The 55090-nt window shown below is 67.0% G+C and carries 52 protein-coding genes and 9 pseudogenes; 28 read left to right on the top strand and 33 right to left on the bottom strand.

Annotated elements, in window-relative coordinates; genetic code table 11:
- A partial coding sequence (locus ACWFR4_RS43145; protein WP_453656931.1) for an IS5 family transposase occupies positions 1-495 on the top strand: 495 nt, incomplete at its 5' end.
- Between the two features lie 21 nt (positions 496-516).
- Positions 517-726: a protein NO VEIN domain-containing protein gene (locus ACWFR4_RS43140; protein WP_453656930.1), complete on the top strand. Its 210-nt coding sequence runs from the start codon at positions 517-519 to the stop codon at positions 724-726.
- Between the two features lie 213 nt (positions 727-939).
- Here the strand turns inward: ACWFR4_RS43140 and ACWFR4_RS43135 are convergent, their stop codons facing one another.
- Positions 940-1170, bottom strand: coding sequence for a peptidoglycan-binding domain-containing protein (locus tag ACWFR4_RS43135; RefSeq protein ID WP_453656929.1), 231 nt, complete (start codon positions 1168-1170; stop codon positions 940-942).
- A gap of 766 nt (positions 1171-1936) precedes the next feature.
- Here ACWFR4_RS43135 and ACWFR4_RS43130 point away from each other — a divergent pair.
- Positions 1937-2818 carry an alpha/beta fold hydrolase gene (locus ACWFR4_RS43130; protein ID WP_453656928.1) on the top strand — a complete coding sequence of 294 codons (882 nt, stop codon included), beginning with the start codon at positions 1937-1939 and terminating at the stop codon, positions 2816-2818.
- Between the two features lie 4 nt (positions 2819-2822).
- Here the strand turns inward: ACWFR4_RS43130 and ACWFR4_RS43125 are convergent, their stop codons facing one another.
- The 3 genes from ACWFR4_RS43125 to ACWFR4_RS43115 all read right to left on the bottom strand — a co-directional run bounded on the left by ACWFR4_RS43125 (position 2823) and on the right by ACWFR4_RS43115 (position 7688).
- Entirely contained in the window at positions 2823-3278 is a 456-nt protein-coding gene (locus ACWFR4_RS43125; RefSeq protein ID WP_327579349.1) for a hypothetical protein, read from the bottom strand.
- Positions 3275-3808 (bottom strand): RNA polymerase sigma factor, encoded by a 534-nt coding sequence (locus ACWFR4_RS43120; protein ID WP_382625025.1) that lies wholly within the window; start codon positions 3806-3808, stop codon positions 3275-3277. Before ACWFR4_RS43120 ends, ACWFR4_RS43125 begins: the two co-directional genes overlap by 4 nt.
- A 340-nt stretch (positions 3809-4148) precedes the next feature.
- Positions 4149-7688: a tetratricopeptide repeat protein gene (locus ACWFR4_RS43115; protein WP_453656927.1), complete on the bottom strand. Its 3540-nt coding sequence runs from the start codon at positions 7686-7688 to the stop codon at positions 4149-4151.
- Between the two features lie 470 nt (positions 7689-8158).
- Between ACWFR4_RS43115 and ACWFR4_RS43110 the strand changes: the two genes are divergently transcribed.
- Together ACWFR4_RS43110 and ACWFR4_RS43105 are read left to right on the top strand one after the other, a co-directional pair.
- Entirely contained in the window at positions 8159-8509 is a 351-nt protein-coding gene (locus tag ACWFR4_RS43110; protein ID WP_453656926.1) for an NUDIX domain-containing protein, read from the top strand.
- A gap of 232 nt (positions 8510-8741) precedes the next feature.
- Positions 8742-9143 (top strand): nuclear transport factor 2 family protein, encoded by a 402-nt coding sequence (locus ACWFR4_RS43105; RefSeq protein ID WP_453656925.1) that lies wholly within the window; start codon positions 8742-8744, stop codon positions 9141-9143.
- 196 nt (positions 9144-9339) lie between these two features.
- Here ACWFR4_RS43105 and ACWFR4_RS43100 read toward each other — a convergent pair whose 3' ends face one another.
- Positions 9340-9516, bottom strand: coding sequence for a hypothetical protein (locus ACWFR4_RS43100; RefSeq protein ID WP_453656924.1), 177 nt, complete (start codon positions 9514-9516; stop codon positions 9340-9342).
- 87 nt (positions 9517-9603) lie between these two features.
- Between ACWFR4_RS43100 and ACWFR4_RS43095 the strand changes: the two genes are divergently transcribed.
- Complete coding sequence (locus tag ACWFR4_RS43095) at positions 9604-10332, top strand: glucose 1-dehydrogenase (protein WP_453455037.1); 729 nt, start codon at positions 9604-9606, stop codon at positions 10330-10332.
- Positions 10333-10437: 105 nt separating this feature from the next.
- Positions 10438-10566, top strand: a pseudogene (locus tag ACWFR4_RS43090) (TetR family transcriptional regulator); the annotation flags it as partial.
- 104 nt (positions 10567-10670) lie between these two features.
- Here ACWFR4_RS43090 and ACWFR4_RS43085 read toward each other — a convergent pair.
- The 4 genes and pseudogenes from ACWFR4_RS43085 to ACWFR4_RS43070 all read right to left on the bottom strand — a co-directional run.
- Positions 10671-12872: a xanthine dehydrogenase family protein molybdopterin-binding subunit gene (locus tag ACWFR4_RS43085; protein ID WP_453656923.1), complete on the bottom strand. Its 2202-nt coding sequence runs from the start codon at positions 12870-12872 to the stop codon at positions 10671-10673.
- The gene (locus tag ACWFR4_RS43080) at positions 12869-13846 is read right to left on the bottom strand and encodes an FAD binding domain-containing protein (RefSeq protein WP_453455040.1); all 978 of its coding nucleotides are present in this window, start codon (positions 13844-13846) and stop codon (positions 12869-12871) included. Before ACWFR4_RS43080 ends, ACWFR4_RS43085 begins: the two co-directional genes overlap by 4 nt.
- Position 13847: 1 nt before the next feature.
- A complete protein-coding gene (locus tag ACWFR4_RS43075) occupies positions 13848-14336 on the bottom strand; it encodes a (2Fe-2S)-binding protein (RefSeq protein ID WP_453656922.1) in 489 nt (162 codons plus the stop codon).
- Positions 14337-14442: 106 nt separating this feature from the next.
- Positions 14443-14739 (bottom strand): annotated as a pseudogene (locus ACWFR4_RS43070) (helix-turn-helix domain-containing protein); the annotation flags it as partial.
- A 325-nt stretch (positions 14740-15064) separates the two neighbouring features.
- Here ACWFR4_RS43070 and ACWFR4_RS43065 point away from each other — a divergent pair.
- The 3 genes and pseudogenes from ACWFR4_RS43065 to ACWFR4_RS43055 all read left to right on the top strand — a co-directional run.
- Positions 15065-15937, top strand: a complete 873-nt coding sequence (locus ACWFR4_RS43065; protein ID WP_453455046.1) for a YhjD/YihY/BrkB family envelope integrity protein — start codon at positions 15065-15067, stop codon at positions 15935-15937.
- A gap of 483 nt (positions 15938-16420) precedes the next feature.
- Positions 16421-16981 carry a DUF6817 domain-containing protein gene (locus tag ACWFR4_RS43060; RefSeq protein WP_453455049.1) on the top strand — a complete coding sequence of 187 codons (561 nt, stop codon included), beginning with the start codon at positions 16421-16423 and terminating at the stop codon, positions 16979-16981.
- Between the two features lie 199 nt (positions 16982-17180).
- Positions 17181-17346, top strand: a pseudogene (locus ACWFR4_RS43055) (protein phosphatase); the annotation flags it as partial.
- A gap of 326 nt (positions 17347-17672) precedes the next feature.
- Here ACWFR4_RS43055 and ACWFR4_RS43050 read toward each other — a convergent pair.
- Positions 17673-18482 (bottom strand): hypothetical protein, encoded by an 810-nt coding sequence (locus ACWFR4_RS43050; RefSeq protein ID WP_453656921.1) that lies wholly within the window; start codon positions 18480-18482, stop codon positions 17673-17675.
- An 862-nt stretch (positions 18483-19344) separates the two neighbouring features.
- Positions 19345-19656, bottom strand: a complete 312-nt coding sequence (locus ACWFR4_RS43045) for a hypothetical protein (protein WP_453656920.1) — start codon at positions 19654-19656, stop codon at positions 19345-19347.
- Positions 19657-19845: 189 nt separating this feature from the next.
- On the opposite strand from ACWFR4_RS43045, the pseudogene ACWFR4_RS43040 reads away from it, so the two are divergent.
- From ACWFR4_RS43040 to ACWFR4_RS43025, 4 genes and pseudogenes are all read left to right on the top strand, one after another.
- A pseudogene (locus tag ACWFR4_RS43040) lies at positions 19846-20059 on the top strand (hypothetical protein).
- Positions 20060-20712: 653 nt separating this feature from the next.
- A complete protein-coding gene (locus tag ACWFR4_RS43035) occupies positions 20713-21396 on the top strand; it encodes a hypothetical protein (RefSeq protein ID WP_453656919.1) in 684 nt (227 codons plus the stop codon).
- A 334-nt stretch (positions 21397-21730) separates the two neighbouring features.
- The gene (locus ACWFR4_RS43030; RefSeq protein WP_453656918.1) at positions 21731-21928 is read left to right on the top strand and encodes a DUF6381 family protein; all 198 of its coding nucleotides are present in this window, start codon (positions 21731-21733) and stop codon (positions 21926-21928) included.
- A 763-nt stretch (positions 21929-22691) separates the two neighbouring features.
- Complete coding sequence (locus tag ACWFR4_RS43025) at positions 22692-23561, top strand: hypothetical protein (protein ID WP_453455062.1); 870 nt, start codon at positions 22692-22694, stop codon at positions 23559-23561.
- Positions 23562-23729: 168 nt separating this feature from the next.
- Here ACWFR4_RS43025 and ACWFR4_RS43020 read toward each other — a convergent pair.
- Positions 23730-24194, bottom strand: a pseudogene (locus tag ACWFR4_RS43020) (transposase); the annotation flags it as partial.
- A 446-nt stretch (positions 24195-24640) separates the two neighbouring features.
- Here ACWFR4_RS43020 and ACWFR4_RS43015 point away from each other — a divergent pair.
- Positions 24641-25078 carry a cupin domain-containing protein gene (locus ACWFR4_RS43015; RefSeq protein WP_453656917.1) on the top strand — a complete coding sequence of 146 codons (438 nt, stop codon included), beginning with the start codon at positions 24641-24643 and terminating at the stop codon, positions 25076-25078.
- A gap of 362 nt (positions 25079-25440) precedes the next feature.
- Here the strand turns inward: ACWFR4_RS43015 and ACWFR4_RS43010 are convergent, their stop codons facing one another.
- From ACWFR4_RS43010 to ACWFR4_RS42990, 5 genes and pseudogenes are all read right to left on the bottom strand, one after another.
- Complete coding sequence (locus ACWFR4_RS43010) at positions 25441-25980, bottom strand: GNAT family N-acetyltransferase (RefSeq protein ID WP_453656916.1); 540 nt, start codon at positions 25978-25980, stop codon at positions 25441-25443.
- 141 nt (positions 25981-26121) lie between these two features.
- Positions 26122-26361 carry a Smr/MutS family protein gene (locus ACWFR4_RS43005; RefSeq protein ID WP_453455214.1) on the bottom strand — a complete coding sequence of 80 codons (240 nt, stop codon included), beginning with the start codon at positions 26359-26361 and terminating at the stop codon, positions 26122-26124.
- Between the two features lie 345 nt (positions 26362-26706).
- The gene (locus ACWFR4_RS43000) at positions 26707-28782 is read right to left on the bottom strand and encodes a SpoIIE family protein phosphatase (RefSeq protein WP_453656915.1); all 2076 of its coding nucleotides are present in this window, start codon (positions 28780-28782) and stop codon (positions 26707-26709) included.
- Between the two features lie 557 nt (positions 28783-29339).
- Positions 29340-29484 (bottom strand): annotated as a pseudogene (locus tag ACWFR4_RS42995) (pyridine nucleotide-disulfide oxidoreductase); the annotation flags it as partial.
- 37 nt (positions 29485-29521) lie between these two features.
- On the bottom strand, positions 29522-30532 hold the full coding sequence (locus ACWFR4_RS42990; RefSeq protein ID WP_453455215.1) for an NADP-dependent oxidoreductase: 1011 nt from the start codon (positions 30530-30532) through the stop codon (positions 29522-29524).
- A 111-nt stretch (positions 30533-30643) separates the two neighbouring features.
- Here ACWFR4_RS42990 and ACWFR4_RS42985 point away from each other — a divergent pair, with 111 nt between their 5' ends.
- Positions 30644-31237, top strand: a complete 594-nt coding sequence (locus ACWFR4_RS42985; RefSeq protein WP_453455070.1) for a TetR/AcrR family transcriptional regulator — start codon at positions 30644-30646, stop codon at positions 31235-31237.
- 21 nt (positions 31238-31258) lie between these two features.
- Here the strand turns inward: ACWFR4_RS42985 and ACWFR4_RS42980 are convergent.
- Positions 31259-31507, bottom strand: a pseudogene (locus ACWFR4_RS42980) (SDR family NAD(P)-dependent oxidoreductase); the annotation flags it as partial.
- A 219-nt stretch (positions 31508-31726) separates the two neighbouring features.
- Between ACWFR4_RS42980 and ACWFR4_RS42975 the strand changes: the two are divergent.
- Positions 31727-31963 (top strand): DUF6480 family protein, encoded by a 237-nt coding sequence (locus tag ACWFR4_RS42975; RefSeq protein WP_453455072.1) that lies wholly within the window; start codon positions 31727-31729, stop codon positions 31961-31963.
- A 366-nt stretch (positions 31964-32329) separates the two neighbouring features.
- On the opposite strand, the gene ACWFR4_RS42970 is transcribed toward ACWFR4_RS42975, so the two are convergent.
- On the bottom strand, positions 32330-33247 hold the full coding sequence (locus ACWFR4_RS42970) for an alpha/beta fold hydrolase (protein WP_453455075.1): 918 nt from the start codon (positions 33245-33247) through the stop codon (positions 32330-32332).
- 102 nt (positions 33248-33349) lie between these two features.
- Here ACWFR4_RS42970 and ACWFR4_RS42965 point away from each other — a divergent pair, with 102 nt between their 5' ends.
- The gene (locus tag ACWFR4_RS42965) at positions 33350-33754 is read left to right on the top strand and encodes a winged helix-turn-helix transcriptional regulator (RefSeq protein ID WP_453455218.1); all 405 of its coding nucleotides are present in this window, start codon (positions 33350-33352) and stop codon (positions 33752-33754) included.
- A 242-nt stretch (positions 33755-33996) separates the two neighbouring features.
- Here ACWFR4_RS42965 and ACWFR4_RS42960 read toward each other — a convergent pair whose 3' ends face one another.
- The 3 genes from ACWFR4_RS42960 to ACWFR4_RS42950 form a co-directional block, all read right to left on the bottom strand.
- Positions 33997-34194: a hypothetical protein gene (locus ACWFR4_RS42960; protein ID WP_453656914.1), complete on the bottom strand. Its 198-nt coding sequence runs from the start codon at positions 34192-34194 to the stop codon at positions 33997-33999.
- 673 nt (positions 34195-34867) lie between these two features.
- Positions 34868-35263, bottom strand: coding sequence for a PPOX class F420-dependent oxidoreductase (locus ACWFR4_RS42955; protein WP_453656932.1), 396 nt, complete (start codon positions 35261-35263; stop codon positions 34868-34870).
- A gap of 199 nt (positions 35264-35462) precedes the next feature.
- Positions 35463-35771 carry a hypothetical protein gene (locus ACWFR4_RS42950; protein ID WP_453656913.1) on the bottom strand — a complete coding sequence of 103 codons (309 nt, stop codon included), beginning with the start codon at positions 35769-35771 and terminating at the stop codon, positions 35463-35465.
- On the opposite strand from ACWFR4_RS42950, the gene ACWFR4_RS42945 reads away from it, so the two are divergent.
- The 5 genes from ACWFR4_RS42945 (at position 35761) to ACWFR4_RS42925 (ending at position 40967) form a co-directional block, all read left to right on the top strand.
- Positions 35761-36417 carry an orotate phosphoribosyltransferase gene (locus ACWFR4_RS42945; RefSeq protein WP_453656912.1) on the top strand — a complete coding sequence of 219 codons (657 nt, stop codon included), beginning with the start codon at positions 35761-35763 and terminating at the stop codon, positions 36415-36417. The two genes, ACWFR4_RS42950 and ACWFR4_RS42945, sit on opposite strands and share 11 nt — an antisense overlap.
- 24 nt (positions 36418-36441) lie before the next feature.
- Positions 36442-37188 carry a hypothetical protein gene (locus tag ACWFR4_RS42940; protein ID WP_453656911.1) on the top strand — a complete coding sequence of 249 codons (747 nt, stop codon included), beginning with the start codon at positions 36442-36444 and terminating at the stop codon, positions 37186-37188.
- A 90-nt stretch (positions 37189-37278) separates the two neighbouring features.
- Positions 37279-38133 carry an IS3 family transposase gene (locus ACWFR4_RS42935; protein ID WP_453656910.1) on the top strand — a complete coding sequence of 285 codons (855 nt, stop codon included), beginning with the start codon at positions 37279-37281 and terminating at the stop codon, positions 38131-38133.
- 373 nt (positions 38134-38506) lie between these two features.
- The gene (locus ACWFR4_RS42930) at positions 38507-39130 is read left to right on the top strand and encodes a lasso peptide biosynthesis B2 protein (RefSeq protein ID WP_453656909.1); all 624 of its coding nucleotides are present in this window, start codon (positions 38507-38509) and stop codon (positions 39128-39130) included.
- 1 nt (position 39131) lies between these two features.
- Positions 39132-40967 (top strand): asparagine synthase-related protein, encoded by a 1836-nt coding sequence (locus ACWFR4_RS42925; protein WP_453656908.1) that lies wholly within the window; start codon positions 39132-39134, stop codon positions 40965-40967.
- Here ACWFR4_RS42925 and ACWFR4_RS42920 read toward each other — a convergent pair.
- From ACWFR4_RS42920 to ACWFR4_RS42905, 4 genes are all read right to left on the bottom strand, one after another.
- Positions 40951-42252, bottom strand: coding sequence for a hypothetical protein (locus ACWFR4_RS42920; RefSeq protein WP_453656907.1), 1302 nt, complete (start codon positions 42250-42252; stop codon positions 40951-40953). The genes ACWFR4_RS42925 and ACWFR4_RS42920 overlap by 17 nt on opposite strands.
- A 498-nt stretch (positions 42253-42750) precedes the next feature.
- Complete coding sequence (locus tag ACWFR4_RS42915; RefSeq protein WP_453455097.1) at positions 42751-43851, bottom strand: M4 family metallopeptidase; 1101 nt, start codon at positions 43849-43851, stop codon at positions 42751-42753.
- A gap of 559 nt (positions 43852-44410) precedes the next feature.
- The gene (locus ACWFR4_RS42910) at positions 44411-45304 is read right to left on the bottom strand and encodes a DUF6424 family protein (protein ID WP_453656906.1); all 894 of its coding nucleotides are present in this window, start codon (positions 45302-45304) and stop codon (positions 44411-44413) included.
- Positions 45305-45884: 580 nt separating this feature from the next.
- The gene (locus ACWFR4_RS42905; RefSeq protein ID WP_453656905.1) at positions 45885-46859 is read right to left on the bottom strand and encodes an alpha/beta hydrolase; all 975 of its coding nucleotides are present in this window, start codon (positions 46857-46859) and stop codon (positions 45885-45887) included.
- 614 nt (positions 46860-47473) lie between these two features.
- Here ACWFR4_RS42905 and ACWFR4_RS42900 point away from each other — a divergent pair.
- Entirely contained in the window at positions 47474-47908 is a 435-nt protein-coding gene (locus ACWFR4_RS42900) for a signal protein (RefSeq protein ID WP_453656904.1), read from the top strand.
- 157 nt (positions 47909-48065) lie between these two features.
- On the opposite strand, the gene ACWFR4_RS42895 is transcribed toward ACWFR4_RS42900, so the two are convergent.
- The 4 genes and pseudogenes from ACWFR4_RS42895 to ACWFR4_RS42880 all read right to left on the bottom strand — a co-directional run.
- Complete coding sequence (locus tag ACWFR4_RS42895) at positions 48066-48452, bottom strand: fic family toxin-antitoxin system, toxin component (RefSeq protein WP_453455106.1); 387 nt, start codon at positions 48450-48452, stop codon at positions 48066-48068.
- Entirely contained in the window at positions 48449-48748 is a 300-nt protein-coding gene (locus tag ACWFR4_RS42890) for a type II toxin -antitoxin system TacA 1-like antitoxin (protein WP_453455109.1), read from the bottom strand. Before ACWFR4_RS42890 ends, ACWFR4_RS42895 begins: the two co-directional genes overlap by 4 nt.
- 350 nt (positions 48749-49098) lie before the next feature.
- Positions 49099-49392: a hypothetical protein gene (locus ACWFR4_RS42885; protein ID WP_453656903.1), complete on the bottom strand. Its 294-nt coding sequence runs from the start codon at positions 49390-49392 to the stop codon at positions 49099-49101.
- Positions 49393-49800: 408 nt separating this feature from the next.
- Positions 49801-49956, bottom strand: a pseudogene (locus ACWFR4_RS42880) (IS21-like element helper ATPase IstB); the annotation flags it as partial.
- Positions 49957-50006: 50 nt separating this feature from the next.
- Between ACWFR4_RS42880 and ACWFR4_RS42875 the strand changes: the two are divergent.
- Both ACWFR4_RS42875 and ACWFR4_RS42870 read left to right on the top strand, forming a co-directional pair.
- Complete coding sequence (locus ACWFR4_RS42875) at positions 50007-50765, top strand: IclR family transcriptional regulator (RefSeq protein WP_453455115.1); 759 nt, start codon at positions 50007-50009, stop codon at positions 50763-50765.
- Between the two features lie 84 nt (positions 50766-50849).
- The gene (locus ACWFR4_RS42870) at positions 50850-51254 is read left to right on the top strand and encodes an STAS domain-containing protein (protein ID WP_453455118.1); all 405 of its coding nucleotides are present in this window, start codon (positions 50850-50852) and stop codon (positions 51252-51254) included.
- 612 nt (positions 51255-51866) lie between these two features.
- On the opposite strand, the gene ACWFR4_RS42865 is transcribed toward ACWFR4_RS42870, so the two are convergent.
- The 3 genes and pseudogenes from ACWFR4_RS42865 to ACWFR4_RS42855 all read right to left on the bottom strand — a co-directional run.
- Positions 51867-52079 carry a LexA family protein gene (locus ACWFR4_RS42865; protein WP_453455224.1) on the bottom strand — a complete coding sequence of 71 codons (213 nt, stop codon included), beginning with the start codon at positions 52077-52079 and terminating at the stop codon, positions 51867-51869.
- Positions 52079-52303 (bottom strand): hypothetical protein, encoded by a 225-nt coding sequence (locus ACWFR4_RS42860; protein ID WP_453455120.1) that lies wholly within the window; start codon positions 52301-52303, stop codon positions 52079-52081. The genes ACWFR4_RS42865 and ACWFR4_RS42860 overlap by 1 nt, the downstream gene beginning before the upstream one ends.
- A 687-nt stretch (positions 52304-52990) precedes the next feature.
- Positions 52991-53293: pseudogene (locus ACWFR4_RS42855) on the bottom strand (transposase); the annotation flags it as partial.
- A gap of 94 nt (positions 53294-53387) precedes the next feature.
- Between ACWFR4_RS42855 and ACWFR4_RS42850 the strand changes: the two are divergent.
- Together ACWFR4_RS42850 and ACWFR4_RS42845 are read left to right on the top strand one after the other, a co-directional pair.
- Entirely contained in the window at positions 53388-53828 is a 441-nt protein-coding gene (locus ACWFR4_RS42850; protein WP_453656902.1) for a hypothetical protein, read from the top strand.
- A gap of 105 nt (positions 53829-53933) precedes the next feature.
- Positions 53934-54851 carry a hypothetical protein gene (locus ACWFR4_RS42845; RefSeq protein WP_453656901.1) on the top strand — a complete coding sequence of 306 codons (918 nt, stop codon included), beginning with the start codon at positions 53934-53936 and terminating at the stop codon, positions 54849-54851.
- Positions 54852-55090: the final 239 nt, after the last annotated feature.

The following is a 55090-nucleotide window of genomic DNA, read 5'->3' as shown; positions in this document are numbered from 1 at the left end:
CAGATCGGCGAATGCCTGGGACGTTCCCGCGGCGGCTTCACCACCAAAATCCACCTCGCTGCCGAGGGGCGATGCCGACCCCTCGCCCTCGTCCTGACACCCGGACACTACGGTGACGGCCCCCAGCTCGAGCACGTTCTGCAGCAGATCTCGGTGCCACGCACCGGAGTTGGTCGCCCCCGCACCCGTCCCGACCATGTCTTGGCAGACAAGGCCTACACCTCCCGGGGCAACCGCCGCTACCTGCGACGACGCGGAATCCGACACACCATCCCCGAACGTCTCGACCAGCAGCAACACCGCCGAAACCGCGGCTCCCGAGGCGGTCGGCCCACGGGCTTCGACGGCGAGCGCTACAAGAAACGCAACACCGTCGAACGCGCCATCAACCGGTTGAAGGGCTTCCGAGCCGTCGCCACCCGCTACGAGAAACGGGCCTACATCTACCTCGGCACCGTCACACTCGCAGCACTCCTGATCTGGCTCCGTACATGATCCGAGAAACAGTGCCTAGTAGTGAGGCACGCAGCGAGAGAGCTGGGGCTGAGCCCCTACGTCGAGGTCAAGGGCACCACCGGGGCCCCGGCCAGCGTGGAACTGACCATCAACGAAGTCCTCCATGCCCGGGCCAAAGACAACACCGTCGTCCTCTACGCCGTCAGCGACATCAAGGCCGACACGCACACCGCCCCGTACACCGCCAGCGGCGGCACACTGACCCACTAACGACGACGGTGACCACGTTGTCGGGATCCAGCTCGCGGACGCCCGGCGCGGAGCGGATTGCGGAATCTCTGCTGCCCAGTACCGACGTTTGTGGTTGCACCAGTCTAGGACGGCCAACCAGGGCAGACGCGGCGTTCGTGGGTTGGTTGCCGCCCCACGTCCTCACCAGGCTCGCGATGTCCTCGCTCATTCGGGGCGGGGGTAATCGGTTGCTCAGGCTGGATAGGGGTTGTAGCAGTCCAGGGCCGGGTGGTAGAGCACTTGCCAGGTGCGGTCCTCGATGATGCCGTCCGCCGGGAGACCGTGGCAGCCCTGGATCCACTCGATCTTCTTCAGCATGACCGAGTCAAAGACCCCGTCGAGGGTGAGCTTGGGCGGCTCGCCTCCCCACGCGTTGCTCAAGCACTGCGCCTGCTTTACCCCCACACCGGTGTCCCCGTACATAGCCGTGGGCCGAGACGCCGACGAGAGGTAGGAACACTGATGGGGGGCGGCTGTGGCGACAGGTGGCACTGCCAGGCCCAGTGCTGCGGCTGTACACAGCGCCGCACCCAAAGTGGCCAGTCTGTGCTGTCTCATGCCGCTCCTTCCGATCCGGCCGCTTGCTGGAGCGGCTCGGCGTCTGGGGGCGTTGGATAGGCCCCATTATCCCCACAGTCAACAACGCCTGCGAGTTGCGACCGTTACGGCCCTGGCAACGGCGTCATGAGGCGGCCAGACCGTCCGCTATCTCGCCTACGTGGTGCGCCAGCTGAGGTGTTCGACGAGCGTGGCCGTCAGGGGTGCAGATCAGGAAGATGCCAAGTCGAGCCGACCGAGCAGCCGCTAGCTACCGCTCCGCTGGCGCCCCGGGGGCCTGCCGCAGCGGCCGCTCGCTCCCGCAGGATGGATTCGGAACAGCCCGGCAAGCAAGACGATCACGATGCGGGCCGCCGACGAACTGCGCGTCCAGGAACTGCCAGCCCATATTGGCCCTGGCCCGGGGACGTAGCAGTGCTGCCCCGTGCTCCGGTGCGGATCGGAGCAATTCTGAGATGGCTTCACCCCCGGCGTAAACGCCGGAGCACCGGCCGAGATCAAAGGTAGACGACGAAATCGCCTGGTCGACATCTCGACGTAGGTACACACAAACACGAGGGAACCTTCGCCGGATCGTGCGCCTCCTGGCGGGGTGAACGCGACTTCTCGTATCTGGCGAAGGGATTCCCTCATGACCAACAGCGATCGCCCCATGCCCCCGCTGGAAGGGGCCGAGCACCGGTGGGTGACGGTCCGCGGGGCCCGGCTGCACATCGCCGAGTTCGGCAGCGGCGAGCCCGTCGTGCTGCTGCACGGTTTCCCGCAGCACTGGTACGCGTGGCGCGCGCTCGTCCCGCTGCTCGCCGACGGCCACCGGCTGATCTGCGTCGATCTGCGCGGCTTCGGCTGGTCGGAGCAGACCGAGCGCGGTTACGACACGGACGGGCTCAGTGACGACATACTCGCGATGCTGGACGCGCTCGGCCTCGACCGGGTGACCCTGGTCGGGCACAACTGGGGTGCCGGGGTGGGCTTCCGGCTCTGCCAGCGGGCCCCGGAGCGGTTCCGTGCCTTCCTCGCGCTGAACATGGCGCACCCGTGGACGCGCCACCGCGACGTCCTGCCGAATCTGTGGCGGATGTGGTTCACCGCCTTCATCGAGTACCCGGTGCTCGGACGGCTGGTCCTGCGGCACTGGCCGGCCTTCACCCGCTATCTGCTGCGACGCGCGGTCGCCGACCCGGCGGCGTGGCGGGACGCGGATCTCACGGAGTTCACCGAGGCGGCACAGGGCTCGGCCCATGCCTGGCAGGCGATGTTCTGGCAGTACGTCGTGCGGGACATCCCGGCGGGCTTCCGGGGCACCCACCGCCGACGGCGGCTGGCCGTCCCGACGCTGGTCCTGGGCGGCGAGCACGACCCGGTGATCCCGCCTGCCCTGCTGCGCGGCGGCGATCCCGACGCGGACGATCTGACCGTACGGGTGGTGCCGGGTGCGGGGCACCATCTGCACGAGGAGCGGCCGGAGTTGGTGGCCGAGGCCCTGCGGAAACTCATCGCCGAGGCCGGCTGAGGGCTCAACGCAGAGCGGCGCGGCGCTCCACCTCGCGGAAGAAGGCATGAGTGCGGCGCTCCCCGAGCAGGCGGCGGTACACGCGCTGCACGGGGCCAAGGGCGGCGGGGCGCGCCGCGCCGCAGACGGCGAGCCGCGTCCCGGTGCCGTCAGGCGTGGCGGCCATTCCCATCGTCACCAGCCGCGATTGCATCAGGCACCACCCGGGGCTCAGCCGCACATCGAACGGCCCGCGCAGGCCAAGCACATCAACGGCCTGCGCCGCTTTGCGCTCGCTGTCGCCGGGCGGGACTTTGAACTCCCGGACGAAGGAGATCAGATGGGGCAGCTCGCCCTCCAGGTCGGCGATGACCGCCCATACCTGGTCGAAGGGCAGAGCGATCCGTGCCTCGGCGTACAGGGGGGCGCGCAGTCCAGCGGCCAGTACGCGCAGCCGGGCGACCGTATCGGGTGCGTTCACCGTGTCCACGCCTTCCGGAAGGAGGAACGGGCCCTGTTCAGACGTGACTTCACGGTGCCCTCGGGTACGCCGAGCAGTTCGGCCATCGTCCGCTCGTCCAGGCCTTCCAGTTCCCGCAGTACCAGTACGGTGCGGTGCTGGACGGGCAGGCGGGCAAGCAAGTCCCGTACTTCTGTGGTCAGTTCATTGCCCACGCCAGGCAGCAGGTCCCGCAGCCGGGCAATCTCCTCGGGGTCGGCGGGCGTCTCGCCTGCGGTGCGCCGCGCCACCCGGACAGCCTCCCGCACGGTGACCGCACGCACCCACCCATAGAACGCCTGCGGATCCCGCAGCCCGCGCAGCCCCCGGAACACCGCGAGAAGGGATTCCTGCACGGCGTCCGCGGTGTCGGCCGGGGCAATCGGGGTGCACAGCCGGGTGACGTACGGCGTCACCAGCTTCAGCAGGTCGTCCATGGCGAGGGCATCGCCACACCGCGCGGCCCGTACGAGCGGCGCCGCCGCGTCCCAGGGCCGCACGTCGTCATCCATCGCCGCACACCGTATACGTAGCGCCTCGAACGGGTCGGCGCAGGCCGAGTTACTCGCTCGTTTACTGCCTGTCGGCTACAGGTCGAGGTACTCGCGGAGCTTGCCGCGGACGTGGGATCGCCTGTCGCCGTTGCGGAGGCCGGGGGTTCAGTGCTTCCGCACCATCTCAAGCTTGGCCTCGTTCATTTTCAGCGGGCACAGGCACCCAGCGCGGGGACGTTGGTCCTGCTCGGCTGGTCGGCGAAGTTCCACCTCGCAGCAGGCGACCAGACGCTTGGACGTGACGATCCTGCTCGCGAGAGTGACGTGTGGGAGGGTCCTCCAGGTGCCGGGTCGACACCTACCGAGCAAACGGGTGTGGGACCTTCCGGCCGCGGGACGCCAGCGGCCTCGGGGGATGCAGGCGCTCGGGCAACAGGTCGAGGTGGTGCCTGGCCTGCTCGGCGGCAGGACTGCGAGGGCAGTGCTCAAGTATCTGCTGCCAGATGTCCCGTGCGCGGTCGAGGTCTTCGTCTTTATGCCCTCGTCGGGACACCGACCGCGCCTCCAGGGCAAGTGCGAGGTGGGCCCATTCCTGCGCGTCGCCCACGGAATGTTCCACGGCCTTCTCCAGGAGAGGGACGGCCTCACGGACTCGGCCCTCACGGTAGGCGACCCACCCGCGGGCATCCTCGCACACCGCCAGTCCGCCAGGGTCCAGGTTGCCCGGTGCGCTCTTCAGAGCACTCTTCGCCATGCGATGCGCCTTCTTGAGCTGGATGCCCTGCTCGGCGTAGAACATCGCGAGGCGTGCCTTGAGGGTGACAAGCGCGGCGCGCAGCGCCTGCTCCTCGTCAGCGCCGCGAGACCTGTCCAGCCGAGCGGAGCAGGCCTCCTGAGCCGCGATCAGTTCCCGCTCCACCTCCAACGGTTGCTCACCCCGGGCCATCAGATGCGCGATTCGCTCATGGTGCTGCGCGGCGTCCGGCCGCTGGAGCGTGCCACCGATGGCGCGCAGGGCCACGATGGCCTCGCTTCCACGGCCCAGGAGATCCAGCACGGTAGCCAGCTCCTCGTGCATGCACGCCTCCAGGTCCTCGCTCAGCGAGGCCTCGCGCGTGGCTTTGATCAACTCCTCCCGGGCCCGGTCGAGCAGCCTGCCGCTGTCGCCGTCCGGCGACGCCGCAGCCTGTTTGCGGTAGGTACGCGCTAGCTCGAGCCGTGCGAGGTCTCGTTGTTCTCCGGCCGGCAGGAGCTCGATCAGCCGGAGCAGCGTCTCGTCCGCCAGGTCGTACTGGGCCCGCTGGTCCCGGTACAGAAGGGCCAGCGTGAAACGCGGATAGGCGTAGAGGGGCGCCAGTTTGAGGGCGTCACGACAGTCCCGCACCGCATCGCCGACGCTGCCCTGACTCGCGTACACCGCTGCCCGCCCCGCCGTCGCGCGCGCACGCGTGGGCAGGTCCGGTTGTTCTGCGGTCAGCTCTGTAAACCGCTCCCGGCCCCGCAGCCCGGTGCGGTACCGGGGACGAACGGTCTTCGGCGACCTCTCTATGGCCAGGCTGTAGTTGCTCATGGCTTGTTCATAGTTGTGCGAGGCATCGTCGTCGCACCCCGCGTTGGACTGGGAGTCCGCGAGGGCGGCGTGCGCGTCGGCGAGTTCCACGTACCACAGCGGGGGATTCTCCACCGCCCAGGGCAGCTCGCCTTCGACGGCCTTCGTAAGGTGACCGACTGCTGCCCTCCAGTGGGCGCGCTCTTCGTCGCAGGGCCGGATCATCGACGCCAAGGATGCGTACAGCAGCCCAATCTCCCGGGCGATGAAGGACACTTCGGGCCGGCTGTGCTCGCCACGCAGCTCTTCTACGGTGTCCAGTGCCCCACGGAGACGTTCCCTGTCGCCGGTCTGCTGCGCCTCGCGGGCATCGGCCCATGCTCGCGCCCAGCGCCGAGTGAAGCGGTTCTCCCAGCTGGTGGTGCCAGGAGGGCTCTTGGGTGATGACCACTGCTTGTCGACGATCCAGAGCACATCCTCCCTGCCCGGCTCCAGGGCCAGCGCCTTGCCGGCAAGCGACCGGGCGGCAGGCTTGTCGGGTGCCACCCACGCGAGCAGGAGCCAGGCCATGGCGTCGTCGGGGTTCTTGTGGGCATTCAGGATGAACAGATCCGAGGCCAGTTTCCTGGCCTCGCCCTTGGTCCCCATGGCGGTGAACTCACCAAGGTCCGCGGGCGTGACGTGATGGTTCTGGGGGTCCCGCTGAAGAGCCTCCAGATACGCGAGCCGCGCGCGGTCCGTACGGCCGGACTGCAAGAGTATGCGGCCTTGAAGCGCATGCAGCTCCGGCAATTCAGGGGCCCAGCGGATCGCCGCACGGATGCGCCTCTTGGCTCTTAAGACGCGGTACCACCGCACCGGGCTGCCCGCACTGCCCGCGAGCTGCAACCAGCACTCGGACTCCAGGCGGACAACCTGCGCGATCCGCCCGGTGAGTGGCCGTACCGCGGTCGTGTCCCCCTCCAGCACCAGCCTTCGGGCCCGCTCGTCGATCAATTCCCGTTCTGCCTGGCGGAAGCAACAGAACGCCTCGCGCACCATGTGGTCAGACCGCCCGAGCTTCGTGCGCGGCTGCTGGTGGTCACCCTGCTTCAGCAGCGCTTCCCCGAGCCAGTACGCGGCGAGAGCGCCCTCCATGGGATGGGTGGCGGAAGGCTGCTTGAGCGCGCTGCGGGCCGACTGGACCGCCTGCTCCAGGAGCTCGGCCCGCTTATCGGCGTTAACACCCGGATGGTCCGCCCGCTCAAGGAACGCCCTGGCCAACTGGACGCGGGCGGGAGTCAACGTCGGGTCGAGGGCGACTGCCTTCTGCCACATGAGCACCGGCCCGCTCCCCACTGCCTCCGACACCGCGAGACCGATCTCCGCCCGGACGCGCCGCTGTTCGCGGTAGACCAAACCAAGGTTGTGGTAGGCCGCCGCGTACGCCGGACTGTGGGCAAGGGCCGCGCGGAAGTGATCCTCCGCCTCGTCGAGGTACTGCAGTACGCCTTCCTGCTGGAAACTCTGGAAGCTTTCCAGGCCATCCACCAGCCGCTGGAAGCTGTCGACGTCGGCCCCCGACTCTGCTGCCCCGGACCGCTCGAGTTCGATGCGGTGCGCCAGCTCTCGGGCGAGGCACCCATCGGCTCTGCGGACGTCGCCGTCGATCCTCACCTGCGCCGACCAAGTAGGGCCGCCGCGCAGCCCGGACTGAGACGCGACGACCTGCTGCACCCCGTCCGCCTCCACCAGCGATCCTTGGAGCGTCGTGCCGAAGAGCCGCTCAAACCAGGTGAGCATGGTGCCGACCTGAAGCTTTAGCGGACCCAGAGTGACTGTGCCGACCTCGGTCGGCTTGATATCTGCCAGCAGTCCGGTGGCCGCCACACCGGTTTTGAACGGCACTCGGGCGGACGACCATCGAACCATTTCGCCTCGCTGCCCAGCCGGGTTGAGTACGTCAGCAGGCGTCATGAACGGTTCCTGGCGGACCAGTTCCGCGATCCGCCGGATCTCGCTGTCCAGGAGTTCGGCGAAGCCTGCGGCGACAGCGGCTGCCGGTCCGGTGCCGTTGTCGCCGGCCAGGTTCTTGAAAGGCAGGATCCGAACCGGCCGGGAGCGGCACAAGGCAGCCGCCAGCAGGATCAGGGTGAGAGCCAGAACGATCCACACGGCAGGAGTCATCTTCGGGAAAGGATCACCCGCTGCCGCCGTCAGCGCGGCGAGCACCACGAGCGCGGCAGCCGTCACGAGCAGGAATTTGTTGACACTGTGCAACGCCCGCCACCAGAGTAGGACGACCCGATGAAGTCGCCCTGAAAACGCGATGCGGAAAGACTCCCTGCCGAGATGCTTGAGTGAGGGCATGACCGCGCGCCCCTCTCCTGGCGCTTAATCTCCACCTACACCCCTCCTCGTTCCAGCGTGCGCCTGGAACCTCCGAGGTGCAATTCCCGCTGGGATGTCAGTTGCCCGTGCGGTTGCGTCCAGGGAGTGGTGTACGGGTTGAACCTGATCCGGGGGTTTGCTCCGGCATCGGAATGGTGCCCGCATAGATGAACGGCCACCGGCTGATCTTCGAAGTGCCGAAGCCTCGAAGGAGATCAGCACGATGACCGCACCTGACTTTGAGGATGTGATGGCGTCCTGGAAGGCTGCCTGACCCGGCACCTGACTGGCTCCACCGCTCCTGAGGATCAGCCGTGTGCTCAACTTCTGGAGTTGGTGGGTGCCGTCGAACCGTGGGACGACCTGGAGCACGCCCACCTGAAGACCGCCACCCAGTGGATCGCCGGCGGGCCCCGTCTACCGGCTGCGTAGGCCGGACGCTCCAGGCGATGCACCTGGTGAGCCACTTCGTTGTCCTCGACGACGCGCGCGGGCAGTTGCTGCTCGTTGCGCACCGTAAGGCGGGCTTGTGGCTGCCGGCCGGAGGACACGTCGAGCCGGGTGAGGACCCGTGGGCCACGGTGGTCCGCGAGTGCCGTGAGGAGCTGGGCATCGAGGCCGTGGCATCACCGATCGCCGGCGAACATCCCCTCTTCCTCACCGTCACCCGGACCCGGAGGCATGGCGTACACACCGACGTCTCACTCTGGTACCTCCTCAACGCCGACGCCGACGCCGACACCATCACCTCTAACGACCGGAGCGAGTTCGACACAATCCGGTGGCTGACTGATGAGTAGGTGCACGAGGAGTCTGACGAGCTCCTCGACCCCACATGCACCGCTTTACCGCAAGCTGCAGCAGGTCCGGACCACGAGGCGCGGGTAGCAAGCACGCCAAACTCTTCCTCGACTCCGAATAGGAGTCGGCGAGGCGTGGATCAGCCACGTGCGCTTTGCGGCAGGGTGGGTGCCAGTCAATCGACATGGTGACGGGGCGAGGGAATCCAGCGGCTACCTCATGGAGGACCACATGACTACTCCCGAACAGAACAAGGCACTGGTGCTGGAAGCATTCGACACGCTGTTCAACAAGCGTGACTACGTCGCCGCCGAAGATTTCTGGTCCGAGCACTACATCCAGCACAGCGCGCACATCGCACCCGGACGCGCGGGTCTGTTCGACCTGATCCGCTCGTTGCCGGACACACTGCGCTACGTGCACCAGCTCGTCCTCGCCGAAGGCGATCACGTCATGCTCTACGGCCGCTTCAGCGGCAATGGCAGCCCCGTCGCCTCGGTGGCGGCCGACGTGGTGCGCATCGAAAACGGCAAGCTCGCCGAACACTGGGACGTCCTACAGGATGAGGCGACCCAGGCCGAGTCCGTCAGCGGCCTGCCGATGTTCGGTGACCGGTTCCCGCCCGACCGCTGACCGGCTCCGTTGCATGATTTCCGCTCATGACGGCGACCGCCCGCGGCTCGTCGCGAGTCGACTCGCCCGGCTCAGGCAGCCCCTCTTTCCTCCGCAGGAACGACCCCCGGCCTCATGGCGGCGACCAGATCCGCGGCTCCGACGAGCCGCTGGACGGCAGCCCGTATGCCTTCCGGCGCGCGCCCTGCCGCAACTGTCAGGACATTTGATCGAGCGATTCCTGACGGTGTGTGGTGGCCCACGAATCGAGATGGATGGGTTCCCGGCCGAGCAGGTCCTGGACCGTGCTGGTGGTGACCGCGGAGTAGTCCATCCGGCCCTCGTAGGTCTGTAGCGCCCAAATCAGCGTGCTGGCGACGTACGTGGTGTCCATGCTGGGGGGCGTGCGTTGTTCGCGGGGCATCCGGGATGAACTCGAACCATCCGCCAGTCATGATTGAGAATGTCGGGAGTAGCGACTATGGGCAAGTTGCAGGGAAAGGTGGCGGTCATCACCGGCGGCACCGCGGGGATCGGACTGGCCACAGCAAGGCTCTTCGTCAGAGAGGGTGCCTATGTCTTCATCACGGGCCGCCGCCAGAAAGAACTCGATGAAAGTGTGAAGGCAATCGGCAGCAACGTATCCGGCGTTCAGGGTGACGTCGCCGAACTGGCCGACCTTGACCGCCTCTACGAGACCGTCAAGTCGAAGGGGCGAATCGATATCGTTTTCGCCAACGCCGGGCTGGGTGAGTTCGCTTCGCTGGAAGATGTCACGGAAGAGCATTTCGACAAAATCTTCAACATCAACGTGAAGGGGACGCTCTTCACGGTACAAAAGGCCCTGCCGCTATTGAATGACGGCGCCTCTGTCATTCTCGCGGGCTCCGTTGCGAGCGTCAAGGGAACCCCCGCGTTCTCGGTCTACGGTGCGAGCAAGGCTGCCGTCCGAAATTTCGTCCGAGGGTGGACGGTGGAGCTGAAGGATCGCCGTATCCGGTGCAACGTCCTCAGTCCTGGCCCGATCGAAACTCCGCTTGTGGCGGCGCAGCCTCAAGATGCCATCGCGAAGATTGCATCCACCATTCCGATGGGCCGCATGGGGGAGCCCGACGAAGTCGCCAAGGCGGCGCTCTTCCTGGCCTCGGATGACTCCAGCTTCGTCACGGGGATCGAACTGTTCGTTGATGGCGGCAGAGCGCAGATCTAATTCCGCAACGGCGTATCTGACCGTGTCGTTCAGTTCGCGGGGCCCGTCGTCATGCCGGCGTAGAGCTTCAGATTCAGACCCGCTCCCCAAAACAGGGATAGAGGCGTCGACTCCTACCAACTCATGCGCGGCATCGGAAACCTCTGTGTCGGCGCCGACAACGACCCCCGCTACGACGCGCGCCGACCGGTCGAGCTCCTCGTCGCAGGACTACGCCAACCGCGCCGACCGTGACGCTCGTGAATGACGGGGGCCTCGTGCAAACGGTCATGTGCGAGAGTCTTGCGAGAGCCCCGGCCGTGGTCTGTTCCTCCCCGTCCTGTTGGTGACGGTGCTGCTCACAGCAGGGCGTCCAGAAGCTTGTCGGGGGTGATCGGCAGGTCGCGGACCCGTCGCCCGGTGGCATCGAAGACTGCGTTGGCGACCGCGGCCGCGACTCCGGTGGCGGAGAGCTCGCCGACGCCCTTTGCGCCGAGTGGGCCGGCGTGTGGGTCGAACTCGTCGACGAAGGAGATGTCGATGTGCGGGGGGATGTCGGCGTTGACTGGCAGCGGGACCCCGGCCAGGTCCTGGGAGAGCCATCGGCCCAGCCGGGGTTCGAAGTGGCTTGCCTCCATGGCGGCCATGCCCCATCCCCACACGACTCCGCCGATCATCTGGGATCGGGCCGTCCGCTCGTTGACGACGGCGCCGACGCTGTAGACGCCCGTCGCACGGCGCAGCCGCAGTAGCCCCAGTTCCGGGTCCACTCCCACTTCGACGAACATGGCGCCGAAGGTGCGTGAGGAGAATCCCGGTGCTCCCGCGTCGGCAAATGCGCCGCCCGGCAGCTCGAGTGCTCCCGTCCCGACGATCTCTTCCAGGTCGGCGGATCGCATGATGTCGTGGAAAGGCCTGCTCTCATCCTGCCACTTGAGCTGCCCGGCCTCGGCCCGGACCTCGTCCACCGGCCAGGACAGCGCTTCGGCGAGCTGCCGCAGCACGTCCCGGGAAGCATTGTGCACAGCTGTTCCCATGGACAGCGTCGTGCCCGATCCGTAGGTGGGGCCGGCGTAGGGAAGCTTGGTGTCGCCCGAGACCCCGGTGACTGCGCTGATGTCGAGGCCGAGCGTCGCCGCTGTGATCTGCGGGAAGATGGTGGTCGAGCCGGCTCCGATGTCGGTGTAGCCGGCCTCGATACGCGCCGTGGCGTCTGCTCGCAGCCTGACCTTGGCCTGCGAGGAGAACCGGAACTGGCCCTGGGTGCAGTCCGCCATGCCGCAGCCGATCAGCCAATGCCCGTCACGGGTACCGCCCTTGGGCCTGTCCCACCAGCCGAATCGCCGAGCTCCCTGGTCGTATGCCTCTTTCAGTTTTTTGGAGGACCAAGGTGATCCGTCCGCGGGGTCGTGGTCCGCGTAGTTGACAATCCGCAGCGTTAGCGGATCCATGCGCAGCGCGTGCGCCAGCTCATCGATGGCTGACCCCAGCGCCCAGGTGCCGGGGCCGTCGATGGGCGAGCGCATGAACGAAGAAAGGTTGACGTTTCCACGGCGCACCCGCTGGCTGGTAGAGATGTTCGCTGCCGCGTAGAGGGACTTGGAGGGAGCGCTGCCGAACTCCACATAGTCGTCGGTGACGGAGGTGACGTTGTCGACCTCGTGGGCGATCGCCTGGAGCTGTCCGTTCTCGTCAGCACCCAGGGACAGACGGTGCTCCATCAGCGGCTGGTAGCCGACGATGCTGTACATATCGGCCCGGCTGAGGACCAGCTTTACCGGTCGCCCGACGGTCTTCGCCGCCATGGGGCCGAGGATCTCGTGCGGCCAGACGAATGCCTTGGTGCCGAATCCGCCGCCCGTGTGGGTAGCGATGACCCGCACCTTGTCCGAGGGCAGCCCGAACGCGCCAGCCAGCGTGTCTTGTACGGCGTACACATGCTGGACCGAGTCGTGGACAGTCAGCACTCCATCGTCCCACTCGGCGACGATGGCGCTGGGCTCCATGGGATTGCCGTGCCGCGACGGCTGGGTGTAGGTGCTGTCGACCCGCACAGGGGCTCCGGACAGGGCCTCGGGTGCGTTTCCCTTGCGGAACTCCAGTTCGGCAAGTATGCCGTAGCCGCTGCCCGGCGACGGGGGAACCGATACGGCGGTGTCCGGGTTCACGAACGGCTCTCGCTCATAGGAAACACCGACGTTCACGGCGGCCCCCTCTGCCGCTTCGAGCGTCTCGCCCAGGACCATGGCCACAGGCTGTCCGGCGTAATAGACGATGTCCGACTGCATGGGCAGGAAGCGCGTCGCCAGAGGCGGACTAGGCAGGGCCGCGAAGTCGTCATGCACCACAGGCATGTCACTGGCCGTCAAGACACAGACCACGCCGGGTGCTGCCAGGGCATCAACGAGGTCGAATCCAGTGACACGACCAGTGGGGACAGCCGCCCCCACCAGGACAGCGTAAAGCTGCCGGGGCGCGTTGTAGTCAGCCGCGTAGGAGGCAGCTCCGGTTACCTTCTTGGGGCCGTCCTGCCTGGTGATAGCTCGGGTGGTGGTCATCATGCCTCCAGGGCCAATTCGAGGGCGCGCATGGCCGTGTTGCGCGCGAGTGGGATCTTGTACGCGTTCGACGAGAGCGGGCGGCTGTCGCGAAACCCCGCAGTGACGGCGTCCAGCACCGCCGGGCTTCCGGGGCGGAGGCCGACCAGGGCACGTTCGCTCTCGTACAGACGCCACGGGCGCATTGCCACCGATCCCAGGGCCAGACGCGCGCGGGAGATCACACCTTCTTCGACCTCGACCGCCGCGGCGGCCGAGACGAGAGCGAACTCGTAGCTCTGGCGTTCACGGACCTTGACGTAAGCGGACTTGGGGGCAGGCCCTCCGAGATCGACCGAGGTGATCAACTCGCCGGTACGCAGTACGTCGTGTGCGGAGGGGTCTTCGGCGGGCAACATGTGGAACTGCGTGGCGGGGATCGTTCGTCCGCCGTCGGGGTGCTCCGTGACGATCTGGGCATCCAGGCACGCCAGGGCGACGATGGGATCGGAGGGCTGCGTCGCCACGCACTCCTCGGTCCATCCGAAGATCGCCAGTCGTTCGTTGGCACCCTGCAGGGCAGCGCACCCCGACCCGGGAACGCGCTTGTTGCAGGGCAGGGGCTCCGTGGACCGGAAGTAAGGGCAGCGGGTGCGCTGCACGGGGTTCCCGCCGATCGTCGCCACGTTTCGGATCTGTGCCGAAGCAGACTGGAGGATGGCCTGGGAGAGGACAGGATAGGAGGAAACAACACGAGGGTCCTGCGCCACGTCGTTCAAACGGCCCAGTGCACCGATGCGCACGCCGTTGCCGCCGGCCGCGATGCCGTCCAGGCTCGGCAGGTGGCCGATGTCGACCAGGTGCGCCGGGGTCTCGATGCCGATCCTGGCCCAGTTGAGCAATTCTGTGCCGCCGGCGAGGAAAATGGTGCCCCGTGTCTGCGCCTTCTCCAGCGCTCTTGCGATCGTCTCTGCCCTGACGTAGGTGAACGGCCGCATGTCACACGTCGTCTCGGGCCGCCGAGGCAACCGCCGCAGCGATCTGCGGGTAGGCCGAGCAGCGGCAGATGTTCCCGCTCATCCACTCGCGGATCTCCTCGTTCGATCCGGTGTGCCCTTCGTGGATGCAGGCGACGGCCGACATGATCTGTCCGGGAGTGCAGAACCCGCACTGGAACGCGTCCGATTCGATGAACGCCTCCTGTACCGGGTGCAGTTGTTCACCGCGGGCCAGTCCTTCCACCGTGGTCACCTCGGCTCCGTCCGCGCTGGCTGCCAGGACCAGGCAGGCGTTAACTCTGCGGCCGTCGAGGTGCACCGTGCAGGCGCCACACTCGCCTCGGTTGCATCCCTTCTTCGTGCCGGTCAGACGGAGCCGCTCGCGCAGCAGATCGAGGAGTGTCGCGCGCACATCACAGCTCACCTCGACCCTCTTGCCGTTGACCCGCAGCATCACAGCCGTCTCAGGGCTCGGATTGTTTTCAGGCATCACATCGCTCCTGGGGAGGCATTCCAAACACTCATGAAAGTGCCTAACCCGCATGTTGCTACATTCCCCGGTTATATACGGGCTAATGGCCTCCGATTGCGCGGCGTGGGGCGCGCCGGAGGGTCCCGTCCGGGCAATGCACGTGGCCCGACAGCTTTCCTGCGCATACTCGTGCAGTTGCTGAAGATTGAGGAGCTTCGCCTCCTTCGGACGAAGCGCCGGCAGGTCAGCTTTCCACTGCGCGACCGAGGCACGGTAGTCGAGCCTGCCCGCGCGGGTCGCCGCGTTGCGACCAAGCTCGCGGGAGATCGTCGGCGAATGCGCCGCCCAGCCGGCGCCCTATCCCACGGACTCCGGCTTCTTGGGCCCTCAGGAGGGCTATCTCTTCGCGTTCATGAAACGACGGGCCTTGGGTCAAGGCCCAACCTGGGGTCCCGTCTATCGGTTGCTCCAACTGTGGCTCTTCAGTGAGGCCATACTGGCCCGCCCGCGATCGCAACCGCGCATGCTCGCCCAATGGCCTACGGCGGACTGAAGTGATGATGTGAGGCATCGGATGCCCTGCGGCCGGCGCGCTGCTTCTCGTGTCGCCCCTCATCGGTCCGGCGACCGCCCGTTAGGCTCATGTCGCCATAAAGGTCCCGATCTTCACGGAGGGCAGCACAGCGGGGATCAATCGAAAGCGCGTCGTCAGAACGCTGACGTTTTGGCTGCGTCCTGCCTTCGCGTTGCGGGTCATCAACCGGTTTCAGAAGATCGTGGGTTTCGACCGCTCGATGGCCCTGGCGTCCAGCGCCTTGACGGCATTGGTCCCGCTCTCCATCCTCATCGGCGCTGTCTTGGGCAACTTCGTGCACTACGACGCCGCAGAACGGATCATCAAGCGCTACAACCTCAGCGGCGCAGGCGCCAAGGCAGTCAGCTCGCTGTTCTCACCTGCCGAGGGCACCAGTGCGAGCGTGGGCATCTTCGGAGCAGTGTTTCTGACGATCTCGGTGCTGAGTTTCACGCGAGCCGTACAGCGGCTCTTCGAGCAGACATGGGAACTCAAGCCCCTCAGTGTGCGCAACACGCGCAACGGCTTGTGGTGGATCCTCACCCTCGGTGGCTACGTGGCGGTCACCGCGACGGTCTCCGCGCTCCTTGGCGGGGGCGCGCTGGGTCTGGCCGCCTCGGTGTGCCAGATGCCGGTGACTGCCGCATTTCTTGTCTGGAGCGGCTGGATCCTGTCAGCGAAGCGGATCAGCTGGCCGGACCTGCTCCCGTTCGGCGTCACCGCCGCCGTTCTGACGGTGGCCTATTCCGTGGGCGCAACCATCTACATGCCGCGCCTCTTCAACTCCTCCGCCTCACGCTACGGGGTGGTCGGTGCCGTCTTCGCGATGATCTCTGCCCTCTTTGCAGCCACGCTCGTCATGGTTGCGTCGGCGGCACTGGGACGAGAAGTACGAGACGAGCTCAGCCGGATCCGTCAGGGCCACCGCCCTTCCGACCACGAGGTCCGCCGACAGTGGGACAGTGTGGTCGAGCAGGCTCGGTCACGGTGGCGGACGGCACGGAAACAGGTCTCTCATCATCAGACCAAGGGCTCGAACCACTGAGGGGGCGGGCCGGCACCACCAACGTCCGCGTTCCCAGCGTCGATCAGGCAGGAACGAGATTGCGAACGCGGCTTGATCATCCACGTCAAGCCGTGTTCACAGTCCTCTTTGCCGCCGACGCACCTCGCGGGATCAACGCTGTGAATGACTCATGTCAAGCCTCGCTCACAGACCACATCCGGCACGATCGGGGCGGACGCCAGCTTCTCAGAAAGGCCGTACGTTCTGCACGGCGGAGAGCTACTTGCCAGGAGTACCTTCCGGGCAGCACACGGCCGCGAAGACCCGCAGGTCCTCTAAAGCAATAGCCCCGAGCCACAGCTTGGGTATTGCTCAGAAATCCCTAGGATTGACTGGGGTTATGGGGTCCACGATGATCAGCGCAGGACCCAGGCGACAACCCGTCCGGTGCTTTCACGGGTCCGGACCACAGGCGAAGGCGCGGGCGGGTGCCGACCTCGTGAGCCAGAAGGACACAGCCCTATGCCTGCTTCTCCTGCCTCTGCCGACCAGGCCATCGTGCTACTGCGCAAGCTCGGTGCTGCGGACATCGCTCATCCGGGTGGCACTCTCATCGCCCACCTCCAGCGCGTCCAGCGCCAACTCGCTGTATGGGGCGCCCGTCCCGCCCTCCAGGTCGCCGGTCTGTGTCACGCTTTCTACGGCACCGACGGCTTCCCCACCGCCTTGCTGTCTCTGGACAGCCGCGCCGAACTTGCAGAGGTGATCGGTGCCGAGGCTGAAGCCATCGTGTATCTCTACGCGTCGTGTGACCGCAAGGACACGTATCCGACGCTCGTGGATGCCGACGGGGCCTTCCGAGATCGGTTCACCGGCCGTCTCCACGCTCCGGAGCCGCACCTTCGACGGGACTTCGCTGAGCTGTCCGCCGCCAACGAACTCGACCTTGCCCGGATTGACCCCGCTTTCCGCGAGAAGTGGGGAGCCGAACTCCTCGCTCTGTTCACACGCTTCCAGCCCCTGCTGAGCCACCCTGCTCGGTCGGACTGCCGCACGGTGCTCGCTGTGGCTCCGCAGGACTGAGCCGGCTCTCACGTCGGTCGGGGACACCTATACGAGCAGGATGGCGAACGGGATGGCAGAAGAGAGCTTTGGAGAGCCGACGCGCTCCCGCCCCGACCCAGATCGCCAAGTCCGAGATTCTCTATCGCCCTTGGGGCGGTCCCAGCTCCTGGGAGGATCCTGAACCCCGGGCGAGATCCGCTCGTGATCACGGCAGGTACTCATCGAACGCCGCGACGAGGACATCGACGCCGGCCTGCACCACCGCACTGACGCCCTCGACCGTCACGCCCGAATGAGCCCCGACCTCCTCGCCGACGCCCTACCGGCCCGTCTTGACGGCCGGTGGCGCCCAAGACGACATTGCCCTGATCGTCGTGGGCCTGAGACAGCTCAGTCTCACCGCTGCGGCGCGTGACCAACGCGCCTGCAGGTTCGCGAACTTTGGCCCACCAAACTCGCAATCTAACGGGCCCCACCAGGCATCCGACCAGGCCCTTCCTCGCGTTCACTCGCCAACAACGCCGCACGATCACATGACGGAGTGTTGTCGCGACTTTTCGAGGTAGATGGCACTTGGTCGAGTCAGTTGGCCCCAGCGGTCTGCGCGTTCCCCGGCTCGCGGGCCATGCCGCCGTGCGATGGGCGAAAAACAGTGTCGGGAGCTGAGCTGGGCCAGCAGAACACGAGGGCCCGGAATCAGTCGGTCCGGTTACTTCCAGACGATGAAGTAGTTCCTGGTGGGGAAGGTGAGTTGGAATACCATGCCGTACTCGCGGCGCAGATCAGCCACGCTGGTGGAGGTCGGCTCGTGCAGACACCGTCGCATGGGCGGATGATGGGGTGTGCACGGGCGCGGCTCTTCGATCAGTTCACGTGTGTCTCTGGTGTGCACCTGGTCCCAGTTGAGCGTGATCGTGCCTGCGCTGAACAGCTCTTTCGGTTCGCCGGTACCCGGCCCTTGCGGGTCGCTCGTCTTCCCCCGGTAGTAGTCGACGACTGTGCGCGCGTACTGGAAGTCGTGGCCGAAAGGGATGGGGGATCCGGTACGGTCCCCCGCGGTGAGGACACCGTCGATAGTGTCGGCCACACGGCGGGGGTCGGCGCCGAAGTAGGCAGTGACATACATCGTGCAGCGGATCTTGTACCGGTCGTCGCCCGTTTGGAAGAACCATTCCTTCGCTTGCCCGCCGGCACACGAGTCCTCTAGCACGACCAGACCAAGCGTGAGCGGGGTCTTGGCGTCCCAGGCGGCGATGGTGTCCCGGCTCGCAGACTCGGCTTCCTGCCGTGCCTTTACTGCTTCTGGGCTGCCAGCGAGTCTGCGCACGGTCTTCTCGCTGGTCGCGCTCCCGCACGCTGCGAGGACAAGCACCAGGATGACGCTGAGAGGCAAGGCGAGGGCGCGACGTATGCGGGATCTCTGCTGTTGGCGTGGGGCTAGGGAGCCGGGCCAGGCCGCGACGGCAGAAGCCAAAAGAACAGCCGGGACGAGTATCACGATCCACGAGGTGGTGGTCATGGCGGCCATCATTTTCTAAGTTATGGACCGCTGCTATCCGTACAGATACTCAAAGAGCCTGGGGCACGGCGTTCGGAGCGCCTCTGGCGCTGCGGCGGCAGCGGCTCCAGGCGGTCTCATAGCTCATCCGACACGAGTCACAGCGACGACGTCGATGTCGACGGCCTCGCTGGGGAAGACTCGCCTCCCGCTGATCGGCCAGCCACGTTCCGAGGGGGAAGCCGGCCGGAGACCAGTCCTCGGGGGTGACGAAGTCGTACGGGACCTTCAGCTGCTCCGCGCCGGTCTCCTTCAAAGTGCCGGGCGCTCGCTTCGATCCCACGGCGCCAGAAGGCGTCTCCGGCTCGATCACCCGCAGCCCGCCGATCGTGCCAGCCGCGCGGGGTCACGCGGGCTGGAGAACTTCAGCAGCTCCCGCGCGGGTCCGCTCAGGGCGTCGACCAGGTCGTGGCCTCTCAGGTACTCGATGCCGTCGCCGAACTCGTCGTCGTGCTCGTGGCTCTCGGCCTCGTGATCTCTCCAACTTCCGCTGGGTGGAGGGGAGTCGGCGAACGCTCTGCGACGTGGCTATCGAACTCCCTGACGATCTGATCGCACTGGAACGCACCCGGCCAGCTCCGCAGTACCTGCTCGGCCGCACCGTCGAGCCGCTCGGCCAGTGTGATGCGGGCGCCGAGTAGGGCGCCGTTTTCGCTGAACTGCCGGATGCCGACGCAGGAGTGTGGCGACCTGAACGAAGAATCTCCCCGAGCAAAGCCCCAGGTCACGACGAGTGAGTCCTGGGGCTTCCACGGGGTCCCCCGCGGTGGCGGGGTGGTTGGCGTCCAGCCAGAGGCAGGTACGCCCCAACGCCTAACGGCTGCTATCCGCTGCAACCGGGTACTGGGGTTCCCGCGCAGTTGTTGGGTGTGTTGTTGCGGATGGTGCTGAGCAACGGGGCAACGGTGCCGGTCGCGTTGTATATGCCTCCGCCGTCGCCCACGGCAGTGTTGCCTTGGACGGTGCTGCCCGTCACGTTGGCAGTAGCGGTGAGGGTGGAGTTGAAGATGCCTCCGCCGGCGTCGCTGCTGGCGGTGTTGTTGAGGATGGTGCTTGCCGCCACGGTGAGGGTGCCGCGGTTGTCGATGCCTCCGCCGCTGCTGGCGGTGTTCGGAGGACACGGATACCAGCCCACCAGCTGTTCATCACCGTGCCGTCCGCTTGCCCCCATTGTCGGCCGGACTCAGCGCTCGGCGTTCTGGACTGATGGAGCCCGCCCGGCCGGAAGGAAGGTGTCGGAGACCGGGCGGAACTCTGTGAACATCCTCCGAGACCGCCAGCCGTACCGCATGCGCGAGCCGACCATTCGGATGACCACGGACGTATGGCGGCGGCGCCGATAGTCGTGCACCCGCCGCTCGGCACGGGCGGCCGGCGGGTGACGGCGCGCGGTCGGATCCTCGGCCTCGCCTGCTCGGATGTGGACGTGATCGAGTTCCTGCGCCGCGCTGGGCCTGCCGGACGCGGAGGAGCTACTCGACGATTCATTGTGGGTGAAATGGCGCGGCGGCCGGGCGCACCACTACGAGGCGGCCTGACTATGGGGGTGTCAGGAGGTCGACGGCTGTGGGAACCGCGCGAAACGGTCGGCCGTTGCGCCGGTGACTTCCAGATCCGGCCCGCCGGTACGGCAACGCGCGCACTTCGCGCCAAGGCCCTCGATGCCTCGGTCCGTGAACTACACGAACGAGACCGTGGCCGCTGAGACGGTCGGCGACGCCGAGGCTGCGGCCCGTATGTAGTGATTCACCGTGCGCCTGCTGCGCGAACGGCGGTTGATGTTACCGGAGTTGAGAGTGCCCGTCGGCGCACACCCGTCTGCTCCACAAGCTCTCCCTGCCGTACGTCCTCCTGGAGCGCGCGTCGTCTCCAATCGACGATCAGTGAGCGCATCTCCGCCGATCAGCAGCGGTGGCGCCTACCTCGCGCTCGTCTACCTCGCGCTCGTCTACCTCGCCGCTCTTGGGCAGCGTGATGTGGTGCTCGTCTGCCGGACCGGCTCCGCACCCAGGCGGCATCGCTCAGGGCTTCACGCAACGGCGCGGCCGCACTCGGGCTGCGCGTCGCCGCCCGATTCGACTCGCCGGTGCATGACTGTGCGGCGCGTTCGAGGGGGCCTCGCCGAAGCAGGGCAGCCAAACCGCCCGTGTGCGTTGTGGCCCTCGCCTGTGCTGCGGCATGATCGTTCGGCATGTACGCAACGAGGTTCGATGACCTGTTCGAACGCGGTCGGGAAGCGGTGCTGGCCGGTACGGTTCAGTGCCAGGTGCCGCCTGTGGACGGCGGGAATCGCTGGGTCATGTCCGTCGTCATGCGACCTGACGCCGCGACAGCCCGCAGGATGGGGGAGATCACCCGCGAGGCGATGGCCGTTGCCGGGGAAGAACACTGGCCGACCGGGACTGCCGACTCCTCACACTTCACCCTTCGCGCGCTGGAAGAGCACCGTGCATCGGTCCCGGACGGCGACGCACGGGTATCCCGCTACATGGCGGCACTGCGGACGGCGGCGACAGCAGTCGGCCCCGTTCGCCTGACTCTGTCGGGTCTGACCCTGACGCCAGGCTGCATCATGCTGTGCGCCGAGCCGTCGAGCGACGTTATTGAGCGCCTGTATGACGCCTACGAAGATGCGTTGTGCGAAGACGGCTGGCTGGAGGCCGACTTCGACCGGGACATCTGGTACTCGACGCTGGTGCACTTCACGCGTCCATTGACCAACCCGCAAGTCGTCGTGGATTGGGTGGGCGAGCGCCGGGAGCTCGCCCTCGGGCAGGTCGAATGCCGTCATGTCGAGCTCGTCGTCTATAGGTTCAACGGGAGCCGCATTGTCATGGAGACGTTGGACGCCGTCTCGCTCAGCCATCGACCGTGACCGGTCACCCGGCGGGGAGCACTGGAGAAGAAGGAAGCCGGGGAGTTCACTTCTCGGCCTCCTACACCGCCGCGTCGGCAGGGGACGCACATGTCGTCGAGGTCGGCGGCTCATCGGTTAACTCTGCCGACAATCTCTGCATGCGGCGATGGCCCGTTACGGCCGCTTCCACCCCCCATCAGGTGGCTGTTCGGCAGTCCCCGGGCTGTGCCGTCGTTCCGCGCGAGCGTTCCCAACTGCGTAGATAGCAGTGGGTGACCACTCGAGATGCAGGGGGTGACGGGGCCTGTTTTTCTGGTGTGGCCCGCTCTTCCCCATCACCCAAGGAGTGATCATGAGCGCTGCAGGCGAGTCCGGTCGTACCCAGCAGATGCGAGCTCAGGCTCGGGACCTCGAACAGGCCGCGGAACGCGCCACTGACCCGCAGGAGCGTCAGCGTCTGAAGGACAAGGCCCGCCAGCTCAAGGAGCAGAGCGAGCATGCAGGCGGTACGGGCAAGCGGGACACCGACCCGACGGTGTCGTCCCGGTAGTTCCGAGCGCAGACGCCGGCCGGTGGCCGGCCTCCGTGGCTTTTTGGCACGCGAGAGGCCCCCGGCCGGTCACTGCTGTCTCCGCTCAGTCGCCCGCGGCCCCGGCAGGCACATCGGCGTGGCGCCTCTGACACCTCTGGCACATTCGGTGAAACCGGCCCAAGCTGGCAATTAGGCGCGTTGTGCCCAACCTTCCCGTGCGAATGCATCCCCTGCTCGCCCGGCACCCCAGTGCCGATCGGGCGACGCGTGCCGATCGCGCGACGCCATGCGGTCATTGCCGCGGCCGATTGCCCTGTTTCGAAGACAGGTGACACCGAGCCTTGTCGTTCGTCGATCCCACATGCCTGTGCTGCCGTCAGCTGAAGAGATCGCAGCCGCCCGTACGTCCTGGGGCGTATGGACACGTAGCCAGCTCGCCGAATGGGGCGTCCCCTGGCCTCCGGAGAAGGGCTGGAAGGACGAGCTGATCGCACGCTGGGAGGCCGCCGAGCAGGGCCACGCACCCCGGGCCCGCCGACTCCCTCCGGCACGCTCGACTTCGGCTGACCACACAGCCGTGGCCGGACAAGACACCCAGTCCGGCCACGCGAAGTCCCAGATTCTTGCCCGCCTCGGCGAAGCACTCGACGACCTCGGCTCGCCGACCAATGTCCCAACCCCGACTACGCCGTCCGAACGGCATTCCGAGGGAAAGGCGCTGGCCGTATCCCTGCGGCCATCGCGTCCTTCCCACCGGCCGACGCAGGTCAGGAGACCGTCCATGGCAGCAGAAGCGAGCAACACCACCGCGAATGCCGACTGGGGCAAAGCGAACTTCAACGATATCTACGACTGTCCCGACCCACGCACGTACTTCGCAACCCTGCGATCCCTCGACTACCAGATACCCCACCATGGCCAGGCCGTCTTCCGCGCACTGGTCTATGCCCTGCGCCGGCTGCACCCCGACCGGACGCCACTGAACGTGGTGGACCTGTGCTGCTCCTACGGGATCAACACAGCTCTCCTCAACTACCGTGTCACTCTGGCGGACCTGTCCACCCGGTACACCTCCCACGACCTCTCCGTCCTGCAGGGCCGCCACCTCGCGGCCGAGGACCGGACCTTCTTCGCAGCGCGCCGCCGCCCGGAAGCCGCAACGGCGACAGGTATCGACTCGGCAGCCCGAGCCGTCGGATACGCCCGCGCCGTCGGCCTGCTCGACCACGCCTTCGCGGAGAACCTCGAAGTCACCGAACCGAGCCCCGCCCTTCGCCGAACACTGGCGGGCACGGACCTCATCACCGTCACAGGCGGCGTCGGCTACGTCTTCACCCGGACCTTCACCAGGCTTCTCGACTGCATGCCGACCCCGCCGTGGGTCGCGGCGTTCGTGCTGCGCACCGTGCCCTACCAGCCGATCGCCGATCTGCTTGCCCGCTCGGGCCTGGTGACGGAGAAACTGACCACCCGTACCTTCCGGCAGCGCCGCTTCGCCGACAGCGCCGAACGGTACGCGGCGTTCGACGCCCTGGCTGTGAACGGACTGCACACGGCAGACAAGGAAGCGGACGGCTACTACCACACCGACCTGTATGTTTCCCGGCCCCCTGCCGACATCGCGGCGCTGCCTCTCGCACACCTGCTGTAACCCGAGGCGCGACGGTGAACCGTCGGTGCCTGGCTGGAACACCGGCGTCGGCGCCGACGCCGGCCCGACACCCCCAACCCGCACCTGCTGATCAACAAGCAGACCGCGCCGGAGACCGGCCCGATCAGCGGCGCCTCCACCTCGGCCGCGCTTCGCGGCCAGACTGGAGATGATGTGGCGCCAGATCATGCAGCCCTGCTCCTTGTGGCTGGCGTGATCGGTGCCGTCGAGGGTGAACTAGCGCAGGGCGGTGAACTGGGCCTCGATGCGGTTGAGCCAGGAGCTGTTGGTCGGGGTTTAGGCGATCTCGACGTTGTTGACTTGGGCCCAGTCACCTACTCGGGTGTCGCGCCTGGTGGTCAGGTGCGGGGCGAAGTTGTCGACCACGATGGCGATGCGGATCTCGGGCGGTTAGAGGCTGCGCAGGTAGCGGCAGAACTCCAGGAACTTCGTTCGTGTCTTGGTCTTGTTGATGTGGCCGTAGAGCTTGTCCTTGCCCAGGTCGTAGGCGGCGGACAGGTGGCGGACTCCATGCGGGCGGGTGTAGGTCGCCCGACGTCGCGGCCTGGGCTCGCGCTCGGGATCCTTGTGCTTGCCGCCGCGTTCGGCCTACTGCCTGCCGGGGTGCGGCTTGCCCGACGCCGCAGCAACCTCCGGCCTTCGTCGTCATCGATCTCACGAACCGGTACAGGTTCTGCCACCCGGACAGAGTCATGCTGACGCACCGCGTGCGCCAGCACCCGATCGGCGCGTCGCATCACAACAGGGCAGACGCTTCCTGATACGGCGCTAGATGCCCGCCGATGACATGGCGCGATGCGGTCTCTATGCCGCCGGCTCCCGGATTGTGGCGGCCGCCGACGGGAGGCAGGGTGGTGTCGAGACCGTTTGGGCGAGGCAGAAGGCACACGGCCTGTCACGGATGCGGGCAGTGGCTTGTCCTCATCGCGAAGCGAGTTCTGTGAGCCGGGAACCGGCGAACTTGGTCACCGCCGAACGAGTGGGTCGGTACACCGGTCCGGAATGCGGTGGCCGACGCGAGATCGTCCATTCCGGGCAGGCTTACGGAGGTGTGGTACATGTCAGCGAATAGCTCAGAGCACGGGAGCGCCCACGAGGTCTCCTTGCCGCCCGAAGTCAAGTTGCTGCAGGAAGTCACTCCGCCCTTCTTTCCCGAAGGTGGTTCGGGAATGACCATCCTCGTCGAGTGGCCTCCCGGTCACCCCGGGCTCCCTCCGCACCGCCACTCGGGCCCGTCGTTCGGCTACGTGATGGAGGGCGCGCTCCGGTTCGAGCTCGAGGGTGAGCCGGAGCGTGTGGTCGAGGCCGGTGGGACGTTCTGGGAGCCAGGCGGTGACGTGATCCACTACCAGGACGGCAACGCCCTGTCGGACGCACCGACCAAGTTCGTGGTGACCATGGTGTGCGCGCCGGGTCAGCCGATGCTCAGGCTGGTCGACGAGGAGGAGCTGAAGGAACGGGCGCACCTGCGCGCCCCGCGTCCCTCCGAAGGCTGACCCGCGAGATCCACAAGAGCGCGGAGTCCGGAACACCGATCCAGGTGCCGGGCTTTGGAGCAACCTCCGGCCTTCATCGTCATCGATCTCACGAACCCGCACACGTTCCGCCACCCGGACCGACTCACGGTGACGCACCGCTGCGCCAACAACCGAGCGGCGCGTCACATCACAACAGGGCAAACGTTGCCTGATACGGCACTAGCTATACGAGAGCAGGGTGGCTTCGTCCACGAGAACGCATAACGCTTCGGGAGGCGTTCGGCCGTCTCCGCCTGGTGAGATGTTCACGAGTCTCAACAGCACTGGGCGCCGTCCCAGTAGTGCTGTCGAGTTGCGGATCCGCACTGTCGAGCACGAGCTCAACCAGACGACGTGAGCGGGGACCACATGCCGAGCCACTGCTCGGCGCCCCAGGCCTCGAACCGCTCTACCTCAGTGAACCCCAGTTTCGCCGCGAGACGCATCGAGCCGACGTTGGCGGTCTGGGTGGTGAGCACCACCGGCTCGCCGGGAAGCGCGCCGGCGAGCCAGCCGAGTGCCGCCGCGCACGCCTCGGCGGCGTACCCGAATCCCCACGCCCGCGGCAGGAACAGGTAGCCGAGATCGGCCTTCCCCGCGGCAGCCGGGCGACGATGCTCCGTTGCCTTCCTGAGCAGGATCTGGCCGATCATCGCCCCGTCAAGATCAACAACGAAACTCCCCGGCCGCCGCCCGGGCACCTCGGGCATCTCGCGCTCAAGCTCGTCACGAGGCCGGGGGCCGCCGAGGTAGGTGTGCACCTCCGGCGAGGCGTGCAGCTCGATGAACGCCGCACGGTCCTGGGCCTCGGGCTCTCGGAGCACGAGCCGCTCGGTCTTGATCGGGGTGGGCGGCCAGGCGACGGGTCCGAGCTCAGTCATACCCGCCAGCCAAGCAGCAGGCTCGGCAGCGATCAAGACTCGCGGACCGATCAACCCATCGGCCCGGGCCCCACCCTGGCCAACGGGGCCGGGCCCTACAAGCGACGCCTGCCAGGGACGAGATGCCTCCCAGGCCCGGTCTTACGACCTGAAGTGGACCACGATCCTGCCCTCGTTGGTCGGGTCCGTCTCGAACCGTTCGTACAGCTTCTTGATGTGTGGCTGGTTGAGGAACGCGAGCACGCGCTTCTTCAGCTTGCCCGAGCCCTTGCCCGGGATGATCTCCATGGTGGTCTCGCCGCTGCTCGCTGCCTTGAACATGGCCTGGCGCAGGGCCAGTTCGATGTCCCGGTTGTTGCGGAAGATCGGGTGCAGATCCACGGTGAGCAACGCGGAGCCTCCTGTTGTGTCCGGCGGCTCGGAAGGCCGCGGCTTGTCGGCCAAGGCTATGCGGGATCGTCCGGGCGCCGGCCGTAGGTTCCGACACGTCATCGGCCGCGTGGCGCGTCCCGGGGCGCGAAGTTTCCTCCTCGGTCACGTTGTCCCTGGTAATCGGCGCGCATCCTCCACGATCGATGAAGGCGAGGAAGTACTCCGGCTGCACTCATAACGGTGATGAAGGCGACAACCGGCGGGGCGAGGCCGGAGTCGAGGTCCTGACGGCGGAGGAAGCGGCGCGGCGAGCACACGAAGAGCTGTCCCCGGCCGGCCGATGTCCGCAGTGAGTCAGGGCCGCGGTCTGGGTCGGGCGATGAGTACGGAAACGTCGTCGTGCTCGTCCGGATCGCACAGTGTTTCCAGGAGCCGGTCGCACGTTTCTTCCAGGGAAAGGTCGTGGTTGTCGAGTACGCGGAGAAGGAGGTCGAGGCGTTCGTCGATGGCGTCGCGGCGTGTTTCGACCAAGCCGTCGGTGTAGAGGACCAGTTGATCGCCGGGGCGCAGGGGCACGGTGGCCGTTTCGAAGGGGACGCCGCCGACCCCGAGGGGTGCACCAGATGGTAGGTCGAGCAGTTCGGGGAGCCCGCCTGCAGGTGTCAGCGCGGGGGGCAGGTGGCCGGCTGTGGCGATTCGGCACCGGTCGCTGTGCGGGTCGTATTCGGCGTAGATGCAGGTGGCGATGTAGGGGTCCAGACCGGCGGTGATCTTGTCGAGGCGTTGCAGCACCTGGGCGGGCGGGAGATCGAGGTCAGCCAGGGTCGCCGTGGCGGTGCGCAGGCGGCCCATCGTGGCGGCCGCGTCGATGCCGCTGCCCATCACGTCGCCCACCACGAGCGCGGTCTTGTCCTCCGCGAGGGGGATGACGTCGAACCAGTCGCCACCGACCTCGGTAGAGGTTCCGGCGGGCTGGTAGCGGGTGGCGATCTCCAGGCTCTCGGGTGGTGTCGGCCGGGGCAGCAGGCTGCGCTGGAGCGTCACTGCAGTGTTGCGGACGCTTTGGTACAGGCGCGCGTTGTCGAGGGACACCGCAGTTCGGCCGGCGAGCTCACCGGCCAGGGTGACGTCGTCCGCGTTGAAGGGCAGTTGATTGCGGCCGCGCATCAACCCCAGGACGCCGAGTGCCCGGCCCTGGGCGGCCAGCGGTATGGCGAGATATGAGTGGATGCCGACACTGGCCAGGACAGCGGCGGCTCCGGCGTCACGGGCGATGCGCGCCAGATCCCACTCGTCCACGCGAGTCACCATGATCGGCTGACCGGTCCGTACGCATTGGGCGGGCAGTCGGTCGGCGTCATAGCTGACCAGTTGGTCCGCCGTGCCGACGGCGCCGGTCGCCTCGGCGAGGTAGGCGGCCTTCACCGCGAGGGTGCGAAAGAGCGCCGGGCCGCTGTCGGGTGTCGCGGGGCGGCGATCGTCCAGGGCGGAGTCGAGTACGTCTACGACCGCGACGTCGGCGAGCTCGGGCACTGCGACGTCAGTCAGCTCGCGGGCGGTCTGTTTCATGTCCAAGGTGGTACCGATACGGGCGGAGCCCTCGGCGATCTGGGCCAGGCGCTGCCGGGCCTGGGCCGCCGCTGTGATCGCGCCGTGCCGATCGGTGACATCCACCACCGACGTGGCGACACCAAGAACCTGACCTCCTGGATCCTCCAACCGGTAGACGGAGACAGACCAGGCATGATCGTTGTCAGGGTCGGCCGGGGTGCGGCCAATGGTGTACCTGTCGACCTGAGGGCGTCCGGTCTCGAGCACTTCTCTGACTGCCGCCTCGGACGCGTCGACACTGTCGGAGGGCAGGACCTCGCGAAACCCCCGGCCGAGGTGGTCCTTGGCAGACAGGCCGTGCATCCGTTCCATCGCCGGATTGACGGCCACATAACGCAGATCGGTGTCCAGAACCTCCAGCGCGACCGGTGACTGGGCGATCAGCTGCGTGGACAACGCCAAGTCCTGCTCCACCTTACGCAGCGTCGACACATCGGTGGCGATACCCAGAGCGTAGAAGTCGCCCTGCCTGTCCGGCAGACGGTTGTAGCGGAATTCCACCAGCCGCGTACTGCCGTCCTTGTTCCGGACGGGAATGAGCCCGGCCCAGCTCTGGCCGGTCTCCATCATCTGCTCGCACTTACGGGCCACCAGGTCCATATCCGGGTCATGGACCAACAACTGAGCCGCGTGCTGGCCCAGCACTTCCTGTGCGGAGTAGCCGAACAGCTCCTCGGCCTGTGGGCCCCACCACACGAACCGCCCGGCCGTATCCAGCGCCACCACCGCCACGCCGAGCGCATCCAGCGCCCCGCTCGGCAGCTCCAGCCGGAGGTCGGACGAGCCGCTGTCGGCACTGAAAGATCCCGCTTCACTCATCCCAGGTGCTCCTTCCACCTGCCAGGGTGACGCGCGCCCGGCGCAGGCCCTGGGGCTGCAGCGATTGGATGTTTTTCGTGCCTTTCTGGTGCTTCCATAGTCTCCTGCGACGACCGGCGACGCACAGCGCCGGGCGAGGACCTGTGGTCATCGAGTGGGAGTAGCTGAGGTACAGGAAGTGGCGCCGAGAGACGCGGCTGCCGCAGGGATCCTGGCCGGTTCCATCGACAGCTCCCATGTGCTCCCACGTGGGGAGTGCTTTAAAGCGCGGCTGTGGGAGCTGCGGGGCTTCGCAGCCCTGTAGCTCCCACCAGCAGGCCATGCCGGAGCCCTGTTCAGTGGGCAACTCCTCACCGGGCGCCGGTGATGAGGATTCCTTACAGCACCTTGCGGTCATCCCGAGCCCCCGGTCCAGTCCGGTCCAGTCCGCGTTTGCGGGCACGCCACTGCCGGTCACCGGGACAGGAGGATCGCTCCTCACCCGCAGACGACCGAGTCACCCGGCGGAGACCAGGACCGCCCCGCATGACGGCCGGAGCATGCTCAGCCGCGGTGGTCTCCAGCAGCCGCAGCCAGACTTCGCCGAGGGTGGGGAAGGCAGGGGACGGCGTGCCAGAGCCGGTCGAGGGGCACCTCGCCGACGACTGCGAGGGTGGCCGAGTGCACCAGTTCCCCGACGCCGGGGCTGGCGAAGGTGATGCCACCACGGTGTTGCCGTCGGTGTCGATGAGGCTCGTTCCTAAGCGACTGTGAGCACGATCTTGCCCTGGATGTGCCCTCGCGCGGCGCGTTCGTGCGCGGCTCGGGCATCCGCGAGCGCAAACGTGCTGTCGATCGCGACGCGGACTGTGCCCGCGGCGAGCAGGCGTCCCAGTTCGGCGAGCTGCGCGCCGTTCGAGCGGACCTGGGTTCCCGTGACTGTGACGCCCAGCTTCGCGGTCTCTTCTTCGTCGAATTCGCCGAAGAACACGGGGAACTGGGAGCCGCCGCGCTTGAGCGTGCGCAGGAAGCGCTTGCTGTCGGGGCCGCCGACGGCGTCGAGAACGAGGTCGATGTCGTGCACGAGTTCCTCGGGACGGCTCTTGGTGTAGTCGATGAACTCGTCGGCGCCGAGTTCTCTCAGGAACAATTCATGCGCGCCCGACGCCACCGCGATGACACGTGCCCCCTTCCATTTCGCCAGCTGTAGCGCGAAGTGCCCCACACCGCCCGCGGCGCCGTTGACGAGCACCGTCATGTTGGCGTCGAGCGGCACCGGACGATGCTGCGCCGCCTGGAAGGGTGATGGGTGATCGTGTCCGAGCTCGATCAGGAACTGCCATGCGGTGAGCCCGGCCATAGGCGCCCCGGCGGCGTGCACGTGATCGATGCCGACCGGCTTGAGTGCGAGGTCCGACACGGGCGCGGCCACGTACTCGGCATATGTGCTGCCGTCGAAGCCGGGGAAGCGAAGGAGGCCGAAGACTTCGTCACCGACGGAGAAGTCGTCCACATCCGGGGCGACGGCCTCGACGACGCCCGACAGGTCCGTCCCCGGAATCACGGGCAAGCTGAACTTCGGCCGCACCTTCGGAGGCAGGTTGGACATCCCGTCGCGCAGGTACCAGTCGGGCGGGTTGAGGCCGACCGCGTGCACGCGAACGAGCACCTCACCCGGCCCCGGCTCGGGAATCGGCACCTGGTCGTAACGCAGAACTTCGGGGCCGCCGTGCTCATGGAGCCGGACCGCTCTCATCGTGTGTGTCGGCATCGTTTTCTCCTGCTCGCGCTGCGGGATAGGCTTATTCGGATCAGCGATCCACATAAATGGACCACTGATCCGAATGTATGGACCACTGATCCGATTAGTCAAGGGGGACAGATGCGGGCCGACGCCAGGAAGAACCGCGACCACCTGCTCGCAGTAGCGGGCACCGCCATCACCGAGCAAGGCGTCGACGTGTCACTGCGCGACATCGCGCGCAGGGCCGATGTCGGACTCGCGACGCTGCTGCGTCACTTCCCGACGCGCGAGGCGCTGCTCGATGCCCTGCTCCACACGAGCTTCGACGAGCTGACCGCCAAGGCAGGCGCCCTCGAAACGTCCAGCTCGCCCGACGATGCTCTCGTTTCGTGGCTACGCGACTGCGTCGCGTGGACAACGGAGTATCGGGGCGCGATCGTGCTGATGGCAGCCGCCATCGATGACACCGAGTCCGCACTCCACGCTTCGTGCGTCACTCTGCGCGCGGCGGGTACGCGGCTCCTCACCCGCGCCCAGACCGCGGGCATGGCGCGGACCGACATTGATGGCGCCGACATGTTCGCGCTGGTAATGGCGCTCGCTTGGCTCGGCGATCAACGCTCGCTCGCGCCACGCGCCGATCACCTCTTCGACGTTGTCGCAAGCGCGATCCTGACCAGCGCAGCGAGCAGCGATGCCGAGGAGGAACGCCGCCCTCGTGCCCGTAGCTGAAACCGTCGCGCCGCCTAGCTGTTCGGCGAGTTCGTCGACCACCTGCGCGGCATTGGGCATCCGGCTCAGGTCCATCCGGGCGGTGGCCGCGCGGCGGCTATGCAGGCCCACCTCCCCGGCCGTCCGGTCGGCGCCTTCCTGATCGGTGTGCCAAGTGATGCCGACATCCATCCCGGCCTTGGCGAGACGGACGGCCGTGGCCCGCCCGATGCCGGGGTCCGCGCCGGTGACGACGGCCACTCCGGCGGTGGAAGCACAGGGGTCGGTCATGGAGCATCCTCGTGCGCCAGGCCCTCGACGGTTACCGGACTGGCGATGTCAGGCCGAGCCGTGGACGGACGCATCGGCCTCCGTCACTCGACGTCCTCCGTCCAGGTTCGGCCCTGACAACCCGCGAGTAGCCTCGGCAACGCACCTCAATCCCCACGCGCGCCACATGCCCTGTGGTGGCAGGCGAATCCTGTGGCGATCGGGGGGAACCCGCAGCACATGACTACTTCGACGAATCCGGATCCGGCCCCCCAGAGGACCACAGGCCTGGAACCTGGCGGGAGCGTGGCGCCGGGGGAGTCCCCGCCGGCCGAGGGCGGCATGTCGGGGACGGGCCCCCAGGAGACCTACAACCCGCCCAGGGGATGGGCGAAGGCACCTCTGACGCTGATCATCGGCCTCGCGGTGCTGGTCGCGGCGTTCTTCCTCGTGTACGCGCTCGTGCTGCTGCTCTGATTGCGGAGGCGCGGGCGCCAGGAGAGTGAGAGAAAAGGCGGACGGGTACCCGGGCTCCCCGTTCGCTCGTCGTAGATCTGCCCAGTGCGTTCATCGACCGGCCCCCAGCGGGGTGTGGTGAGCCGGGAGGGCGGGGCGATCTCGGGCCGGTGGAGCCGGAGCGGAACAGGACTTCGTGCACCGCGACGGAGCCCGGCCATCCGACCTCGATGGCCCTTGGCAGGCTGCTGCCGGCCACGAGAAGCCGTTTGCGGCGGTTGACGGATGACAGCGCACCGGCGCAGGACGCCGGTTGGACGAAGGCAAGCCCCAACTCCTGCCAGCCCGTCGGGATCGCTCAGCATGCGCTCATGAGCGAACCGGCCCTCACATCGAGGGGGCGGCAAGCCGCTCGGAGCATGGCCTCCCCGCGAGGAATGGTTCCAGCAGCCGCAGCAGTGCGGCAGGCCGGTGCAGCGGCACGATGTGGCCGCAGTCGTCGAGAGCGCAGCCCGTCAAGTCATCTGTCACCGGGCGTAGTTGCCGCTCCAGTGCCCGCCCTACCGGGTGCGCGCCGATGGTCATAGTGGGCATCGTGAGCCGCGCCTGCGTTACGGCCTGCTGAATCTGCTGAGCACTCAGCGGCAGCGCGCGGTAGTACGAGAATGCGCAGCGCAGCGCGTCGTGGCCGGTGTAGGCGGCGATGAAGGCATCACGTACCGCAGCCGGTATGCCATCTCCCAGCGTGCCGGCATCGAGGAAGAAGCCCACATAGCGCTCCTCGTTGCCTTCCAGCACTGACTCGGCCAGTCCAGGAACCGCGTGGAAGCCGAACCACCACGGGGGGCCGTCCGTCAGGAAGCCCTCTGCGCCCGGCAATGTGCCCGCCAACGACTCCATGAGGACCAGCCGGTCTACGAGGTGAGGATGGCGCAGGGCGAGCGAGAGCGCTGGTGGCACGCCTGCGTCGAGCGCCACCACCGCGGCAGATGAGAGTCCCAGCGAGCCCAGCAAGGCCCGAGCGTCCTCGGCGAGGGTGTTGGCGTCGTAGCCCTGTGCTGCCCGCTCGCTCGCTCCGAACCCCCGCATATCGGGTGCGATCACGAGGTGGTGAGCGGCCAGCGGGTCGAGCACCTCGCTCCAGACCTGCCAGGTGTGCGGAAACCCGTGGAGCAGCAGGAGGGCGGGGCCGTGCCCGGCGAGGGCGACGTTCAGCTCGACCCCGTTGGCCTTCACCCGCCGCAGCTCGACTCGGGGAGGGGGGACGGACGGGTCCAGGCGAACGGCAGCGGGGCGGGTAGACATGGGGTCCCTCCAGATGGCAGTTACCTTTGGTGACAACCCAACGCTAGGTGACTATGGTGGGTGCTGGAAGGAGGCACTTTTGCGACAGGTGGTGAGGTGCAGGTGACTGACTCTTCCGCGCGGAGAACGGTCAGGTCACGTGGTGATCTCTTCTCGCCTGCGTGTCCGACCCGCAAGCTCCTCGACCGCATCGGCACGAAGTGGATTTCCATGGCGGTCAAGGTGCTGGCCGAGGAAGCCGGGGAGTTGCGCTTCTCCCAGATGCAGCGCCAGATGGCAGGGATCTCGCAGAAGATGCTGTCGGTCACGCTGCAGGGGATGGTCCGCGACGGCTTGGTCAGCCGGCGCGTCGAACCGGTCGTGCCCCCGCGGGTGTTCTATCGGCTGACCCCGCTCGGGCTATCGCTGGAGGAACCGCTTGCCGCCCTGCGGGAGTGGGCCGAGGTGCACATGCCCGAAATCGATCACGCCAACCAGCGATACACCCAGGAAGAGACGCCCACATGAGTACGGTGTCTGGCACGCCAACCAGACGATGACGTGGTCATCGAGCGTCACGCCTCGCTGCAGAACCGGAACACGGACCGGCGGAATCGGCTGACGCCCGCGAGGCTCGGAAAGCTATCGACGAGCACCGAGAGGGCCCGTACGCCGGTCAGGACCTTGAGATCAACTCTTTGCCCCTTTGGCGCGTATCTGGGTCACACCCCATATGAGGTGAGAGGCAGAGCAGTTCGCCCTCTCCCTCGTCAGCCGAGGGCGTGGCGTCCGCGGTCGCCATCCTGTGGAAGGGCCGCGGTCGCCGCCGGGACGGTGAAGCGGATCAGCGACAGCGGCAGCACTTCCTCCCAGCCCAGCAGTCGCATGGCAACTGCTCCGGTCGCGGTGCGGCGGACTTCGAGGCCGTGGATGTGCGTGGACTCCCAGCGGGGCGACACGTTGGCCATGCTCCTGATGGTGGGGACGTGCACCGCATTGGTCTGTTCGCGACGCGGCGCGGCATCGTGACAGCCGCCCACCTGGCCTACTCTCCTCCGCCGCGGAGGGAGGCTCAAACGGCTGGGCGAACGTCTCACCCGTCCGTCCCACCTCGAGGGGCCTTATGAGCGGACAGGTGGTGCGATGGAAAACAGTGGGGTGGTGCCGTCTACCAGGGAGCTGGTCATGCACGAGATGTGGGTCGGAGTGGACGCCGCGGGCGGTGGGCTGGTGTGGCACGTAGTGGCGGCCGGCACGGCCACCACGCTGTGCGGACAGCGCAGGCAGGATGAGGGTGTCGCCGGACACGACTCGACCGACCGGCACTGCCTGGACTGCATGACAGCGTTCCAAACCATCTTGCAAACGCCGGCGGGGGCTTGATGAGCAGCGGTAGCACCGGGCGCCGATAAGGAGTCAGGGAATCGACGACACCCGGACGGTGACCTCTTCCTGCGCGCTGGTGTCCGCCGCCAGGGAGGAGGCGGAGTTCTCGGTTTTCAACGAGGAGTTGATCGACACCCGGCTGTACCTACCGTCCGCCCGGGTTTCTCGCCCCTCGACCAGTCGGGGGGCGAGAAACCCGGAGCCACTCGGGCGGGTCGGGCACGTCTGCGAGGACGGATGCGGTCCGTCAGTCGCTCAACCGCGTGGCGAGTGCACCTTGTCGGTGCTGATGGTCAGCATGACGCGCTCCTGGTCGCGCCCGCCGAACCAGGGATAGGGTCCGCCGAGGTACTTGTGGGCCACTTTGTCGATGTGCGCGTCGGCGCCCTCGGTCGTGGACGAAATGACGCGGCCGCGGATTGCCCAGTAGCGGGAGGGCTCCGCCGGATCTGCGATTGCGACGGCCACCCGCGGATCACGGTGGATGTTCTTCATCTTCTGATGAGTGGTCACCGTGTTGATGACCACATGGTCCCCATCGGTGTCGACCCAAGTCTGGGTGATTTGCGGCGAACCGTCCGGCATGAGCGTCGTCAGGAAACAGATGGCCGGGCCGCCCAGGACCTCGGTCAGCTCACTAGGCAATGTCATGTCGGGCAACTTTCTCGTGTGGCGCCGGAGCACCCACCTAACCAGAACCTCCAGCCCCTCTGCCACCACGGCTCTCGTGCCCCCCATGCTGAGGCTGAGGCGCGGCACATCCGCAGCAGACCTCGTATCGCTGAGTGGTCCCAACATGTGTGTGGGGGACCGCTCGAGGGTGTCCTGACCAGGGTTCGGTGCGCTCAGGCTAGGCGGTCACCGATGTGCCCTCGCCGATGGCCTCGTCGCTGCAGATCGCGCGAAGCGGCACATCGACGAACTGCTCGATCTCTGTGCCCTCGAAGCCACACTCGAACGGCTTCGTCCCGGGCGGGACGATCGCGTCGAGGGTCGTCGGCGGAAAGCCCCCGATGTGGAGCGTGCCAGACTGGTTGGGGTCCGTGAAGCCGTCGTTGAACTGCCCGGTCATGCGCACCGTTTCGGGGCCTGTCTGGACGAAGGTGACCCGGCCTCCGAGGAGGTCGCCGTAGGCGACGTCGCCAACCATGTTGCTCACCCTCTTTCGTTCAAGGAACCGCCACTGCGGGTGGCTCCTCCGCCATGACTCTCAACTTCCCCTGCAGTCACGGTTTTCACGCTACGAGGGGAGGGACAGCCTGGAAGAATGGCTGCCTGTGACTCATGCTGATCTTGCTCGCCGCATTCATGCCGTCTCTCATCTTCAGGGCCGTTTCACGCTTCGGTCCGGGCGCGTTGCCACGGAGTACTTCGATAAGTACCGGTTCGAAGCCGATCCCGTTTTGCTGGACGAGATTGCCCAGCGGATGGCGCCACTGGTGCCGTGCGACACGGAGGTGCTGGCCGGTCTGGAGATGGGCGGCATTCCGGTGGTGACTGCGCTCGGCCGGCATACGGGTCTGCCCTGCGCGTTCGTGCGCAAGCAGGCCAAGCCGTATGGCACCTGCCGTCTCGCCGAGGGTGCCGAGGTTGAGGGCCGGCGGGCGTTGGTGGTGGAGGACGTGGTCACCAGCGGTGGACAGATTGTGCTGTCGACCGCGGACTTGCGTGGCCTGGGTGCCCAGGTGCGCGAGGCTTTGTGTGTGATTGACCGTGAGCAAGGTGGTGCCGATGCCCTCGCAACCGAGGGCATCCGTCTGGTGTCGTTGCTGACGGCCGGAGATCTGCGGGCTGCTGCTGCCTGATCGGCAGAGCCGGTGGTCTGTCGCGTGGGTTTCGGTGATGGCGAGGCGGGTGGAGGACTCGTCGACGATGCTCTTCTCGTCGGCGAACGCGGCGATGAGGGACTGCAGGGCGATGTTGTTGACGGAGCAGGGCAGGCCGCGGCTGGTGAGGTGGATCAGGTCGACGGCGTCGTCGGAGAACAGCGGATCGGACCGGCCGGCGATCGTCAGGTGGCGCTTGATGTAGCTGGCGGTCTCCTCCTGGGTCATGGTCAGCATCCTGATCGCGTCCAGCTCGTGGTGATCGAGCTGGACGAGACCGATCAGCAGATCCTGTCCGAGACAGGCCTGGACCGTGTGTCTCCGATCGGCCGCAGCACCAAGAGACTTGGAAAGGTGTTGGTGGGGGCAGATCCGAGTGAACGCAGCGGTGGGGATGTCAGAACCGATGGCAAGGTGTCCGGCATGGAGATATCCATTGCCCCTGACAGCGGGGATGAGGAGCACGCCGTCATCGCGCACTTTCGGCTCGCCAGTGATGGCTTCGGCGATGTCGACCAGCGCGAGCGGATCTACGACGCTGAGCAGGTGATGGAAGCAGCGGCCGAGGAGGCCGGCGTCGGGGAGGTCGACGGGAACGAGTTCGGCGGAGGCGAAGCCGTCGTGTACGCCTACGGACCCGATGCCGATGCCCTGTTCAAAGTTATGGAACCGACTCTGCGCAGGCTGCCGTTCCGGCCGGCGCACGTCCTTCTCAGGCGGGGCGACGTGGAGACACGTGTGGATCTGTAAGCCTGTTGGGCAAGGCAGCGTACTTCGCGAAGGATCCCGGGTAGCAAGCAAGTGCGAGTTCATCGACGAGATGCGGCTCGACACTACGGAGTGCGCATACAGCGTCGAGTTCATGTGCGGCCGACTCGGCGTCTCCAGACCCGGTATTACGGCTGGCGATCCGGCCCGGAATCTGCGACGGCCCAGCAGCGCGAGGAGCTGGAACTGCTCTTCGAGAAAGCCTTCGACATGTACGACGGTACCTACGGCCACCGACGCATCCAGGCTCAGCTGGACCGCTGGGGCGAATTCGCCGGCCTGGAACTGGTCCGCCGGCTCATGCGCGAACTGGGCCTTGAGCCCTGCCAGTCGCGGCCGAAGAGGTTCAGTCTCACCAAGGCCGCGGCCTGCCAGGTGTTGGACCTCGTCGGCCGTAACTTCACCGCTGACGCACCCGGCGAAAGACTCGTCGGCGACATTGCCTACATCGCGACCGGGGAAGGCTGGCTGTACCTGGCAACGGTCATCGACGGCTGCACGACGGAAGTCATCGGTTATGCGATGGACGACCACTACCAAACCCCACTGATATCCAGGGCGATCCGCAATGCGGAACGGAACAGGAACCTCTCGGTCGGCGCAATATTTCACTCCGGCCGCGGAAGCAACTACATGTCAGCCGAGCCCGGAAGGACGCTCGACCGGTTCGGGATCCGTAGATCTTCCGGCCGTACCGGGATCTGTTTCGACAACGCCATGACCGAATCATTTTTCGGCGCCCTGAAGAATGAGCGCGTATCAAGGGTGACTTACCTGAACACTTACCTGACCCGCGAGGCCGCCCGGCAGGATGTCACTCGCTACATCGAATTCTGGCAAAATCGCAAACGCCTTCACTCGGCGGTGGGTTACCGTCCTCCGCGCGAAGTCCACGCCGAGCACGAGAAGTTGCGAATCACCGCGTGAAATAGACGGTCAGATGCCTGTCCGGAAAATGCGCGGCCCCTCAGAGGGACACGATGGCGGAACGACGGACAAGGCAGTCCCGCGAATCACTCGCGCTTCGCGGCGCGGGCACCGGCGGTCCGGTTGCGGGGCATTCTTGGCAGAGTAGGCTGAATTTGATGAATGCTACCCGACCGGGAGGTAGGCCATGTTTGCCCGACTGCTGCGGCGTCGTATGCCGCGTGGGCTTGTCTTTATCGGCAACGGCCGTCTGATCCGGGGCTTCAGCGGCAGCCACTACGACGGTCACGGATACCTTGGCTGAAACACCGTCCACAAGTCGAACCGAGTCCGCCTCAGAGTCGCCGCGGCAGGCGACATTGGAGGATGTGCGGTGGCAGAGGACACCGATGCCCTGGTGGCCATGGAGCGGATCCTGTCACCGCATTGCCGGGTCACACGGACGTCCGGGGGAGCACTGATCGCGGACTGGAAGCGGACGCGTTTTCTCGGAATGGCGATGGCGGACATCCAGAAGTTCGCCGACGAAAGCTCCACGGAGCGCGCCGAACTCGTCACCGGTCTTATCCGTGCCCGGTGCGTGACGGGCCGCCAAAAGGAGCATTCCAACGTCGAGGTCGGGCTCTGGCTGCGCGGAGTGCATCTGCTGATCCGGACGATCGGATTCGGGCGCGTCCTTCGGCTCCTGTCCCTGGCGGCCCCGGACTATGCCCGAGCAGATCCCGCTTCCGCGGAAGACGTAGCCTCGCTGAAGCGGGCGGTGCACTCGTACGGCCGCAGAAGCTGGTTCGTCAACGACGACTGCAAGGCCGAGGCCGTGACAGCTTTTGTCCTGCTGCGTCGGCGCGGTCTGAAGGCCGTCCTCCACGTAGGTGCGCGCGAGCACCCGTTCGCCTTGCACGCCTGGACGTCTTCGGCCGACGTGTGCATCCCCGACGCCGATCCGCGCGGGCACGCGTTCACTGCAGTTCTCTCGATCAACGGCGGAGGCCAGTGACGTGGAAGCACTCCGCCTCGACTGGGCCGGGAGCGCACCGAAGCTCTCGGCAGCCGGGGCCATGGCCGAGCAAGGGCTCGTGACGACGGTCTCCTCACAGGCCGGAACCGCGGTGGTCGCCGGCTGGGTCGGCTCGGTCCGGGACCGCATGGCGGGTGCGCGCCGCCTCCTCGACGACTTCGGCCGGCCGGGAGCCGTGTCGCGTCTGCCGACCGGCGACTACGCGGCTGTCCTCGTGTACCGCGACCGCATCCTGCTGATGCGGGACGAGCAGGCACGTATCCCCTTGTTCTTCAGGGAGTCCGGCGGCCGTGTGAGCGCGGTGAGTACCTCGGCGCGCCGCCTGGGCGCCGGAGCGGAGCTGGAACGTCGCTACTTCTGCCGGTACCTGACCGGGAACATGGCGCAACCCCACTCGGAACTCACCCCTTTCGCCGGGGTGCACCGGATTCTGGGCGGCGAGGTGGTGGAACTTTCGATCACGGGGCAGATACGCGGTCGGGTGCCGCGACACGTCCGTCAGGCGGACGCCCTGTCGGTACCCGCGGCAGACGCCCTGTCGGTAGCGGCAGCAGACGGCCCCCACCTCAACGGCGCCGCGAAGGACCTGCGACTCGCGCTGGAGAACGCTGTTGGGCGCCGTATGGGCAGGACGACGGCGTGCCATGTCTCCGGCGGCACCGACTCCACCAGCGTCGCGTTGCTCGCGGCACGTCTGCTGACCGTGGGACAGGACCGCCCTGGGGACCTGGTCCTGCTTGCCGGACGCTTCGGCGGAGGAGAACTGGCCGAGGAACAGCCGTACCTCGACGAGGCGATGGAAGCGATCCGCCGTCATGTGCCCGCGGCCCACCCGATGATGATCGATGTCGATGACGTGGCCGACTTCGACGACTTTAGGCACCACGCGGGGGACGCGGACGAGCCTCATGCGCACGCCTTCCGCGCCCCGTTCTGGAGCAGGCTCCATGCCGCCGCGGCGGAACTCGGCTGTGACACCCTCATGACCGGCTGCGGGGCCGATCCGATTGCCGACGCCAACCCGCTTCACCTGCACAGGCTGGCCCGCACAGGACAGCTCCGGCAGATGACGAAGCAGGCACGTGCCTGGGCCACAGGCGGCGAGCGGGGCTTGCGGGACGTCGTCTCCGCCTACGTGGTGCAGCCGACTCTGCCGCTGGCCGCCGAACGGCTCACCGCGCTCGTCCGCCGCCGCGGAACGGTGCTCGGCGGCCTCGGTAACTTCGCCCGCCCCCGATGGCTGCGGTCCGGATTCGCGCGGGCTCACGGCTACCGTGAGGCCAGCGTCGCGGAGAGCCGCTTCGTGTTCGGACGCCGGCCGGAACAGTCGCTCTACGACGCGGCCAACTACATCGCCGCTCCGGACCCGCTCTCCTGGCGCCGCGCACGGCAGGACGGATTCTTCCTCTCGCACCCCTTTCTCGACCCGGAAGTCATCGCCACGATGCGCCGCCTCCCCGCCGAAGCAACGTTCCATCCGGGCCGTCCGAAGACGGTCCTGCGCGAGGCCATGGCAGATCTGCTCCCGCCCCGGATCCGCAGCCGAGCGGTCAAGATCCCCTTCGACGAGCTCTACGCCCACGGCTTGCGGACACACGGCGACGAACTCATCGACCTCTGCCGCTCCGCGCGGCATCCGCTGATCGCGGAGATGTTCGACATCGAGACTCTGTGCCGGGCGGTGCGGGAGGCGCAGCTCGGCATCGGGGACTCATACGCCTGGGATCGTATGAACAGCTCTCTCGCCCTGGTGGTGTGGCTGGAGCGATTGGACCAGCGCTCCCGCAGGCTCATGCCGGTCAGTGCCGGCCCTTGACGTCCCACAGGGTCCGTTCGATCGGGCCCTGCATGGAGTCGACGATGCCGTACCGGCTCTCCAACTCGCGGTCTTCCGATTCAAGGTTGACGCGGTTTTCCTCGCCGTTTCGCCTGATGGTTTGCAGCAGGTCTGCGCCATGCACACCGAACTGCCAATAGACGGTGACGTAACGGGTGTCCCTGGTATACGCGGCGATCGCGTTGTTCTCGTACACCTGGCCGCGGTAGACGACGTTGTCGACGTCCTTCGTTACCTTCACCCAGTTGGGCACCTGGCCGTCGCTCCAGGAGTACCCGGTCAGTTGCATCTGCGACAGGCCGAGTCTGTCCTTGCGTGCGAAGCTCCCGTTGGCATAGAACGCCAACTGGTCGTACGGCGTGTCCATGGGCAGTTGCACGACCGTCTGGGTGACGAACGTGTCGCCCGGCTCGATCCAGTTTCCGGCGGGCGCCCATGGCTGCGCTGCCACCAGCTCGCCGGGCTGCTGGATCTCCCGGCGGGTGAGCGGGTGTTTCTCCTGGAATGTCCGCCACTTCTCGGCATCGTCGCGCCACTGTTCGCGCTTCCGGTCCGTCGCGCTGATCTGCACTCGTTCCCCCATGGCGTGGAACTCGGTGCCGAGCACGTAGAAGCCCACATCGCTGCGGTTCTCGGCCCTGATGTCGACCGGCACCGCGAACGCCTTGCGGTCCTCCCTCAGTACAGGCTTTCCCACGGTGATCGTGATGAGGGGTCTGGCGCCGTGCTGGTACGGCTGGTAGAGACGCTCGTAGCCGAAGTTCGCCAGTGTGATGATCCCGGTGACGATCACCGCCGCCGCCACCCGCTTCGGAGCGGGAATCTCGACGGATGTCCGCCACACCGCGAAGACAGCCCAGGCGCAACCCACCGTGATCAGGCACCACAGCACCCGATAGGCCGTGGAATCGACGTCCTTGAACGTCATGAGCAGAAGCGCGGCGTTGGTCAAGAACGCCGCACCCGTGCCGATCAGCGCGACCGTTCCCGAGTAGGGAATGCGGTTTCGGAACCAGTGGTCCCAGGCCGCCACGGCGCCCACCAGCGTGGTGACCGAGACCAGGATGAGGATGGCACCGGTGATGCGACCCGCGTAGGTCAGGGCACCGCGGATGTCTTCGACGCCGAGCCAGCCCAGCGGCAGCCCCGTCAGAAGCAGAACCACCAGGATCAATACCACGGTTGCCGGTGACCGCCTGTTGCTCGTCGGGACCAGCAACTCCCGCAGACGGGAACCGACGCCGGACCAGAGGGGAACCTTCACGTGGTCAGCTCCCGACGCCGCAGGCCGATGCGGGAGTGCCGTCCGCTCCGATGGTGACCGCGACCGGAAACACCCCCGAGCCGGCTGGTGCAAGGTCCCGCCGGTCGGCACCGGCGTACGCCAACTGGACCCAAGAGGTGTCTCCTTCGAACGTCACTGCGGCACTGCACGGGTGGAGCGCCGTCCGGCGAGCCCCTGCCGGCATCCTGCGGCACGTACCTCGCGGTGGCGTCGCGGAGCATCCGATCCCCGCAGCGGACCAGGAGACCTGGTGCTGCGCCGGGACTCGAGCACCATCGTCCGTGGTGATCATTCGGATCACCACCCGGATGCCTCCGGACGGCCTACACGCATAGGTCGCCTTCGGGCTCCGGACGGGAGGTTCGCTGTCGTCGATGCTGCGGCGAACGAGGAACTCGTGCTGGTACTCGTCGGCGGGGATGCGTGCCCAGCCGTAGGTGCACAAGCCCTTCGCGCCGATCACGCAGGCGCGCAGTTCTACTGGGGCACTGGCCGACTCAGCCCGTTCGTCGGTACGCCGACCGCATCCCACGCCAGCAGTACCGCATCGTGCTCCTGCGGCCCGTAGGCGTCGGCGGCGTCCACGGTCAGCCGCGCGAAGGACGTGAAGCCGGCGTCGCCGGCGAGTTCGCCACCGGTGAGCACGTCGTACCAGATACGGCCGGCACCGTCCCAGGCGTGGCCGCCGAGCTGAGTCGCGGCGAGGTAGAAAGCATGGTTGGGGATGCCCGAGTTGATGTGCACGCCGCCGTTGTCGGCGAAGGTCTGCACAAAGTCGTTCATGTGGGCAGGCTGCGGATCCTTGCCGAGCTCATCGTCGTCGTACGCGGTGCCGGGCGCCTTCATCGAGCGCAGCGCGACGCCCTGTACTTCGGGGCGCAGCAGTTCCTCTCCGATCAGCCAGTTCGCTTCCTCGGTTGTCTCGCCCTTGGCGTACTGCTCGACCAGGGACCCGAATACGTCGGACAGGTGCTCGTTCAGGGCTCCGGACTGGCCCATGTAGGTCAGGTTGGCGGTGTACTGGGTGACGCCGTGGGTGAGCTCATGGCCGATGACGTCGGGGGACTGGGTGAAGTCACCGAAGATGCGCCCGTCCCCGTCACCGAAGACCATCTGCTCGCCGTCCCAGAAGGCGTTGTCGTAGTCCTCTTGGAAGTGAACGCTGGCATCCAGCGGGAGGCCGGCCCCGTCGATGGACAAGCGGGACAGTGTCCGGAGATAGAACTCGAACGTGGCACCAAGGCCGTCGTAGGCGTGATTGACCGAGGTGTCCGGTACGTCGGCCTCGCCCTCTCCGCGCATGCGCCTGCCGGGCAACTTCTGCCGGTGCTCGACGTCGCAGATGGTGCGGAGGGGGTGGTCAGGGGCGCGCCTCGGCGGGGCGGCGGTCGGGCCGATCTCGGCCGTCAGCCTCCGTTGGACGCGCTGTGCCGCGTCGAGCGCAAGGGTGCGGCGGGCAGGCTCGTTGAGGGACGGGTTCTCGGCCCGGGCAAGCCGGTTGAGCAGATGCGGTGGCACGATCGCACACGGCGTCGTGGCCACGGACCTGAGCGAGGAGCCTCGGATGTCGTCGGTCATGGGATGTGCTCCGATCGGTGCGGTGGCGTACCTCATCCGCCTGACACTCGCGCTTTTCGCGGGTGGCGGTACGCGTGCCGATCATGGACTTGAGTGGTTGACGAACAGCATCACCGTCGTCTGACCCCAGACCCCTATGTCCACGCTCGAGGCAGTCCCATGAAGCAGTGCTGCGGGTCCGTCAGATGCTGGTACGAGCCGTCGACGCCTGCGACGAACGTAAGGCGCGGCCCCCGCGGTACTGGGTACGGACATACTCAAGGGGGTCGACGGGATCAACTACCCGAAGAGCACGCACGTCAGCCTTGAGAGGCCGCGGCGCGAGGACTTCTTCGTGTCGAAGGTGGCCAACTGCTGTGCCGAGCATGGAACTCTCTCCCCCGGAGGAAAGGACGCTTCCGGTTTCAACGGGCGATCCATGCGCGCACGTGCTATGTCATCAGTTTCCGCCCGTCACCGGAGGCTTGCAACTCAGTGGACGAGGAGCCGGTATGCCGCGCGGGATCGTCATCTGCCTCGACGGGACGAGTCATCAGGTGGGCGCCCGCCACCGGCGGGCCTAGCTGGAGCCTCGGCCGCCGTTCCCGCGCGCCCGGCCCGCAGCCAGGGGGCCGGCCGCGGTGCGTCGCCCGGGGTCGATCTGCTCGGCGAACGCCTGGAGCGCGGCGGAGCTGTTCGGCGGCAGGACCGCCATCAGCCCCTGCTCCTGCGCCTCGGCCAATGTCTCCGCCGCCCTGCTGCCCTCGGGGACGTGCACCAGGCGGACGTGTCCGTCTCCGGAACCCCGCCGGTCCACCGGAGCGACGGCGCCATGGGTACCGTCGGGCAGGGTCACCCACAGCTGGAAGTCGTCGTACCGGACGAAGTCCGCCCCCTTGACGGGCCAGGGATAGTGGTGCTCGCCGGGCACCTTGGGCAGAATCCCCTGGTGGTTGCCGTGGGTCATGGGCACGCACGCGTTGAACAGCGAGTCGGTCCACGCCTCCACACCGTCCGCGTCCTTGATCGGGGTGCGCAGCAGTGCGTCCGCCTCCTCGTACCCCAGCTCGACGAGGGCGGGCAGGGTCAGCGGGAAGGCATCGATGAGGTCGGCCGCCTCCTGCCTGAGCCGGTCGACCTTCACCGGCTCAGCGCAGAACTGCATGCTCCACTCGATGCCCACCCGGGCCCGGTACATCCGCCAGCCGCCCGCTCCCTTGACCCAGAGGCTGCCTCCGTGGTGCATCTCCCAGTGCTCGGAGCCGGCGGGCCGTGACCCGTACGGCAGATCCGTGTCGCTGATCTCGTCGAGAATCTTGTGCGCCGCCTTCTTCGCGGCGCGGAAGAACGACGACTCGAAGCGTTTGGGGTGCTCGACCAGCCGTATCTTCCAGGGATGGTTCTCCGACTCGATCCCGCCGGGCTTGAGCGAGTCGGGAATCGTGGACGATGCAAGGGAACCGGCTCGGGCCATGTCCGACCTCCACGTGCCGACCGCGGTCCGTGTCCGGCCCACGGTGCCGAGTGCCCCCCGTCTTCATCGTCTGCCACCGGTCGGAGGTACGACAACCCGAGCAGCCAATGAACCGGCGGTGGTTCGTTGGACCGGGTGGTGGAGATCGAGAGGTCTGCCGCTGCCGACGATGTTGATCAGTTCCCAGATGACCTGACAGTGCGTCAAGATCGAGCGCTGACTCAGCTGGAACCAACCCGACTGCCTCGGCCTGGCCGGCTGGGCCCGCCGCGATCTGCAGCACCCTGACGTGACGTCACGGCGCCACCATGAGGTTCGTGCCGGCCGGCACGCTGGACGCGACGGCTACAGACCTTGCGTCTGGGCTCGATCGAACAGGTCAGCCGGCTTCGCCGTACAAAACTCGGCCGGGACAAGGTCGTTCGTGTGGGGCTCGAAAAGTCGTCGTTGCAGGTCAGTTAGGGCGTGCAGATCTTCAACTCGTGGCTTTTCCGCTCGGTGCCTGGTTGGTCTGGCATGAGCTGGTTGGAAGGCCAACGGGCCGTGCTGACAGCCAAGTTCGGGGCGATTTTGCCGCACCTCAGCTGTCGTGCAGCGCAGCCTTCAGTGCGTCGACGGCGAGCTTGCGTGCGACGTTGGCGGCCCGGGTGTCGCGCAGGCTGTCCAGGAGGAGGAAGTCGTGGACCATGCCGGCGACCCGGACCGAAGTGACGTCCACTCCGGCCTCACGCAGCTTGTTGGCGTACTGCTCGCCCTCGTCGCGCAACACGTCGGCCTCGTCAGTGATGACCAGCGTGGTCGGCAGCCCTCTCAGCTGCTCCACAGACGCCTGGAGCGGGGACGCGTATACCTCGGCGCGCTGCGCCGGATCGGTGGTGTAGGCGTCCCAGAACCACTTCATGCCGTCGCGGGTGAGGTAGTAACCCTCGGCGAACTGCAGGTAGGAGGGGGTGTCGAAGTCGGCATTGGCCACCGGGTAGAGCAGGACCTGGGCCTTGAGGTCGATCCCGCCGCGCTCCTTGTTCATCAGCGCGAACACGGCCGACATACAGCCACCGACCGACTCGCCGGTGACGGCGATGCGCGAGGTGTCCAGGCCGTGCTGCGCACCGTGCTCCAGGACCCACTGGCCCACGGCATAGTTCTGCTCGACCTGGGTGGGGTACTTCGCCTCCGGAGCCCGGTCGTAGACGGGAAAGACACCCGCGGCGCCCGCGCCCACGGCCAGCTCGCGGAAGAGGCGGTCGTGGGTCTTGTCGTCGCCGAAGACCCAGCCGGCGCCGTGGATGTAGAACACGACCGGCAGAGGCCCGTCGACTCCCTTGGGCCGGATGATGCGGGTGCGCACCGTGCCCCACTCGGCCGCCTCGACGTCGACCCACTCCTCGTCGACGTCGGGGCGGGCCACGCCGGCATCGCTCTGCAGGCCGAGCAGGATGTCACGGCCCTTCTCCGGAGGCACTTCGTAGATGCGGGGGTGCGGATCGGTCGCCTCGGCCAGCTCCTTCGCGGCGGGTTCGAGATACGGGGTGATCGGAGGAGGAAGCTCAGTCATGTCCACTCCATGGCCACGTGCCCTGACGCGCGGCTCTCATCGGCCGCAACTGATGGTTGCCCCCAAGCAAAAGCACCCCGTTCCATCGTCACACCCTGCCCGCGGGACGCAACCTGCGGCAGAGATAGAAGATGCCCCGCCATGGACCCGCCATGGACAGGGCAACGACCTCGCTTCCGCACGTCCAACGCGCTCGACGCCTTTGGTGTTCGGTGCGGGAGCGGAGATCCGGAGCCCCTTGCGTTCTCGTGGCGTACAGCAGCGAAGTACAGCAGCGAAGTACAGCAACGCCACCACCGCCAACCCGGTCTCGCCTCGTGGATAGGGTGTCCCCGCATGTCGCGCCTGTCATGGGGACAAGGCGGCGTGCCTGGTGGGGAGGGGCTCATATGCGGTTCATGGCTGGAACGGCGGGGCTGGCTGCTGTTGCGCTGGCTGCATTGGCTGGGTGCGGGACACAGACGGCCGCCGGCCCGGCGGACGCGGTAGGGCGGGCATCGGCAAAGCCCTCTTCCACTGCGTCGTCGGCGAGGGCGAACGCTCGCCTCTCTTCTGCGGAGCTACAGGGCCGATGGTGGACATGGGCAGCATCGGAGCCCGAGGAGACCAACCCAGTGGCTGACGACGATGGAAGCGAGTGCGAGCGCAACCAGCCGCGAGACGTGTGGTTCCTGGCCGGTACCTTCGGCAGTCACGCCACGCGCGCATGCACGGTTCCCAGCGGTCGTCCGATCGCTTTCCCCGTCGTGAATCTCTTCGGAGACGGTTCGGACTGTGCAGCCTTCTTGAGCAGCGCGCAGGGGACCGTGCTCCTGGACGGCAAAGCGGTCAAGCCTGAGATATACCAGGACAACTCGATCACAGTGCAAAGCGCTCAAGGCAACGCAGTCACCGGAGAGGAAGAGCGCTTCACAACTGCAGGATGCGGCTTGTGGGTCCAGTTGCTCTCCCTCGAGTCTGGGACGCACGCGCTGAAGATCCGCGGACAGTCAGATGACTTTTCGACCGATGTGGACTACGCGTTGACGGTCGAGGCCTCATCGAAGTAGACCAGCCGCGTTGCGAAGACCCCGGGGACACTCCTCAGGGTCTTCTGCACCTCGACGGGGCGGCCCCTCACGTACGGAATCATGACGGCAAACGCCTGACCTCCGCGCGATAGAAGAGCACCGGCAGATCATGGGGCTGCCCTCATCAAGCGGGAGTTCAACGAACGGTCCAGTCACGGAGCTGACGAGCGATGCCGGCCACGCCCACCTGTCTGGAAGCGGTGTCGCGGACGAGCTCCACCGCAGCCTTGACGGGGTAGTCGAGGCGGCTTCCGTTGAGGAGCAGATACGCCTCAGTGGCGTGCCAGGCGAAGGCGGCATTCGAGTGCTCGAGGCAGGGGAGCCGTGCCAAGGTCTGAAGGAGTGCGCCCGCCTTCAGGTTCAGCGTGCCGTAGATGTTGTGCTCCAGGGCGCGCGCATTGACACGTGCGACGGCCGCGTACAGAGGCCCGTAGTCGTCGACCTGGGGGTCGCCATCGAGGAGCTCGGCGGCGTGGAGCAGGAAGGTCACGTCGAGCGGATGCTCGGGGACGGGCTGGGTCACGCGGCGTGCTCCTGCCCGCGCGCATCGAGATCACGCCGCGCGCGCTGTTCGGCCGCCCGGTGCTCCGGGCTCGGGTCCAAGCTGTCGGACGCGGCGCGGAAAGCGTCACCGCTGCGGGCCATGGACTCCCCGAATGCCGCCAGGAACTTCCGCTCGACTGCAGTCGCCTTGTCAACGGCGGCGGAGAGGATGTACTCCTGCAGGCTCATCCCTTCCTGCCGGGCGGCCGCTTCGATTGCTGCGCGCTGTGCCGGGTCGGGGAACCGCAAGTTCAGGGCCTTCGGATTGTTCGCCATGGTACCGATGGTACTGCTGGCCCCAATCTGGGGCTAGGTGCTCGGCCGCTGGCGGCCGGGTCGGCGCAGCGGCGAGGGTGTAGCCCTGTCGGCTCGGGGAGGTGCGGATGCGTGTGAGGACGCGCCTATCCGTCCGGGGGTGTCGCCGGCAGAGACCAAAGCCCGCGCGACGGCGACGGTAGCGATGTCTACGAGCGCCCGACGCATTCGCGCCGACCTCGGGGCCATGCTCGTCGAGAAGCCGACGGTAGGTGTCGGTACGCACCTGCTCGGCAGCGCAACAGTGGTCAAGAAGCCGTCCGGCAGTCTCCGCGACTTGGCGGCGGTCATGGTGCGGCCTGTCCGGCGGATCATTCTTCGGGGTCGAGGGTCCGGAGGTCATAGAGGTAGGAGCGGTCGTTCTTGAAGCTGCGCCAGACGGTGGCCGGGGGTTCGGGTCCGTCAGCGCGGCTGTTGAGGGGGTGGGCGGTGACGAGGCCGTCGGCGATCTTGCAGTGCCAGCCGTCGGTCGGCGACCAGACACACCACTCGTTCCCGTCCGTTCGGCGGTAGGCGGGGCGGCCGTTGTGCTCACCGTCGCGTTCGAAGTGGTAGCGGAGCCCGTCGATGTGGCGCACGAAGGTGAAGGATGCACGTGCCGTCATGGCTTCGGCACTGTATGGGATGGCTTCGGCACTGTATGGGACGACGCTGCTGGCGGCCATGGAGTTCTGGGCGTAACCAGGTGCGGGGCGCATCTCGCGGGCGGAGCCAGAGCCGGATTGCGGCGGCCGTGACGGTGCCGTGGATTCCTCGTGGCTTCGTCAAGCCGTGAGCGTGACGGGCGGCGTTGCTTGGTAACTACGTCGGTCGCGCAGGGGGCCCATCGGACGTACAGCGTGCGGGTGTGTGTTCTGTCTCTGTGAAATGCGGGCAGTCTCGGCTGTCGTGGCTACGGTCGTCGAGGTTCGTCGGCGTCGTCCCGGAGGCCCGTATGGATGCGACGCTGTGTCGGCGAAGGGCGTCGAGTCGAGCTGGAGTACGTCAGCCCGGCCGGCCTTCGTGAGCGTGGCGCTCTTGAGTGACTTTTCCTGCCGGAAGCCTGCCGCCTCGATCCGCCGTTCCGAGCGGGGTCGGGCCCGGTCGTCGCACTCGGCCATCAGCAGTTCGGCGAGGAAGCCGCGGTAGGTCATCTGGTCCTTCACAGCCCGATCGGCGATCTCATTGAACCTACCCGTCGGACTTGCACCGATTTATCTGTGTGGAGCAATGTGGAGACATGGGCGACAAGGAGGGCCCCACGCTCATTGCGTCGGTGCAGCGAGCCTTCCGGCTGATGGAGGCTGTGGGTGCGCACGAAGGTGGCGTGCCGGCCAAGCAGCTGGCGCGCGAGACTGGGCTGGCTTTGGCCACGACCTACCATTTGCTGCGCACGATGGTGCACGACGGCTACCTGCGCAAACTCGACGACAGCACGTTCGTCCTGGGGGAGAGGCTGGGTGCGCTGCATGGAGGAAGCCGCGATCAGGCGGCGCTCAGCAGGGTCCGTCCGGCGCTCACGGAGTTGCGGGACGGCCTGTCGGCCGCGACCTATCTGACCTTCTATGAGGACGGCGAGATCCGGGTCGCGGAGATCGTGGACGGGCCGAAGGCGCCCCGTGTCGATCTGTGGGTCGGCTTCGAAGACGCGGGGCATGCCACGGCGCTCGGCAAGTGCGTTCTGCGTGAGCTGGACGGCGATGCCCGTGCCGACTACCTCTCCCGCCACACGCTGAATGATCTCACCCCTCGCACCATCACTCACCGTGCCGAACTGCTACGGCGTCTCGACGCCCCGCCCCATGGGCCTGCCGTCACCGATATCGAGGAGTACTCCCTGGGCGCCGCGTGCGTCGCAGTGCCCATCCGCCGAGGCGACACCATAGGCGCGCTTGGTATCTCCCTGCGTGCCAATCGCACCGACCGCCTCGAAGGTGCTGTGGCGACGCTGGTCGCCACAGCGGAGCGGGTGTCCCGCAGACTCTCGCTCACCATCTGAAAACCGGGTCCTTGTGACTCCGCAGCCATGCTCGTCTAATGGACTAGGCGGACAAATCGGTCAAGGGTGCAGAGGAGCAGGGACGTGTCTGATCAGGGCGTCGCAGGATCGCACGACTCAGTCGATTACCGTGTGACCAACGGCTGGACGGTCGTCGAAGCCAACGAAGAGATCGACATTGCCTTCGCTCCTCTCGTGCAAGCCGCAGTGATCCGGAGGCTCGCCGAGGGGCACCGTCACTTTGTTCTCGATCTGTGCAGTACCCCCTTCCTGGACTCCATGGGGCTCGGCATGATCGTCGCTGTCACCAAACGCATCAAGACCCGTCACGGGTCGCTGCGGATTGCCTGCTCCGACGAGCGGCTCCTGCATGTCTTCCGTCTCGGCGGCCTGCGTCACGTCTACTCGTTCCACGACTCCGTCGAGCAGGCCATCGCGCAGCCCCCCATCGAAGAGGGACTTGCCGGTTGGCCTGGCAGGCGCAACTGACGGACCGCTATTGCAATGAGGCTGGCACGTGCTCGTGCCCGCCGGGCAGGTGCACCCACTCCGACGGGCCCGGCCACCGCACTCCCGGGGATTCCGTAGGTCTTGTCGGCACAGTAATTCCGTTGCCGGACGTAACCGCCACGGCAGGCGGCAGTGACCTGCCGTGGCGCAACGGAGACCTCTCGAAAGAACCACGCGACCACGCGACCACACGGCCAGCGGCGACTCGCCGACGCCGCACTCGAAGCTGAGGGCTTCGGCCACAGGCTTGCGAGGTGTCGCGACACCTTGGGGAGACCGAGTCCTGGACGCGATGAAGGCATGGGGTCGCGACAGCAGTGATCTGGAGAACGCAGGCGATATCGCAGCCCGCGAACGTCACGCAGGCCTCATGGCCGAACGCGCTTCCTGGGCAGGCGATGAGACAAGTGGCGACACCGAAGACCCGCCGTTTCAACTCAGGGACCCGCACTGGCCCAGCCATCTGCCGATCACTGAGGGTGGCCACACCGTACAAGCTGAGCCAGAACCGCAACCCGTGAACAAAGCCATGCACGCGAAGGCCGGGGCCCCGAACAATCTGATCCGGAGCAGGGCTCGGTGGCGAGAGGGTCAGCGCCCGCAGTGCGGGCACCGTCCACTGGGGCGGCCACGGGTTTCTATCTGAATGCCGACCTCCCGCAGTCGTCGCAACTGGTAAACGATCGACGACGTGGAGGAGACCCCGACCGCCGCGGCGAGCTCGCGTACCGACGGGGCCTCCCCGTACTCGGCGACCCACTCCCGTGCGCTGCGGATGATCCGCATCTGCCGGTCGGTGAGCATCACGGCCGCGCTTTCGTACGGGCGATCTCCTTGAGTGCCATCCGAGCCGCGGGCGTGCCCGCCGAGGTCGTCCAGTACGGGTGCCCGGCGATGAGCCGGGACAGGCGGAGGAGCCGCCGACGCCGGGAAGCCGCGTCGTCCGACGGGCCGGTGGCGAGCTGTTCGTAGGTGACGTACCAGGACGTCTGCGCCTTCAGAAGGTCGCTCGGAAAGTGGCGTTCCATGTCCTCTAGTAGAGCGTATGTTCGAATTCCGAGGCAAAGGCAACGCCCCTCGACGTGTCGGGGGCGTTCTGGTTGTCCTGCGTCAGTGAATCTTGCGAGCGTGCCATCGATTCTGATGCCGTTTGTCAAGCCGTTCTGGTTGGGCGCGTAGGGTTCAGTCGGCCGATGTCTCGCACCTCTCGAACTTTGTAGCGACTGATCGGCGTTGCAGCCCGTCGGCAATGAACTCCATCTCGACCAGCGTGCCAACCAGGCCAGTCTCTTGGAGCGCGCTGGCCATCACCTGTGCCTGGCCCAGGGGCAGGTGGAGCATCTCGAGCAGGACTCGCAAGACGGGGACGAGGCTCGACTCGTCGTCCGCGAGGCGAAGCCGTGCGGGCGCGTGCTCTGTCAGCAGGGCATTCCTGATCTCTTCAGGAGTCGCTCCGCCTGTGTCCTGCTCGCACCACCCGTTGGGGCAGTGCATGCACCTTCAGTGCCCCACCACAACTGCCCATGGTCGACGTACTGGCCAACTTCGCATATCAGCACGCCACCGCAGGCGCCGCACTGCGCCATGACCTTTACTCCCTGAGTGATCAACGCGCTCCTCGCCGTCGGATGCCAGCAAGCGGATACTCCCGCAAGCCTGCCCGTCAGTCGACCGTGTTACCGCTGACCTGGCAGATCGGCTGCAGGACAGAGGCGTCACGCTGCAAGCGCCGTCGGCGGCAAGGGCTCATAGGTCCGTCCGTCGCGTAGAAGCGCCCAGAGGACGTTGACGCGACGGTGGGTCAGGGCGAGGACGGCCTGGGTGTGGCGCTTGCTCTCGGCTCGCTTGCGGTCGTAAAACCGTCGGGACTCCTCGCACCTTCGGATGCTGAACAGTGCCGAGGTGTAGAAGACGCGCTGGAGTCTGCGGCTGTATCGCTGAGGGCGCCGCAGATTCCAGCTGATCTTGCCAGAGTCGCGGGGAACCGGTGCGACGCCGCCGAAGGCCAGGCGGTGAGGAGCCCCGGCGGGCCAGCGCGCAGTACCCGGCCCGGGTATCGTCGGGCAGACGCGCTTCGCAGACGCGCGCCATGACGTGAGGTAAGGAACGGTTGTGACGGACACCGGGCAGAGAGGCAGGCGGAAGGGCATCGCCCGGCTGCTGGCGCTCTGCGCGGTCCTGCTCGGCCTGTTCCTCATGCACGGTGCACCGGCAAACGCCGCCGAAGGCTGCCACGGCGCTATCTCCGCACCGGCTGCCCTCTCGACCGAGCACGCAGGCACCGCGATGGCGTCCACGCCCTCTTCGGTGATGACCCACGCCGCTGCGCAGCAGGCGTCAGCTATATCGGTGATGGGCGGGGCGATGTGCCTCTCCACGCCGGCCCGCGATTTCACGACGTTGCAGGTGGTCGGTCTCATGGCCGTCGTCGCCGTGCTGGCGGTGCTCCCCGTCGTCGGGCGACCGGTGGCCCTGGGCCGCACAGGGCGGCGCGGGCCGCCCACCCCAGGCGGGCGAAGTCTGCTCCTCCAGGTGTGTGTCGCGCGGACCTGACAGGCCCACGCCGAAACCCCGGAATTCTCCGTGGACCGGCGATGTGCCCTGCTCACTTCCGCGCGCCCGCCCGGCGTGGTGCGCCCACCCGGAAAGACCACTCGCATGCTCACTTCTGCCCGTCCCATAGCGCGTCGTCGCGCCCTCGCGGCGGCCGGCACCGCCGTCGCCCTGACGCTGACCCTGACGGCCTGCGGCTCCTCCATTAATCCCTCCTCGATGCCGGGCATGGACCACAGTGTCAAGGCGTCCTCGGCGAGCCCGTCGCCCTCAATGGGTGATATGCCCGGCATGGACCACAGGGCCGCTGGCAACGGCCTCAGCGACCACAAGGACGGCTACCGCCTGACCAGCAAGGACACAGCCTTGGCTGCGGGCAAGCAGACCCCCTACCGGTTCACGGTCACCGGCCCGGACGGCAAGCCCGTCACCGCCTTCACCGTCGACCAGACCAAGCGGATGCACTTCTACGCCATTCGCTCCGACCTGAGCGGCTTCCAGCACATCCACCCGACCATGGCCGCCGACGGTACTTGGAACGCGGACCTGGCCTCGCTCGAGCCCGGCTCGTGGCGCGTGTTCGCCTCCTTTACCCCTGACAGCGGGGCCGGAAAGGGCACAGCGTTCGTCCTGTCTCGCACTGTCACCGTGCCCGGCACCGGGACCGAGACCCGGCTGCCGGCTGCCGCCAAGACCGCCGAGGTCGACGGGTACACCGTCACCGTCACCGGCGAGCCGATGGCCGGCATGGCACACCCCATGACCGTCACCATCACCAAGGGCGGCAAGCCGGTCACCGGCCTTGAGCCCTACCTCGACACCTACGCCCACCTGACCGCCTTCCATGTGGGCGACACCGCGTTCACCCACCTTCACCCGACCGCCCAGGTCAACGGTGACCACGGCGGCCCGGAGCTGTCCTTCGACGCCGAGCTGCCCACCTCGGGGAACTGGCGGCTGTTCCTGCAGTTCCAGACCGGCGGAAGACTCCACACCGCGGCGCTGACCCTGAACGTCGGCTGACCCTGGCGGGGCGCCCCCATCTGGGTGGCGCCCCACACGCCGCCCCGCCACACGACAGCCCCCGGTGCGACGTGTCGCTGGCCCCATGCCGTGCTCGCCCCGGAAGGCTTCAGAGATGATCCATGCCGTACTGCACGCACTGTCGGAGGTTTCCCCCTGGTCGTGGACACCCTGGACACTGGATCTATGAAGTTCCAGAGATCAGGAGTTCCCGTTGGGGACCTACAAGTACTCGGCTG

Source organism: Streptomyces sp. NPDC055140 (genome assembly GCF_053607285.1).
This window is presented reverse-complemented; position numbering and strand designations above follow the sequence as displayed.

What these genes read in the sequence shown, in the direction of transcription:
- ACWFR4_RS43135 (WP_453656929.1), bottom strand. Translation starts at nt 1,170, where the DNA reads ATGTACGGGGACACCGGTGTGGGGGTAAAGCAGGCGCAGTGCTTGAGC.
- ACWFR4_RS43130 (WP_453656928.1), top strand. Translation starts at nt 1,937, where the DNA reads ATGACCAACAGCGATCGCCCCATGCCCCCGCTGGAAGGGGCCGAGCAC.
- ACWFR4_RS43120 (WP_382625025.1), bottom strand. Translation starts at nt 3,808, where the DNA reads ATGGATGACGACGTGCGGCCCTGGGACGCGGCGGCGCCGCTCGTACGG.
- ACWFR4_RS43115 (WP_453656927.1), bottom strand. Translation starts at nt 7,688, where the DNA reads ATGCCCTCACTCAAGCATCTCGGCAGGGAGTCTTTCCGCATCGCGTTT.
- ACWFR4_RS43110 (WP_453656926.1), top strand. Translation starts at nt 8,159, where the DNA reads ATGCACCTGGTGAGCCACTTCGTTGTCCTCGACGACGCGCGCGGGCAG.
- ACWFR4_RS43105 (WP_453656925.1), top strand. Translation starts at nt 8,742, where the DNA reads ATGACTACTCCCGAACAGAACAAGGCACTGGTGCTGGAAGCATTCGAC.
- ACWFR4_RS43100 (WP_453656924.1), bottom strand. Translation starts at nt 9,516, where the DNA reads ATGGACACCACGTACGTCGCCAGCACGCTGATTTGGGCGCTACAGACC.
- ACWFR4_RS43095 (WP_453455037.1), top strand. Translation starts at nt 9,604, where the DNA reads ATGGGCAAGTTGCAGGGAAAGGTGGCGGTCATCACCGGCGGCACCGCG.
- ACWFR4_RS43085 (WP_453656923.1), bottom strand. Translation starts at nt 12,872, where the DNA reads ATGATGACCACCACCCGAGCTATCACCAGGCAGGACGGCCCCAAGAAG.
- ACWFR4_RS43080 (WP_453455040.1), bottom strand. Translation starts at nt 13,846, where the DNA reads ATGCGGCCGTTCACCTACGTCAGGGCAGAGACGATCGCAAGAGCGCTG.
- ACWFR4_RS43075 (WP_453656922.1), bottom strand. Translation starts at nt 14,336, where the DNA reads ATGCCTGAAAACAATCCGAGCCCTGAGACGGCTGTGATGCTGCGGGTC.
- ACWFR4_RS43060 (WP_453455049.1), top strand. Translation starts at nt 16,421, where the DNA reads ATGCCTGCTTCTCCTGCCTCTGCCGACCAGGCCATCGTGCTACTGCGC.
- ACWFR4_RS43050 (WP_453656921.1), bottom strand. Translation starts at nt 18,482, where the DNA reads ATGACCACCACCTCGTGGATCGTGATACTCGTCCCGGCTGTTCTTTTG.
- ACWFR4_RS43035 (WP_453656919.1), top strand. Translation starts at nt 20,713, where the DNA reads ATGTACGCAACGAGGTTCGATGACCTGTTCGAACGCGGTCGGGAAGCG.
- ACWFR4_RS43030 (WP_453656918.1), top strand. Translation starts at nt 21,731, where the DNA reads ATGAGCGCTGCAGGCGAGTCCGGTCGTACCCAGCAGATGCGAGCTCAG.
- ACWFR4_RS43025 (WP_453455062.1), top strand. Translation starts at nt 22,692, where the DNA reads ATGGCAGCAGAAGCGAGCAACACCACCGCGAATGCCGACTGGGGCAAA.
- ACWFR4_RS43015 (WP_453656917.1), top strand. Translation starts at nt 24,641, where the DNA reads ATGTCAGCGAATAGCTCAGAGCACGGGAGCGCCCACGAGGTCTCCTTG.
- ACWFR4_RS43010 (WP_453656916.1), bottom strand. Translation starts at nt 25,980, where the DNA reads ATGACTGAGCTCGGACCCGTCGCCTGGCCGCCCACCCCGATCAAGACC.
- ACWFR4_RS43000 (WP_453656915.1), bottom strand. Translation starts at nt 28,782, where the DNA reads ATGAGTGAAGCGGGATCTTTCAGTGCCGACAGCGGCTCGTCCGACCTC.
- ACWFR4_RS42990 (WP_453455215.1), bottom strand. Translation starts at nt 30,532, where the DNA reads ATGCCGACACACACGATGAGAGCGGTCCGGCTCCATGAGCACGGCGGC.
- ACWFR4_RS42985 (WP_453455070.1), top strand. Translation starts at nt 30,644, where the DNA reads ATGCGGGCCGACGCCAGGAAGAACCGCGACCACCTGCTCGCAGTAGCG.
- ACWFR4_RS42975 (WP_453455072.1), top strand. Translation starts at nt 31,727, where the DNA reads ATGACTACTTCGACGAATCCGGATCCGGCCCCCCAGAGGACCACAGGC.
- ACWFR4_RS42970 (WP_453455075.1), bottom strand. Translation starts at nt 33,247, where the DNA reads ATGTCTACCCGCCCCGCTGCCGTTCGCCTGGACCCGTCCGTCCCCCCT.
- ACWFR4_RS42960 (WP_453656914.1), bottom strand. Translation starts at nt 34,194, where the DNA reads ATGGCCAACGTGTCGCCCCGCTGGGAGTCCACGCACATCCACGGCCTC.
- ACWFR4_RS42955 (WP_453656932.1), bottom strand. Translation starts at nt 35,263, where the DNA reads ATGACATTGCCTAGTGAGCTGACCGAGGTCCTGGGCGGCCCGGCCATC.
- ACWFR4_RS42945 (WP_453656912.1), top strand. Translation starts at nt 35,761, where the DNA reads ATGTTGCTCACCCTCTTTCGTTCAAGGAACCGCCACTGCGGGTGGCTC.
- ACWFR4_RS42915 (WP_453455097.1), bottom strand. Translation starts at nt 43,851, where the DNA reads ATGACCGACGACATCCGAGGCTCCTCGCTCAGGTCCGTGGCCACGACG.
- ACWFR4_RS42910 (WP_453656906.1), bottom strand. Translation starts at nt 45,304, where the DNA reads ATGGCCCGAGCCGGTTCCCTTGCATCGTCCACGATTCCCGACTCGCTC.
- ACWFR4_RS42905 (WP_453656905.1), bottom strand. Translation starts at nt 46,859, where the DNA reads ATGACTGAGCTTCCTCCTCCGATCACCCCGTATCTCGAACCCGCCGCG.
- ACWFR4_RS42890 (WP_453455109.1), bottom strand. Translation starts at nt 48,748, where the DNA reads ATGGCGAACAATCCGAAGGCCCTGAACTTGCGGTTCCCCGACCCGGCA.
- ACWFR4_RS42885 (WP_453656903.1), bottom strand. Translation starts at nt 49,392, where the DNA reads ATGACGGCACGTGCATCCTTCACCTTCGTGCGCCACATCGACGGGCTC.
- ACWFR4_RS42875 (WP_453455115.1), top strand. Translation starts at nt 50,007, where the DNA reads ATGGGCGACAAGGAGGGCCCCACGCTCATTGCGTCGGTGCAGCGAGCC.
- ACWFR4_RS42865 (WP_453455224.1), bottom strand. Translation starts at nt 52,079, where the DNA reads ATGCTCACCGACCGGCAGATGCGGATCATCCGCAGCGCACGGGAGTGG.
- ACWFR4_RS42860 (WP_453455120.1), bottom strand. Translation starts at nt 52,303, where the DNA reads ATGGAACGCCACTTTCCGAGCGACCTTCTGAAGGCGCAGACGTCCTGG.
- ACWFR4_RS42845 (WP_453656901.1), top strand. Translation starts at nt 53,934, where the DNA reads ATGCTCACTTCTGCCCGTCCCATAGCGCGTCGTCGCGCCCTCGCGGCG.